Source organism: Pseudomonas sp. MNR3A, assembly GCF_009650575.1.
In the GTDB taxonomy this organism is placed as follows: domain Bacteria; phylum Pseudomonadota; class Gammaproteobacteria; order Pseudomonadales; family Pseudomonadaceae; genus Aquipseudomonas; species Aquipseudomonas machongensis.
This window is the reverse complement of record NZ_VZZS01000031.1, coordinates 1-57,671: the sequence shown is the minus strand read 5'-3', so window position 1 is coordinate 57,671 and position 57,671 is coordinate 1. Positions and strand designations below refer to the sequence as shown.

The following is a 57,671-nucleotide window of genomic DNA, read 5'->3' as shown; positions in this document are numbered from 1 at the left end:
TTTCAATGCAGCGCATTGCTGGCAGGTATCGATGAACAGGTTCTTCCAGTCCGAGATGCTCTGGCGGGCGAAACGCGAGAGGTGTGCCGGGATCAGGCACAGGGGCAAGTTGTAGATCGAAACCGCCACTGCGCGGTTGAACAGGAAATACACGGCCTGGCTCAACGATTCCTGATAGTCCAGCGGGTCAATCCACAGCTCTTCGTAGTTCTTCCTGGCCAGGCCGGTACTTTCGATACCCATCAGCGCAACATGCCGCACGAATGGCAGGTTCCTGAACACGTAGTGGGCGAGCTCTGGCAGGCGTGGCGTGGTCAGGCGATTGAGCACCACGCGTATCTCGATGATCTGGTTGGCGCGCGCCAGGTTGTAAAGACCTTGCAGGGTTTCGCTGAACGCGCCTGGAGCCTGCACCACATGGTCATGGTCTTCGGCATTGTCGGCATACAGCGGGATGCCCCAGCTCAACTGAGGGTGGCTGATGGCAGAGAGCGCTGCGGTCCAGCTCGGGTCTTGGAACAGACGCCCGTTGCTGAGCACATGAATGGATTTCTGCGGCAAAACGGCTTTGCACTTGGCCAGGATTTCGAGCAGGCCGTCGCGATAAAGCGTTGGTTCTCCGCCGCTGATTCCCAGATTTTCCTCGCCCGGGTCCATCAGGTCGATCAGCCGTAGGTTCTCTTCGATGTGCCAACGGTCATCGATATCTTTGGGCGGCTGCGAGCACATCAGACAGAGGCTGTTGCAACGATCGGTCATGAATAGCAGGTTGCTGTCTGAGCCTCGTCGATAGAGCACTCGCACCAGCGTGTTGCCTGGTGTGATGGCAATGACATCGCCGGGCTGCACGACATCCGCATCTCTGGGGGTGTGCAGATGTGGCCTTGCGCTGTCGAAGTCGCCGATCAATGGCTCCGGGATCAGGAATCCACCCACTGGTAATGAGAGCAGATGCGGGCTGCGTAGCCGTTCTTCGTTTGGCAGCCATAGCAGCAGGTCACAGAACTCAGCGCTTCCGGCACAAACAGCCAGGCCTTGTTCGATGAACTCATCAAGCGTGATGACTTTGAGCAGTTTCGGCTCATTCAGGTGATGGATTTCGAAGTGGGTATCTTTGCGCAGCATTGCCTTCAGCCCCTGTAACCCGGGAACCGGACATCGTTGTAAGAGCGCCTGTTTAGCCAAGACAGCAGCACCCTCTGCACGGTGTCGTCGCCATCGCAAAGCAGGCCGAAAAGATGCTTCAGCAGCCCCATGTTCTTCTTGCAGAAGTTGCTGAACACTCTGTGCCCGATCGGGTCAGCTTGGCGGGCATAGTGTTCGATGGGGTCAGCACCACAGTATGGGACAAGTGCGCAATCGGAGCAGCCAGGCAGCGCCTCTGCAACACCACTGGCGAGCAACGCATTCATAACGGGCGATGCGAGCAATTCAGACAAGGGTTGTTGGACGGTGCCAAGCCTCAAGCCGTCCTCTCCCATTTCCAGCAACATTCGGGCTTCGTCCGAGGGATAGACGTAACCGTCATAGTTGTAAACCAGCGCGGCAGTACCAGCGCCAGTAGGGGAGCGCAGGTCTACATAGCCGGAGGAGAAAGGGGTCAAGATATTCTTCAGTAACAGACTCGTATAACTCTCAGAGAGGTATACGCCCTGTTGATTGATGTGCAGCAAATAGGCCAGTGCTTTCTTGTAAAAGGCCAGGTACTGCTCAATAGGATAATCAAGTCGATGGGCACTCTTGATGGCAAACTCATAAGGGCTCAGAGGCCGAAGCGAAATGCTGGAGAAGCCCTGACTAACATACTCATCAATGATCGCTTCAGGTTGTTCGAGGCTTCTTGAAGTCAGCGTGGTCAGCGCGGAAACCGCATCATGGCCTAGGCGCTCACGGACCCACTGGATGCCTTTTACAGTGCGTTCGTAGGAGTCTCGTGACGGAGTAGGGCGGTTGGCATTGTGCAGGGGCGCTGGCCCGTCGAGCGAGGTCGAAAACTGGATGCGATGCTGTTCTGCGAAGTCGAGTATTTCTTCCGTCAGGTGGTGCAGCGTGGTGGTGATGACGAACTGGATATCCCGTTTTTCGACCACGTTCCGTTCAACGACGCATTCGACAATCTGGCGGACGCGCTCGAAGGCTAAAAGCGGTTCGCCACCTTGAAACTCCACAGTCAGGGCGGGAGCATTCGATTCGAACAGGCGATCGACCGCCGCTTGTGCATCCGCTTCCGATAGGTCGTGACCGGTTCCTCCCACAGGGGCACGCGACACCTGGCAGTACTGGCAGGTGTGGTTGCAGCGCAATGTAACCACGAACAAGTGCAGTGCAGGGCCCTGGAAGAGGAAGTCCTTGCGGCTGCGATACTGCGCGGCCATTTCCGGGAGTGGATCGTGGCGGCCTGGTTCATAGATGAAGTGGCGGGCCAGCAGGTCCTTATATAAAGACGTACCTGCTGGAACGTCGAAGTAACTGAGGGCTCGTAGTTGCGCGTCGTTCACGTGCATGTACTCACCGGTATCGGAGGTGAGCAGGATGTCACGATCATGTCCCGTATTCATGCGCATGAATCGAAAAGGCAGCAAGCGGTATTGCTTGGCGTCTGTCGCGATCAGTGTCACTGCGAAATCCCACATCCAACGAAGGCGGCTCGGACCAAGGCTTCGCGCAACCCTGCTGTTTCGCGGTTGATATGGTCGCGTAACGCGAAGTCGTTCAGATGCTGGAGGATCAGCGAGTGAGCCCGCTCCGGGGACAGCGTGAGTCTCACTTCAGCAGGATGGGCTGTGAGGCTTATCTGATTGGCTTCAATACCGACCTGGATCGTGACAGTGTCGGCCAGGGAATAAGCTGCGCGTTGCGCCACGCTGAGCGGGTACGCTGCGCTGTCGAGTTTCAGCGTGACTGGCCATGTCATCGGAATCGCTCCTTCAAATCCTTCGAGGACGTGTGGATTTTGCCGATTGAAGAGGCTTTATGCCATCATCATTTTTTACATTGCAAATTTGTTCAGGGTGGTGGATTGCGCGTTCATCGAGACTTCGGCATCAATACAGGACAGGGGTTAGGGCTCATGGTTCTGGGCAAGCGCGCTCGTATGGATGAGCGCTTAGCGAGATTTTCCGCTACCCGGGGTTTGGGGTGATTGGACGCCCGCAGTCTGCTCGACAGATTCGTTTTTGGTTTAGATCGAGCAGTGTCGGCGGGTTTGTATCACAGCGTATTGGCAGGCGGCGTTGATACCTTGTGATTGATTAACCCAGGTTCGTGACACAGGCCAGGTACTTTGCCGGCTTTAAATGGGCTCCATCGAAGCGAAGCAGCAACGCCTCGGTTCAAACGAACAGCCCATTGAAGCCTGGAGAACCCGACCATGAACCGCAAAACCGTCTACGCCGCCTGCCTGTTCGCCGCACTGAATGTCTGCACCCTGGCTGCCCGCGCAGAAGCGGCCGACAACGTGCGCAACTACACCTACGGCACTCCGCTGGATATCAAGAAGGTGGTGTCGACCAGCCAGGATGATGCGCCGACCTGCGGACCGGTCAATGCCCGGCTGACCTACCTCGACTCGCACAATCAGACCCAAGTGATGAACTACCGTACCCTTTCCAGCAACTGCATCGGTGAAAACTGAAATCTACAACCGACTCGATCCGTCTACAGGGAGCGCAGCCATGAATTGGTAAACCCGGAACCACCCTGCCACGCAGGCGCGGGGCTCACTGCTCGTCAGCAGTGGGCCCCGTCAGCTGTGACGCCATGCGCACCAGCTCAGCCACCGAACGTGCTTTCATCTTGCGGGTGACCTTGCCGCGGTGGGCCTTTACCGTGATTTCGCTGATGTCGAGGTCCGCGGCGATGACCTTGTTCATGCAGCCAGCCACCACCCGGTTCATGATCTCCCGCTCGCGAGGGGTCAATGACGCATGGCGCATGCGAAGATCGTGCAGATGGTCTTCGCGCTCCAGCGCGCTGCGGCTTTTTTCCAGCGCGGCGCTGATGGCCGCGAGCAGAATGTCAGCGTCGAACGGCTTGGTCAGGAACTCCAGCGCGCCGGCCTTCATGGCGCGAACCGTGCCTGGAATATCGCCGTAGCCGGTGATGAAAATGATCGGCATGGTCGGCTGCGCGCCGGTCAGGTTGGCCTGCAAGTCCAAGCCGTTCAGGCCCGGCAGATTGATATCCAGCACCAGGCAACTGGGCACGACCTCCCGGGGGTGAGCGAGAAAGGTCTGGGCACAGGCGAACAGCTGCGGCTGCCAGTCGGCGAAGCGGATCAGCGGTTCCAGCGACTCGCGCACGGAAATATCGTCGTCCACGACATACACCACAGGCGTTGCAGTGGCCGTCACGGGGGCTGTGAGGGGGCGGGCGATCATCCGGTCAGTTCCTTTGAATTCCTTGATCAACCAACCGGCAACGCGGCACTCAGTGCCTTGAGCAGTTGTGCCTCGCTAAAAGGCTTGGCCAGGCAGTCGATCACGCCGGCGCCCTGCCGGCGCGGGTCCCGGCAAGCATCGGTGTTGGCGGTGACGAGGATCACCGGCATGGCGTGGCCGCAGGCTTGCAGGGCCTGGAGCAGATCCGGGCCTGACATGCCGGGCATCAGCACATCCAGGATCAGACAGCGGATCTGCTGCAGGCCAGACGCGCTCAGGAAAGACTGGGCCGAGGCGAATGCTTCTACCGCGAACCCGAACTCTCTAAGCAGGTCGGGCAGCGACTCGCGGACCGACTCGTCGTCATCGACCACCGCTACGAGCAAGGGCCCTTTCATCCGTTAACCTCCTTGGTGACACCGTCGGCTGTTGCTTCGCTGCTGGCTGTCGGCAACGGAATGGCACAGTGAAAGGTTGCCCCCGGGCCATCATTGAGTGTGGCCCAGAGCTCCCCATTGTGGCGTTCGATGATCGAGCGGCTGATGGATAGGCCGATTCCCATCCCGGATTCCTTGGTGGTGTAGAACGTCTCAAACAGGCGCTCCATGGCCTGGTGGTCGAAACCGCTGCCGTTGTCGCGTACAGCCAGGTGCACGCCATGTTGGCCGTCCAGAACCGTGGTCACCAGCAGCTGCCGTGCGGTGCCGGCCGCTTTGCGCATGGCTTCGATGGCGTTGATGATCAGGTTGAGGATCACCTGCTGCAGTTGCACGCGGTCCCCCATGACCGCTGGCAGCCCCTTGGCAAACTGCACCTGTAGCGCAATGCCGTTGCGCCGTAGCTCGCCGAGCAGCAGTGTGATGACTTCGTGCGCCGCCTCGTTTACATCGACTGCTTCGGTCATCACGCTTTGCCTGGCGAACAAGGCGCGCAGGCGCTTGATCACATCCGCAGCACGGTTGCCGTCACGAATGGTGCGCCGCGCGGTCTCCATCGCGCCATCGACGTTGGGTGGGGTGGCACCGAGCATGCGCAGGCAGGTGCTGGCGTTAGTGACAATGCCTGCCAGCGGCTGATTGACCTCATGAGCAATGGAGGCCGTGAGCGCGCCGAGGCTTGCTACCCGTGCCAGGTGGGCCATTTCCGATCGGACTTTGTCCAGCGCTTCTTCAGCCTGCTTGCGGTCTTCGATATCGGTGTTTTCGCCGTACCAGCACACCACTGCTCCGGTGTCATCACGTTGCGGCACGGCGCGGATCAGGAACCAGCGAAAGGCACCGTCGTGGCGCCGTAGCCGAGCTTCGTATTCACCTGGCGTGCCGGCCTGCATCAAGGCCACCCAGTACTGCTGCAGTCCTCCGGCGTCGTCCGGGTGCAGCGATGCGGTCCAGCCTTGGCCACGTGCCTGCTCTTGCGACATGCCGGTGTAATCGCACCAGCGCTGGTTGATGAAATTGACCTCGCCATTGCCGTCGGCGCTCCAGACGAAGCCGGGCACGGCATTGATTAGGTGGCTTAGGTCTGGTTCGTTGGGCATGGCGGTTCTCTGTGTTGCGTGCGCCGCCGAGTGAGCGTGCACTGCGGCGGGAAATGTACCGATAGTTACCTGGGTGTCACTGCGCGACCGGTAGCTGCACCAGACCAGCAGGGACGCCAGCAGCAGGCCGGCGGTGTACAGATTGAGCAGATCTGTGATGTCCACTGGGCCTCGAGTAGCAAGCAGGCCACGCTGGGCGAAGAATTCCGCACAGGCGCCCGATGGCAAGTACCACGCCGATGCCACTGACTTGCCAGCGCACAGAGTGGCGAGTTCCCAGAGTGAGGGCCGATGTTGGCGACCACCAGTTATGCCCTGTCAGCTTCTGTTAGCTGATTCAATCTTTCTGCGCTTGAGCGGGCCGGTTTGAGCGCCGTGGTCAGGCACAGCATCAAGACGAGCACGGCAAACAGCAGCTCGAACCCAAGGTCATGGTTGCCGGTGTAATCGCGCAGGGCGCCGAAGCAGATGGGCCCCAGTGCGGCGATCAGATAGCCGATGAACAGCATGAAAACGGTCCAGGCGCTGGCCTGCGCAGGTGTTTGCGCATGGTCCAGTGGCAGCGTCATGCCCACGGTGAAACCCATGCCCAGACCGGTAGCGACCAGCAGCACATAAAGCGTCGGCGCTGCGGCAGGGACGAAAGCCATGCCGGCAGCGCCGGCCAGGGCAAGCAAGGTCGACAGCGCCAGCACACCGCGACGGTCCTCGGGGTTACCGGGAACCACTCCGGCGGCAATGCTCGCTATGGCAAACACCGCAGTGAACAGGCCGAGCAGAATGCCGGGAGGCAGGGATGTCAGCGCCCGTTCACTGGACGCCGGCGCCAGCCAGGCGAACAGCGCATAGACCACGAACTGACTGGCGCCGAAGTGCAGCGCTACCCGCCAGGCCTGCGGCTCGGCCCAGGGCAACCTGGTCGGCTGGTTGTCGAGCGGTGCGACTATCGGAGTGCTTACGCCGCGCCTGCCCATCCACAGCCAGCTAAGCACCGCGCTCACGCACAGCATGCTCCAAATCCCGCTGCCTACGCGCCAGCTTTGCGCAAGCGCCGTAATGGGCGCGGTCAGGACTGCTGACAGGCTGGCCCCGACGCTCAGGCCGGCGGCGTAAATACCCATGAACAATGCCGGACGCTGGGGAAAGTGTGTTTTGATCCAGCCACCGATCAGCGCTCCGGCGATGGCGATGCCGACACTGACCAGGAAGGTGCTGAACAACAGCAGCATCGTGGTGCCGGCCAGCGCTCGCAGCAGGCCGGCGGCGCCGAGCAGAACCAGTGCGGCAACCACGCAGCGATCGGTGCCGTGACGTCGGGCCAGGCTGGGTGCCAGCAAGGCCATGAGGCCCATGCACACGTCCGGGATGGCGGTTAGCAAGGCTGCCTGGGTGAAGCTCAGGCCGAAGTGCTGCTGGATCGGCAGCAGGATCGGGCCGATGGAGACGATCGCCGGGCGCAGTGCCAGGGAAAGCACCAGCAGACCGATGATGGCCCGTAGATGATGTTTGTCGGATGCCATGTTGACGCGCCTTGTATCGGGTGGTTGCAAAGGATCGTAACGAGGCATTGGCGATGATAAGTGCCAAAATGTATCGGCCAAGTGACAACCTCAAAGGGTATGAGATGAACAAAGAAGCACGGGCGCGCGACGACACCGATGCGTTGTGTGGGCGTAGTGAGGACTATCGCGACTATCAGGACGTCGCGCTGCCGATGACGGCGCTGTTGCGCAACCAGCCCGCCGGCGCCTACAACGCACCGCATACCCACCGCCACGGCCAATTGCTCTACGCCACTCATGGTGTCATGCGCGTGGCGACGGACGACGGGCTATGGTTTTTGCCACCCAGGCGCGCCCTGTGGATCCCGGCGGGCGTGGTGCATGACCAGCTGATGCTGGGTGCGGTCAGCATGCGCTCTATCTACATCCAGGCCGATCTCGCCGCCCGCTACGGTGAACGCTGCCGGGTGCTAGAGGTTTCCACGCTGTTGCGCGAGCTGATCCTGATACTGGCCAGCCAACCCATCGAATATGAGCTTGAGGGGCGTAATGCCCACGTGGTCGCGCTGATCCTCAGTGAACTGGAGTCTGCCCGGACCTTGCCGCTGCAGATTCCCTGGCCGGCCGATCGACGCTTGTTGGTGATCTGTAATGCGGTCCTTGAGGCACCAGGGCATGCCCGTACCATCGAATACTGGGCGGACAAGGTCGGAGCCAGCTCGCGCACGCTGATCCGTCTGTTCCTCAAACAGACCGGCATGACATTCCGCAGCTGGGTACAGCAGGTACGTTTGGCCAGCGCCCTGGACCGGCTCGACAATGGCGAGGCGATCAGCGTCGTTGCGAAGGCGCTCGGTTATTCCAGCGTCAGCGCGTTCAGCAGCATGTTCCGTCGGGTGATGGGTGATTCGCCCAGTGCGTTCATGGCTGCGCGCTGAAGACGGTGTCAGCTGTTGGTCAACGCTTTGACCTGCTCGGTAACGAGGGCAGGGAGGCTCAACTGAGCGCACAACCCTCCGCCATCACGGTTGCGCAACACCAGCGTGCCTTGCAGCGATATCGCCAGTTGCTGGGAGATGGCCAGGCCGAGCCCGGTTCCGCCTGTGTCGCGGTTGCGTGAGCTCTCCAGGCGATAGAAAGGCTTGAGCACTTCGGCCAGCAACTCCTCGGGAATGCCGGGGCCACGGTCAAGAATCTGGATGGACAGGCTCCCAGCGCCGGGTCTCGTTACCGCGATCTCGACGTCTGAAGCATATTTCAGGGCGTTGTCCAGCAGATTCACCAGCAGCCGGCGCAGGGCATGGGGGCGGGTGTCGAGTACAGCCTCGCAAGCCATGTCCAGGTTGATGTGCTTGCCGGTGTCGAGGTAATCGAACACCAGGCTTTCCAGGAAAGCCTGCACATCGATGCGGCGGCTTACTTCGGTCGAGCTATCCATGCTGCGGGCGTAGGCCACGCCCTCTTGGACCAGATGCTGCATTTCACTCAGGTCGCTCCACAGCTTGTCTTTTTCGGGCGAATCGTCCATCAGCTCGGCGCGCAGCTTCATGCGCGTGATGGGCGTTTGCAGGTCATGTGAGATGGCCGCCAACAGTTGCATGCGCTCTTTCACATGGGCGGCAATGCGTGCTTGCAGGGTGTTGAAGGCGACAGCGGCGTAGGCGACCTCCACCGGGCCCGACTCATCCAGGCGTGTGCCGGCGCCGTTTGGGTCGAGGCTGTCGACGGCTTTCGACAGGTGCGTCAGCGGGCGAATAGCCGTGCGCACCGCCAGCCAAGTACAGCCCAGCAGGAGTAGCAACTGGCCGACCAGCACCAGCGGCAGCCAGGCTGAGAGCGGTGAAATTGAAGGTCGCACATCGATGGTCAAGGGGCTGCCGTCGTGCAAGCGCAAGTGGGCCTGATAGTGAGGGCGCAGGTCTTCCAGCTGGATATAGTTCAAGGTGTACTCGCGGCCCAGGGTCGCCTCCATGGATCGCACGAATTCGGGCGACGACGCCATGTCCAGAGGCTTGCCGGGTAAGCCCTCATCCAGCTGGTAACGATAGTTGGGGTGTACGAAACGCGGCAGCCACGCCTGGCGCTCTTCGGCTGGAAGGCGTTCGAGCATGGCCACGGTGGTGGTCAGGTCCTGCTCCAGGTTGCCCAGCATCAGGGTCTTGGCGCTTTGGTAGCGCTCATAGAACTGCAGGCCGAAAGACAGACCGTGAGCGATCACCAGGCTGACCAGGAAGATCAGCGACAGTCGGGAGGCCAGGGTACGTGGCCAGCGCGTGGGCTTCATGCGGGTTCTCCCAGGATCTGCACAGCGTAGGAGAACACATAGCCCTCGCTGCGCACGGTCTTCACATAGGCCGGGTCGCGGGCGTCATCGCCCAGGCGCTGGCGCAGGCGGCTGACCAGCAGGTCGATCGAGCGGTCGAACAGGTCGGCATTACGGCCTTGGGTCAGATTGAGCAACTGGTCGCGGCTCAGCACCCGCTGTGGGTGGTCGACGAATACCCGCAACAGGCGGTATTCCGCGCCGCTCAAGGCCACGATGGTGTCCTCGCTGTCGAGCAGGTGACGCGCCGTAGTGTCCAGCCGCCAGGCGCCAAACGCCAGCAACCGGTTGGCCTCGCTGACGATCAGATTGGGTGGCAGCATGCGCGTGCGACGCAGTATCGCGTTGATGCGCGCCAGCAGTTCGCGGGCGGCGAAAGGCTTGACCAAGTAATCGTCCGCGCCCATCTCAAGGCCGACGATGCGGTCGGCCTCTTCGTTGCGCGCGGTCAGCAGCAGCACTGGCGTTGCCTTGTGCTTGCCGGCACGCAGTTCGCGGCAGAGCACCAGGCCATCGTCGCCAGGCATCATGATGTCAAGCACGATAAAGTCGACACGGTTTGACTCCAGAAAGTTGCGCATCTGCCTGCCGTCGGCCATGACGGTGGCGCGCAGGCCGTTCTTGCGCAGGTAGTTGCCCACCAGCTCCCTGATCTCGCGATCGTCATCTACGATCAGGATGTGATCCACATGTTCCATCTCCGCTACCTTTTGCGTCTTGAACCTTGAGGCACGCACTTCTAGCGGTTGCTTGAGTGTTGCGCTATTGCATCAAGGTGTCGGTGCAAGGCTCAGCGTCACGGTAATGTTGTCCCGTGTCGCCTTGGGGGAGGGGCAATTCCGGTTGGCCGCCTGCACCAGCAGAGCTGGGGGCGCGCTGTACAGAAATTTTTCGACACTCAGCTTGGGTAATTCTCGTGATCCGTACTCTGGCCTCCAGCGTGAGGCGCCAGGCAGCGGACTGCCCGTTATTTGCTGTTAGCTGTTATTAGCCGCGGATTGCGGGAGCGGCATCGATACCTTCGTATGCTGTCGGGCCAGGTGTGAGGGTGCTATCACTGGGCAGGCGTAACCGGTCAACCACCTTTCCCAAGAGAAAACCAAGATGCTCCTACATCAATCGACCTGGGTTGAAACCGAACGATTCCTACAGCGCAGCCGAACCATCGTCATCCCGATCGGCTCCAACGAGCAGCATGGGCCGATGGGACTGTTGGGTACCGACTGGATGTGCCCGGAAATCATCGCTTTTGAGGCGCAGAAGACGGCCGACATCCTTATCGCCCCGACCTTCAACATCGGTATGGCCCAGCACCATCTCGGTTTCCCCGGCACGATCTCGCTCAGACCATCGACCTTCATTGCCGCTATCACCGACTGGATCCGCTCGCTGGCGGTGCATGGCTTCGAGAAAATCCTCTTTCTCAATGGCCATGGCGGCAACGTGGCCTCGATCGAGGCTGCGTTTTCGGAAATCTACACCGAGGCCAGCTTTGCCCGCCGGCCGGCAGGGTTTGCTTTGAAGCTGTGCAACTGGTGGGATCTGGACGGGGTGGAAGCGCTAGTCAAGGAACAGTTCCCGACCGGGCATGGCATCCATGCCACGCCGTCGGAAATTGCCGTGACCCAATGGGCATACCCAGCGTGTATCAAGACAGCCGACTATGCACCCCAGATCGCCAACTGGGGTCCCATCCGCGAGGCGCTGGATTTTCGCGCGCGTCACCCGGACGGGCGAATGGGGTCTGACCCAGGCCAGGCTTCGCCGGAAAAGGGCCGGCAGTTGGTGATGATGGCTGTTCAGGGGTTGGTGAAGGTCGTGGACCAGTTCACCAACGAACCCACACCGGCGTGAAATGATCCCGTAACATTCTCCGAGGTCTTCGGTGCTGGGCTGGCTGAACCAGGGGGCCAGACCCAGTGTGATGACCGTCCTTACCAGGCTATCGACATTGTGCCCAACTCGGCAAAGAACGCCGCCGCGCTCCTGCTGAAGCTGATTAACCCATCGGCGCAGTGCCGACTCGAACAAGCCTTGCGAACGGGCCGCTTCGGCATGGCTGTAGCCTTGACAGTTAGACAGCTAAAGAGGTGAAGGTCGAGCTCCTTGGCTCGGCCTTGGATTATTCATGTCGGCTTGCAACCGATGCGATCTCGACCTTCGCCCCTTTCGGCAGGCGTGTGATTCCAACAGTGACCCTGGCGGGATAGGCAGTTGAAAAATAGGTGCCATACACCTCGTTCATTTTGCCAAAATCTTCCAGGTCCGTGAGGTAGACGGTGGTGGACACGATGTCGCTCATCTTCAGCCCGTCGGCTGCAAGAATGGATTTGATGTTGTCCAGTGATTGCCGAGTCTGTGATTCGATAGTGTCATCTATAGGCAGGCTTCCGGTAGCCGGGTCAATTGGCAGTTGCCCTGAAAGATACAGCGTATCTCCAGCGCGAATCGCTTGTGAATAGGGCCCTATGGCGGCTGGCGCATTTGTGGTTGTCACGACCGCATCGCCGGCAGGTGAAGTCGCAGCCGCTGAAAACTGGGAATGGAGTGCGATCAAGGCGACAGCTGATATCCAGCCGGTGGGGATGCGTGCGGTCTTGAGTTTCGAGCGACTGATCATGGCAGCAACCTCTGAATATTAGGGTAGGGCGCCAGCCAATTTCACTAGCGTATCCAGATGATTTCGATTTTGATCTGCCTGGTAAGTCTGTGTGTCACCGGGCCGATCAGACACGCTCTATGCCAAGGGGCAGGCCTTGGGGCGATACCGTCAACGGACGCTCCAGCAATGAATCGGTATCACCGGGCGCTAACGGCTCGGCCTCGGACCAGGCCATTACGCCAAATCGTATTTCTCACGCACCAGATGAGCGATGCCCATGCGTTCCAACACGCTCATGGGGCACAGAAAAGTCACGCGCACCGTACCGGGCAGGCGGCTGATGTCGATGGAGCCGGTGATGGTCGCGCGATTAAGTATTTCGTCATACGGCAGGCCAGTGACATTAGCGGCGCGCTGCAGGCCGTTTTCCACAGCCAGGTTGAGATTTTCGCCGCTGCCTATGAAGGTGATCGGACCGCTCTGCTCGATTTCCTGCTGGCCCCAGTGCTCGCTCAGCGCACGGACATCAGCGCGCTGACGGGCATTCATCGGCCGCGCCATCGGCGGCAGATCATCGATGTTTTGCAGGAGGATCGGACCTTCCAGCGTCAGGTTCTTCACCACCTCCACCACCACTTCGGTTTCCCCGGAGCAATCGGTGGCATGCCCAGCAATTTCACCGTTGCCCTGCTGGGCGTGCATGTCGCCCATGTACACCCCGGCGCCCGGCACTTTCACCGGGCAGATCAGCACACAACCCTCGCGGACCGAGTTGGTGTCCATGTGGCCATCGGTCTTGGCCGCGTGCAGCTCTTCTCTTGTCATACCGAAACGGTGCGGGGCGCTGATCAGGTACTGGCCGAAATCCGCGCAGTTATGGGAATCGGGCAAGTCTCGCGCCGGCAGGGTGCCAATATTGCCGAGAAACGGCCGCATGTGCGCGGCGACACCAGGGATATCGGCGCGGGCTAGGGACAGGATCGAATGCTGGGCGGCGAATTCCGGCAGTGCTGACATTTCAGACGCCTTGCCGGCCAGACGATTGGCGATGTCCTGATTGACCGTCAGGCTGACCTGATTCTGCGCATCGAACACGATAACGTAACCATGGCTGAAGCGGAACGCACTGACTTCGGCGCCGCAGTGGTTACAGCGAATCGAGTCTTCGCCGATGCCTTCGACATGGCTGGCCGGGTGTTCGGTACCGCAATTGGCGCAGAACTTGGAAACGAACGGATCACCATTGTAGCGACCCTCGACGAACGACATGACCCCGGACGACGTGGCCAGGGAGGTGACGCGCATAGTTCTGATCTTGATCGCCACGGCATCGCCGATTTCAGCGCCGTTAATGGCCACCGGTTGCGTCACCTCATGGCCGCCCTCGAAGGCTGGGGTGATCATCGGTCCCCAGCAGCCCGGCGGCGTGCCGGTGATCAGGGTGCCGCCATCAGCCAGCGGGCCGAGCATAGCCAGGCTCGGCCCGATGATTCCATGGGTGTATTGATCGACCCGCAGGCGGTCGACCGGCGTGACATTGAGGGTGGAATCAGGAACAGGCGTTGTCATTGTGGTCCCCTTGGGAATCAAAAGCGAACGGCTGCCGGCTGAGGCAGCCCGAGAAGGGTCAAACAGCCTGCATAGTTCAGCGCAGCTTTGTATCTACTTTGTGTTCGGGGAAGGTGGGAAATTACGGGGACTGTATCGGAGGGCTGCGTGGATACATTGCGATACACGCGACAGAAGATCTCGTCGCGTCGGGCCGCGGTACTTCTCTGCCAAACAAAACTTAATTCACTATCCTGCAACGGGAACACACACGGCTGCAGGAGCGAGCATGGTCGCTACAGGACTGCGGCTTGGCAGTGCCAGTCTTTGTATATTCAAGGAGTGCTGAACATGCTCGGAGCTTTTCTGCCCTTGGCCTCGCACCGGTAATAATCAAACGGGCGGTAATGCAGGCATCTAATTGGGAGATTAATTGTTTATGTTGCATTACCAGTGTGCAATTTCGCATGCCTTTTTAACTATGCTCAAGCCGGCGCCATATCCTCTTTGAGCTTCTCATCTTCGGCCCTTCAATTAGTGTGTTGGGCCGCACGCATGAGCATGCGGCCGTGAGCGCTGCTCACCGTTTCGCTTCCTCCCCGGGTGTAGCCGAGCGGCTAAGGAACGCTCGAGTTATTTCGGGCAGGTGCTCCCTTAACCAGTCAGCCATGGCGATCTCTTCTTTCAAAATCGACCGGCAGGCTTCTGCGGTAAGCTCATCACCAGAGAAGTTGGCCGCTGCAATAAGCACCGTGTAAGAAGCGATCTCTAGATTTTCAAACACGTAACCGGACATCGCGCCCTTGACCACTTCATCGCTCATCGTCATACCGCCCACAGCCTGTCCAAACGCCATAAGCTTTCCTGCCAGATCTTTCAGGGTTGAGGTGCTTCCTCCCAACCGTTCAATGCACTCAACTAGCAATCGCTGTTGCCCCTCGGTTTCGGTGATGTGCTGAACAATACGCTCGCGCAATTTTGGGTAATGCTCCAGCCGTTCCGCTTGTGCTTTAAGCATTTTTTCCGCTTGCTGTTCCATTGCATGGGCGTCGCGCAACCAATCAAGAAGGTTCTCGGTAGGCTGAGTCATGATAGTTCTCCGTTATGCCAGAGTAATTGAAAATTTCTGTCGCCAGCACGTGTTCAAGTGGCCTGACGAATGGTTTGGCGCGCAGACTATTTGGGTGGGCTTATTTGCATAGCCGATCTGAACTTTCTCGCTTGTCCCGTTCGTTTTTGATTGCGCTTTGCACCCAATTCTTTCTTCAACACGCCTATCCACCAATAAGTATTTCAATATGTAGGGTGGACCAGACGGTGGGCCCCTTGGAATTAAGGGGAGGCGTGGGAGTACGTCGAAAATCCGTTGATGGTGGTGACGGCCCTGCTTCGGTAGAGCTGTCAGCTCCCGATCGCTCGGTACTTGAAGCCATGAAGCTGCGGACCGAGTCGCCGTCGGGGGGCTGAAAACCATAGCTCTAATGACCACGGACGTACGGCCCATGGAACCGTTGCGGATACGCCAATCGTCAATCGGGGTGAACGGATGCCACTGTGTCAGGCTCAACCCAGTAGATTCGCGTCTCACTCTATCTTTGCCGTGGGATCCTCAAGATGGCCAACTACCTGTACTTGATCAGCTACATCTTCGACAACCAACCGGACACCTGCGAGTTCCGCAGTCACCAGGAGGGCCTTACTCGCGAGGCTGCGCACGAGTATTTGCAGGGTTTGCTTCGTAACGAAGCGTCATCGTTCATCGATGTGCAAGTTCAGCGTGTCGTGCATGACCACAAGCTCGGCACATCGCCAGGACACCACTAGCAACCCTGACGGGTTATCAGCATGAACGCGATCAGCGGACAGATAGACCAGGAAGAGCGCCGACTCGTTGCGATCAATAGATGGTTTCTGCGTTACGACGACGTGGAGCAAAGACGTGATTGCCCCAGCACCCATCATGAAGAACTGCTGCGTCAAGCCGACGAAATGGACCGCCTTGGATTGGTGGACTGGCGCGAATGGCGAGACCTGCGCAAGCTCGCAGACAAGGCCTTTCTCAAAGCAATTGCCGGTGCTGATTACTAGAGGGCAGCCATGCGCACCGGCTGCACCGACAGGAGACATGACTAGGGGGAGAAGATGTCACGGCTGCCAATAATCGGGGTGACGGCCTGTAGTTATAAGGTCGGCCCGCATGCAGTGCAATTGAATGACGACAAGAATGCCCGGGCAGTAGCCACTGCTGCCAATGGATTACCGTTGATTCTGCCGATGTTTCCAGAGTTGCTGAACATCGCAGACATAATCGATGGACTGGATGGGCTGTTCTTCACCGGCTCACCGTCCAATATCGAGCCTCACCATTACGATGGCCCCCCGAGCCCACCAGGTACTAAAAAAGATGCTGCTCGTGATCACCTCACGCTACCGCTTTGGCGTGCGGCAATAAAAGAAGGACTGCCAGTGCTAGGCGTGTGCCGGGGTTTTCAGGAGATGAATGTGGCGTTCGGCGGCACGCTCGTTCAGCAGCTCCATCAACCTGGGGTAGAGCATGAGCCCCCAAGCAACGAACCTATTGAAGACCAGTACGCGCCCGCTCACAGGCTCACGGTACGATCAGGTGGGGTGTTACACGGGTTGGGGTTTCCCGAGGTGATCGAAGTCAACTCGGTACATGGGCAAGGTATAGAACGGGTCGGTGAAGGTTTGCGCATTGAGGCTGTGGCAATGGATGGCCTCGTCGAAGCGTTGTCGGTGGAAGACAGTCGCTCATTCGCCCTTGGGGTCCAGTGGCATCCGGAGTGGCAGGTGATGTTCTATCCGCAATATCGCGCGATTTTCGCGGCGTTTGGAGCCGCTTGCCGAGCTCGAGCTGCGCAACGGCTCAGGTAGTCTCCATCTGATCGGTCTTTAATCTGGACGGGCATTTCGCAATGCCAGCAACGCTGGGAGGAGATCCTCTACTGGGGGCTTCAGCATCTCCCTCTGCGCCCCCCCACTTTCATCAGACTGCAGCACTTGGCCGACTAGGGGACGGTTAGCGCGCCAGCGCAACCCATGCCGCGGCAATCAAGGGTTATCCGCCCGTCGGAGGGGGACGCGGATATGCAAAACCATTGATGATTGCGTTCGTCAGAACAGTTGTAGAGTTGGTTCGACTCTCCACATCAGGTCTTCGGCCCGCCTCGATGCGGGCCTTTTTTTCGGATTCAGAAGGCCACAGACTGGCGGCTCGCGGCACGTCAACCAACGGGCGGCATCGAAGCCGATCAATGCCCGCCCTGGCTTGGTAGAACTCCTAGCCCGCAGCTTTAACCTCGTGATACTTACGCATGGCCTCAATGGCTTGTTTGGTGAGCGGTTCTCGCACCTCTCTGCACGATTACATCAGGCCCAGAAGAGCACGAAGCGCATGCGCGGTGACGTTGTTCTCTAGAGGCTGTCAGGGTCGCCGAAGAACATCTGTATCCGCGACCGCAACCACCGCTCCGCCGGGTCGTTGTCCTGCGCTCCGCGCCAAGCCATGTGCAGTTCGAAGGTACGCACATCCAATGGCAGGTCTTCGGCGCGCAGGCCGCCGGCGGCGGTGAGGGTTTCTGCTGCATAGTCCGGTACCGTGGCGATGATGTCGGTGCCGGCGAGCAGGGTGCCGAGGCCGTTGAACTGCGGCACGGCCAGCACCACATGACGCTTGCGACCGATTTCCTCGAGGGTTTCGTCGATGAAGCCGGAGAGGTCGCCGGCGAACGAGACCAGTGCATGCGGACGGGCGCAGAAGTCGTCGAGGGTGATGTTGCCCGGTACGCTGTCGGCGCGCAGCAGTTTCGGCTTGCTGCGCCGCAGCACCTTGCGCTTGGCGTTGGCCGGGAGGTCGGCGGTATAGCTCACACCCACCGAAATCTCCCCAGAGGCGAGCAGCGTCGGCATCAGCAAATAGTTGACCCGCCGTACCACCAGGACGATGCCCGGCGCTTCGGCGCGGATGCGCTTGAGCAACTGCGGCAGCAAGGCGAACTCGGCGTCGTCCGACAGGCCGATGCGAAAGACCGAGGTGCTGGTGGCTGGGTCGAAGTCAGCGGCGCGGCTGACGGCGGTGGAGATCGAATCCAGGGCCGGGGAGAGCAGGGCGAAGATCTCGTGGGCGCGAGCCGAGGGCTCCATGCTGCGCCCGGTACGGACGAACAGTGGATCGTCGAACAGGTTGCGCAGACGTGACAGTGCCGCACTGATCGCCGGCTGGCCGAGAAACAGTTTTTCGGCTGCACGGGTTACGCTGCGCTCATGCATGAGCGTCTCGAACACGATCAGCAGGTTGAGGTCTACGCGGCGCAGGTCGTTACGATTCATCGGTGCGTTTCGCCTTGCTCAGGTGGGTCGGGGTGAATATTAAGGCCAAAGGCTGTTACCCTGCACGGGTTTACGGGTGCCAATGCAGCGATTTGCCCGTAGCCCAATCAATGACAGGCATGTCGACTATTAACGGCCACTGATGGTCTAACGTGCAAAGCCCGGATAAAGTCCGTGGTAATACGAGGTTCACAAAGGCGAGGTATGCGATGTCCCGCATGATCCGTTTCCACAAGTTCGGCCCGGCCGATGTGCTCCGTTGCGAGGAGCAGGCCGAGCCGTCTCCCGCAGCGGGCGAGGTGCAAGTGCGCGTCGAGGCCATCGGCCTGAGCTGGTATGACGTGCTCTGGCGCCAGAACCTGGCACCGTCGCAGGCGCGCCTGCCGGCAGGGATCGGTCACGAAATGGCCGGGGTGGTCACGCAGGTCGGGGAGGGTGTCGACGATATCGTCGTGGGCGACCGTGTCGCCAGTTTCCCGGCGACCAGCCCCAATGAGCATCCGGTCTATGGGGATGTGATCGTGCTCCCCCGCACGGCCATTACCCGCTATCCCGAGCACCTCACCCCGGTCGAGGCCAGTGTGCATTACACACCGCTGCTGATCGCCTACTTCGCCTACGTCGACCTGGCGCGGGCCAAGGCTGGGCAGACGGCGCTGGTTACCGATGCCAGCCATTGCGCAGGGCCCGCCTTCGTGCAGTTGGGCAAGGCCTTGGGCCTGAAGGTGTTCGCCGCCACCAAGGAGCCGGAGCAGCGTGAATACCTGCTGGGCCTGGGGGCTGACAAGGTGATCGTCACCGAGGAGCAGGACCTGCTGATGCAGATCGGCAAATACACCGATGGCCGCGGTGTGGACATGGTCCTGGACGGCATGGGTGGGCCGCAGATGTCGCTGCTCGGCGATGTGCTTGCGCCGCGTGGCAGTCTGGTGCTGTACGGCCTGCAGGGTGGTAACCAGACGCCATTCCCGGCTTGTGCGGCATTCCAGAAGAACATCCAGTTCTACGTGCACTGCATTGGCAACTTCACCGGCAAGCCGGAGCTGGGTATTGCCCAGGACCAGGTCGCGCTGCAGCGGGCGTTGCGAGACATCAACCAGTTCACCGCCGACAAGCTGCTGACGCCGCAGATCATCAAGGTCTACCCGTTCGAGCAGGTTGTCGAGGCCCATCGCCTGATGGATGAATGCCCATGTGGTGGGCGGATTGTGCTGGACATGGGATCTGCGTGATTCCAGCGCGTCGAGTTGCATGAAAAACCGGGCTTAGGCCCGGTTTTTTTCTGATATTTCCTACAAAAAATTAATAACTATCCGACGTAATAACACTGCCGCGGCAACGACGGTTAATTGCCACTGCGGTCATGATTCCATGCTTGGGTTTTTCTTTATTGTCTGTAGATCAATGCTGCTCTACTGAATGGTTTTTTTACCAGGATCTGTATCTTTTATTCAGTCGACAACCCTCGATAATGGCGCTGTGATACTTGGCGCGGCTCGGCGGAGTCAAGTACGTGGCCACTGCTGGTGAGGCACAGGGCGCATGCAGGGGCATGGCAAATGCCTTTGCTTCCAATGAATGCCGGCCTGTTGCTGCTTAGAAATCTCCTAACGGTTTGTGGGAAAGTTCTTTGAAGTGAATCGCGACTTGTTTCTTACGTCGGTTAATGCCGGCTTTCTTTGTGCTCAAGGAATGGAGTGGACTATATGAGTAATATCCATGAGCAGGCCATGCACTACATATATCAGCAAGTACTGGATCGTCTGCTGGAGCATATGTCCCAGGCGCAACGGGCCTGCGTGCAATTGCTGATCCAGCGTCTGCTGGTGGCGGCAGGTGGCGTGGAGTACATCGGGGACTTTCGCGTGCTGGTCATACACGGGCATGACCGATGTAACACACGCCTGCTGGCATTTTTACGTGCTGCGCAACTGAGCATTGCGCTGCGAGCGCCCGATACCTTTCGCCTGCAAGTAGTGGTCGCGTGCCAGCCCGCACCGGGGCCAGCAGTGCTTCGCAGCCTGGAGAGCACCTTCAATGCACTGTTCCTGCAAGATGACCCCCGTGTGGAGTTACTGCTGGCTGGCGGCCAACAACTGCAGCCTTTCAGCCGCCACGCCGCGACGGTTGCCGGCACACCGCTGGAGCGCGAGGCGCTGCTGACGTTCGGTCATCTTGCTGCCGGGCGCCCAGAATCCTTGCTAGGCAGCCGTTTGTACCTTGAACTGGCCGAGACGCTGCGCTGCGTCCTGTCCCAAGGGACGCTCCCAAGCGCGCTGGTCACGGCGATCCCGGTGCGGCAGCGGCGTCGGTACCTGGCGTGGAGTCGCACGCTCATGCGCCTGACCGGCGAGCGCGGAAGCCATGCCATGCACCAGTGCGCCGCGGTGTTGTGCGAAACGCTGGGGCGCCTGCGAACGCTGGCTGCCAAGCCGACGGAGCATGTCGAGGCAAGAGTTCCGTCATGCCAGAGCGAGGCAACCTTGCGAGTGATCGCGGTCGATGATCTGATCAACGACAGTCGAGCGGACGACACGTTGTTTCACATGCTGGGTATCGAGTTGCCTGTGTCGGCTTGTGAAGAGCCGCTGGCCGCGTTTTTCGACCCGATGTACCTGACACACCTGCAGCGGCTGCGTGATCAATGGCAGTTGGACAAGTGCGACGCCGTCCGCTCGGGGGAGGGCAGGCACCTGTTTCAGGAGGCGTTTGCGATCGACGACAACCAGTTGACCTGTCTGTTGTACGCCCCGTTCGCCGAGCAGGGCCGTGGATTGCCGGCATTCCTGCAGCGTTGTCACCCGGCCATGCGTGTCGCACTGCCTTATCTGCACCGCGCGCTTCAGGGGCAACCCTGCCCGGAAGCCGTGGTCCATTGGCTGATTGGCACCAGCGGGCTGAGCCTGGCGCAGTTGCGGGTCATTTATTCGGGTGAGCTCCCGCAGACGGCATCTCGCCTGATGGCAAAGCTGACACGGCGCGATGTGCGGCTGCGATTGCTGGGGCGCCTCTCGCCCCGGGCCGAGATGGCGCAGGTCGCCAGTTGATGGGGCGTTCCGTGCGGCGCGAGTTCGCCTATCAAACGGTCTATCGCTACCTCGAAACGCTGATCAGCCATGCCTGCGAGGGAGGGGACCCGCGCTTGCCATCGCTGCGTGACCTGGCCCGGCGCCTGCGGGTTTCCCTGGCCACGGTGCAGTATGCCTACAGCCTGTTGGAGCGCGAGGGACGGGTACATTCGGTGCCCAAGTCCGGATATTTTGCACTGGTGCCAGCCGATGGGGGCGCCAGTGCGCCGAGGGCAATTGCGAGATCTGGCCAGTGCGCACCGTTCATTCTCCCGCCATTGTCATGTGAGGCGCTCGAGCCGCTGTTGCTGGCGCATGAGCGGCGTCTGGCGCGTCAATCCGCGACGACGCAGACCGGCAACGCGCTGTTGCGCAGTGCGCTGGCGGCCCGCCATACCCGTTCTTCCAGGCAGTTCTGGCGGGCTGAGGACGTGCATCTGGCGACGGATGTCCAGGCGCTGCTGCAGACATTGCTGCTTGCGTTGGACTTGCAGGGCGGCGCGGTGCTGGTGGCGACGCCCTGTTGCTGGCAGCAGTTGCAGGTCTTGCAACAGCTGGGAATACGGGTTATCGAGTGGCCGTTGGATAACCAGGGGGGGCTGGACCTGGGTACCTTGGCGCAGCTGTTCAAGCATGAAACCGTGCGCTTGCTGCTCATGCCGTCGTGTCTGGCGACACCTCCCGGACGCCTGATGTCGCTGGAGGAACAGCGTGAAGTGGCGCGTCTGCTCGCGGGATATCCGACATGGCTGCTGGAGAATGACCTGGATAGCGAGCAGTGTTTTGCCGCGCCACCTGCGACACGCCTGCGCGACTGGGTCGATCCGCACTGGCTGCTGGTCATGGGTTCGCTGGAAGGAATGATCGGTGCCGAAGCGCCCTATGCCTATGTGCTGAGTCGGCATCCAGCAGTGTGTGAGGCTTTCGTGCGCCGCAGCTTTGTGTTGCCCCCTCGGCGCCAACAGGCTGTGGCCTGTCTGCTGACCCGAGGTGATGTGGACAGTCATCTGCAGCAAATGCGCGACCGGCTGCAGTTGCGCATGGCGATTTTATGCCATGCCGTCGAACAGCATCTGGGCAGCCTGTTGGCATTCAGCGTGCCTGAAGGCGGACGTGTGCTCTGGTGTCGCCTGGACTTGGCAGTGGATGTGCGTCAGTTGTTGGAGGCCTCGAGTACCCCGGCGCTGCTGGCGGCGCCTGGAAATCTGTTCAGTTTGCAAGAGAGTTACGATCGCCACCTGCTGCTGGCCTGGCAGGGGGACGATGCAGGCGAGCTGGAGGATGCACTCGGGGAACTCGGGCAGCGGTTGCAGTGCTTGCGTGCCAACGCAAAGGACAGGTCGGACTGACCGTCGATCCGGCGCGCTTGCCAGGCGGCTGTATCTGTATGTATAACCAGTGCTCATGCCAGCCTGCGACGCCATGCCGTGATTGCCCATTCCGTCGAAGATCCGCTCTATTACCTGCATAACTTCCGCCAGGTGCTGAGGTGGGTCGAACACCGATACGCCGATATCCTTGACCCGCACGAGCAAGACTTTCTTCGAGTCTTCAGCGGGCTAGCCCAGCCGACGCAGGCACTGCTGGTGCGCATGGTCATGCGCAAAGGCGAGCTGTTTCGCGGCGACCGGCTTGAGTATGCCGAGATCGGCGACACGGACGCGGCCTTGCAGCCTTTGCTCACCCTGGGATGGGTCTGCCCGAGGCCGGTACTGGGTCTGGAACAGCTGTTCGCCTTGTTGCGCCGGGACGAACTGCTCACCTGTTTTGCCGATCACCTGGCCCATCCTCGCGCGACCAAGACCCAGTTGCTGGCCACGCTGCTGCCATTGGATCTGCCGGGCAGGCCTCTTTCTGCCTGGTTCGCGCAGGCGCCGGTGCAGATCCTGCAATGGCGCCTGCAACCCCTGTGCGACCGCCTGCGCCTGTTGTTCTTTGGCAATCTTTATCAGGATTGGTCGGAGTTCGTACTGGCCGATCTGGGCGTGCTGCGCTACGAGCAGGTGAACTTCAGTGCGGATTCACGCGCCTTGCGCCAGCGCGATGAGGTCGATCTGGCGATGGCCTTGCATGCTTGCGCCGAGCGTCTGGAGCAGGGAGAGGCGCCGAGTACGTTGCTGCAGGCACTGGAACGGGTCGACAGCACCAATCCCTGGCTGGCCCGGCGTCGTGCACGTCTGCTGTTTGCAATTGGCCAGCGCTGCGAGCGGCTTGGGCAGTGGGACCTGGCCTTGAGCGTCTACGATGGGCTCGACCATCCCGAGGCGCGCATTCGTCAGGTGCGCGTGCTCGAGCGCAGCGAGCAGTGGCAGAGGGCGCAGGCACTGGCGTCACACATGGCCCAGACCGTGGCCAATCCTCTCGAGAGCCAGGCGTTGGCGCGCATGCTGCCGCGCCTTGCACGCAAGCTCGGAGGGCCGCCCCGACGCCGCCCGTCGCCTGCCGCGCAAACGCTCATCGAACTGGAGTTGCCCGTGGAAATGGCCGAACGGGGTGTGGAGGAGGCGGTGCGCTTGCACTTGGCGCACGCTGACGGGGAGGTCCACTATGTCGAGAATACCTTGTTCAACAGCCTGTTCGGCCTCTTGTGCTGGGAGGCGATTTTCGCGCCACTGCCCGGCGCTTTCTTTCACCCTTATCAGGCGGCGCCGCAGGATTTGCACGACAGTGATTTCCTGACGCGCCGCGCCGCGCTGTTCGAAACCTGTCTGGGGCGGCTCGACGATGGCAGCTACCGACAGGCGATACGCGAATGTTTTGCCGCCAAGCACGGCCTGCAGTCACCGTTCGTGTTCTGGCAGGTACTGAATGAGGTGCTGCTCGAACAGGCCTTGGCCTGCATTCCTGCCGAGCATCTGAAGCGGTGTTTCCAGCGCCTGCTGCAGGATATTCGCAACAACCGCGCAGGCATGCCCGACCTCGTCCAGTTCTGGCCGGGGCAAGGGCGCTACCGCATGATCGAGGTCAAGGGGCCGGGTGATCGCCTGCAGGATAACCAGTTGCGCTGGCTGGACTTCTGCCGTGAGCACGGCATGCCGGTCGCGGTATGTCATGTGCGGTGGTGCGAGGTTGCGCGGTGAGTCTGAGTGTGGCGGTGCGCGCGCTGTGTGAGTTTGCTGCCAAGGTCGGCGACCTGGACTTGCGCTTTACGCCGTCGCCCACCGCCCAGCAGGGCATCGATGGCCATCGGCGGGTCATTGCCCGGCGCGGGGCTGGCTACGAGGCGGAGGTGTCGCTGGAGGGCGAGTACCAGGGATTGCGGGTGCGGGGGCGAGCCGATGGCTACGACCCGCTGCGTAATCGTGTGGAAGAAATCAAGACTCACCGTGGCAGTCTCGACCGCCAGCCGGACAACCACCGGCAATTGCACTGGGCGCAGGCCCGGGTCTACGCCTGGCTATTGTGCCAGTCGCGTGGGCTGGAGCGGATCGAGGTCACGCTGCTGTACCTGGATGTCGACAGCGACCGGCAGACCTTGTTCAGCGAGCCGCATCATGCCGCACAGTTGCAGCAGTTCTTCGAGGCCTTGTGCCAGCGCTTTCTTGGCTGGGCACAGGCCCAGGCCGCACGGCTGCGCCTGCGGGACAACGACCTGCAGGGGCTGGCGTTCCCTTATCCACAGTTTCGCCAGGGCCAGCGCCAACTGGCAGAGACCCTGTACAAGGCGGTGGCCACCGGCCGCTGCCTGATGGCCCAGGCCAGCACCGGTATTGGCAAAACGCTCGGCACCCTGTTCCCGCTGCTCAAGGCCATGGCCCCGCAGCAACTGGACAAGCTGTTCTTCCTTACCGCCAAGACACCAGGCCGGGCATTGGCGCTCGATGCACTGCGTCAGATCACCGACACCACCGCACAGCCCAGCCTGCGAGCGCTGGAGTTGATCGCTCGGGACAAAGCCTGCGAATACCCGGGCAGTGCCTGTCATGGCGAGTCCTGCCCGCTGGCCAAGGGGTTCTACTATCGGCTGCCAGCGGCTCGCGAAGCGGCCTCTCAGGTGGTGTTGCTCGACCGGGCCGGGTTGCGCGAGGTCGCGCTGGCACACCAGGTCTGCCCGTACTACCTGGGGCAGGAGATGGCGCGCTGGGTCGATCTGGTGGTCGCTGACTACAACTATTACTTCGACGCCCATGCGCTGCTGTTCGGCCTCACCCAGCTCAACCAGTGGCGGGTTGCCGTGTTGGTGGACGAGGCGCATAACCTGGTGGAGCGCGGGCGCGCCATGTACAGCGCCAGCCTCGACCAGGGACAGCTGCTGGCCTTGCGCAAGACCAAACCGGCGGGCTTGAGCGGTGCACTGGAGCGCCTCAATCGCCAGTGGAATGCGCTGTACAAGGCTCAGGTGGCGCCGTACCAGGCGAGTGAGCAACTGCCCGAGGCGTTCCTGCGGGCGTTGCAACAATGCATCGGCCTGATTCAGGAGGGCATGGAGCAGGCGCCTGCGCACATCGAGCCGCAGGTCCTGCAGTTCTACTTCCAGGCTCTGCAGTTCAGCCGTGTGGCCGAGCTGTTCGATGAGCATTTCCTGTTCGATATCAGCCTGCGCAACGGCCCGCGCAGCCGTCGTCTGGCGACGCTGACGCTACGTAATGTGGTGCCCGCGCGCCTGCTCGGCCCACGCATGGCTGCGGCGCGCAGTGTCACGCTGTTTTCGGCGACGCTGGGGCCACGACGGTTCTACGCCGACTTGCTGGGCATGCCGGCAGATACCGCCTGGCTGGACGTGGCCGCGCCATTTCGTGCCGAGCAGCTGCAGGTGCGTATCGTCAGTGAGATCTCGACCCGTTTTCAGCAGCGCAATGCGTCCCTGGCACCGATTGTCGGGCTGATCGGCGAGCAGTACCAGCGTCAGCCGGGCAACTACCTGGCGTTCTTCAGCAGCTTCGAATATCTGGAGCAGGTAATGGCCCTGTTTGCCGATCGCTATCCTGAAGTGCCGTACTGGCGTCAGGCGCCGGGCATGGACGAGGCCGCACGCGAGGGATTCCTGGCGCGTTTCGTGGCGAATGGGCGAGGGATAGGCTTCGCCGTGCTGGGTGGGGCCTTCGCTGAAGGGGTGGACCTGCCAGGCACCCGATTGATTGGTGCTTTTGTCGCCACCCTGGGGTTGCCTCAGGTCAATCCGGTCAACGAGCAGTTCAAGCAACGTCTGGCCCGGCAGTTTGGCAGCGGGTTCGACTACGCGTACCTGTACCCTGGCGTGCGCAAGGTAATCCAGGCGGCCGGTCGGGTCATTCGCGGCGACCAGGACCGTGGCGTGCTGTTCCTGATCGATGAGCGTTTCAATGAGCCGCGGGTACAACAGATGTTTCCCATCTGGTGGCAGACCGCTATCAACTGAGCCAGCCCCATCGCGCGCCGTTGCAACTCCCAGTACACTGCGCGTTCCAACATCTACATCCGTTGAACTCGAGGTTTTGCATGACGCTCAGTCCTTTGGCAGGCAAGCCGGCTCCGGCCAGCGTGCTGGTCGATATTCCCCGCCTGTTGACCGCCTACTACACCGGTCGCCCGGACGCTACGGTCGCGTCGCAGCGCGTGGCCTTCGGCACTTCCGGACATCGAGGCACCTCGTTCGAGTTGAGCTTCAACGAGCATCATGTGCTGGCGATCACCCAGGCGATCTGCCTGTACCGCCAGGAGAAGGGCATCGATGGCCCGCTGTTCATCGGGGCTGACACCCATGCCTTGTCGGCGCCGGCCACGGCCAGCGCGCTGGAAGTCCTGGCGGCCAATGGCGTGCAGGTGCGGTTGTCCAAGGACGACGAGTACACCCCGACCCCGGCGGTGTCCCATGCGATCCTGTGCTACAACCGCGGGCGTCAACAGGGCCTGGCCGACGGCATCGTCATCACCCCCTCGCACAACCCGCCCCAGAGCGGTGGTTTCAAATACAATCCGCCCAATGGTGGCCCGGCCGACAGCGATGTGACCAAGTGGGTCGAAGCCAAGGCCAACGAACTGCTGGCCGCAGGCCTTGAGGGTGTCAAGCGCATCGAATACGCTCAGGCTCTGCAGGCGGCCACCACCCAGCGTCACGACTATGTGAGCAGCTACGTGGCAGACCTGGAAAACGTCATCGATTTCGAGGTCATCCGCAACGCCAATCTGCGCCTGGGTGTCGATCCGCTGGGTGGTGCGGGCGTGCGCTATTGGTCGGCGATTGCCGAGCGATACCAGTTGAACCTTGAAGTGGTCAACACCGAGGTCGACCCGACCTTCCGGTTCATGACCGTCGACTGGGACGGGCAGATTCGCATGGACCCTTCGTCGCCATACGCCATGCAGGGCCTGATCGGCCTGCGCGAGCGTTTCGACGTGGCCTTTGCCTGCGATCCGGACCATGACCGCCACGGTATCGTCACCAGTGACGGCCTGCTGCAGCCGAACAACTACCTCGCCGTGGCCATCGATTACCTGTTCCGCCATCGCCCGCAGTGGCGCAACGACGCCGCTGTCGGCAAGACCGTGGTCAGCAGCGGCATGATCGACCGGGTTACCGAGCGGCTAGGGCGCAAGCTCCATGAAGTGCCGGTGGGCTTCAAGTTCTTCGCCCAGGGCTTGTTCGAGGGCTCGCTCGGTTTTGGTGGGGAGGAGAGTGCGGGTGCTTCGTTCCTGCGTCTGGACGGGAGCGTCTGGGCGACCGACAAGGATGGCCTGATTCCCGCCTTGCTGGCGGCCGAGATGACTGCACGCACAGGACGCAATCCGAGCCAGGCCTACGCCGATCTCACCGCCGCCCTGGGCAAGCCCTACGCCACCCGGGTCGAGGCCAAGGCCGATGCGCGGCAGAAAGCGCTGCTGAGCAAGCTGGCACCCGAGCAGGTGAAGTCCACCGAGCTTGCCGGCGAGCCGATCCAGCAGATCCTCAGCCACGCACCGGGCAACGGCCAGGCCATCGGCGGCCTGAAGGTGATGACCGCCAATGGCTGGTTTGCCGCGCGTCCTTCGGGTACCGAGGACATCTACAAGATCTACGCCGAAAGCTTCATTGACGAGGCGCATCTGCAGCGCCTGGTGCAAGAGGCCCAGGCACTGGTGGATGCGGCGATCAGCTGATTGCCTACGCGCATGCCGAACCGTACTTTTTGCGGGCCAGCCCGCGAAAAGCGCGGTTCGGTCATCTGCCTCAGGCCACGTCCACCAGCACGATCTCGCTGTCCTCGAGCGCCGTGACGCGCAGCACTTCTTCACCTTCCACAGCGACCCCATCCCGGGCTTTGGCGCGCACGCCATTGGCCTCGATCACGCCTTTGGCTGGAACCAGATACCCACGTCGTCCGGCATCGAAGCGGTACTCGGCGCTCTCGCCGGCGCGCAGGGTCGCGGCCACCAGTCGGGCGTCGGCGCGGATGCGCAGGGCATCCTGATCCTCGACACGGCCACTGGCCAGGGTCACGAAGCCTTCGCCGCGGTCACCTTTAGGGAAGGGTCGAGTGCCCCAGGACGGCGCCTCTCCGACCTTGTCCGGCACGATCCAGATCTGGAAGATGCGGGTGTCGACCTTCTCCAGGTTGTACTCGCTGTGCACGATACCCGTGCCCGCACTCATCACTTGTACGTCACCGACTTCGGTGCGGCCTTTGTTACCCAGATTGTCCTGGTGGCTGATTGCACCTTCGCGCACGTAGGTGATGATCTCCATGTCCCGGTGCGGATGCGGCGGGAAGCCACTGCCGGCGGCGATCAGGTCGTCGTTCCATACGCGCAAGTTGCCCCAGTGCATACGTTCGGTGTCGTAGTACTCGGCAAAGGAAAAGTGATGATGGGCGTCCAGCCAGCCGTGGTTGGCATGGCCGAGGCTTTCGAAGGGGCGCAGTTGCAGCATGATCAGGGTCCTCGGTAGGTGGGAATGGGCTCATGATGCCTTTTTCAAGTATCGAAAATAAGCGTAAATATCGACTTGTTTTTATCTGATAAATCGATGTTTTTCGTTGCGGTACTTTCTGCGTTTCATCGCCTAATCCTATGATCTGCAAGCATTAGCTGGCACTTTTCAGCCGTTCGGTGGAACATGCTCCACTGATTCGACTAGCAATGGAGTGACCGTGTCTCTCGAGCAGCCCCCGGCGCCACCGGACCTGACCCCGCCCGCGCAATTACCCTGGTTGCGCCGCCTGGCCGCACGCCTGCTTGGGCGAGGATTGAGCCGTTTGCAGGCGCAGCACCGCGACTCATGGTTCCTCGGCCACGCCACCGGCCAACGCAGCGGGCACGCCGATGGCCTGCGTGACGGCTACGAACGTGGGCGTGCCGAAGGGTACGAGGCCGGGCGGCAGGTCCTGGTGATCCGCGACAGCCGCCCTGACAGCGCTGCAGTGCCAGGCCAGGATGACAAGCTGTTCGACGACTGGCGCCTGCCGCTGACAGCAGAGCTGAAGAAACGCTTCAAGGCCGATGTCGCCCAGCGCCTGCCTGCCGACGCCCAGCCCAGCGCCGCACAATGGAAGCTGATCTTCAGCGACACGCCATCTACCTGCGTGGTGGCGGGTGCCGGTGCCGGCAAGTCCACTTCGCTGGTGCTGCGTATCCTGCTGCTGCGCCACTACCTGGGCTTCGAGCTGGACGCCATGACCGTGGTCACCTTCACGCGTGAGTCGCGCAAGGACTTCATCAAGCGGCTGGTGCAGGTCTTCGCCATCTGGCAGATCGACCTGCCGCCGGCCCGTGCTCGTGACCTGGTTCGCACCTTCCATTCGCGCATCCTGCCGCTGGTGCGCAGCTTGCCGGGGTTCTCCCAACTGCGCGCATTCGAGACACTGGGCAACGATCTACCGGCTGGCAGCGAAGCCGAGAGCGAAGGTAATCCTTTCGACCTGCGCCTGAACGATGCCCAGCGCCAGCAGCTCAATCTGTGTTATCGCGACCTGCTGCGTGACAGCCCACGCTTTGCCGAACTGGTCGCGACGATGCGCCGCGAGGCCCTGCAACTCAAGCCCCTCGATCCGGATCATCCCGATGTGCAGAAGCGCGTGCAGGTGACTCAACTGGCTGCCCAGCGCGACGAAGAACTGTGCGACGTGATCGAAGACCTGTGGTTCGCTGCGGGCGCCTGGCCGATCAAGGGCATCGAGCCCTGTCGGGAAACCGTGCAGATCCGTGGCCAGCGTTTCCATATGCATGGGCGTCTCGAAGGGCTCGATGCCTGGGTAGTGCTGGGCTTCGATCCGTCGGAAAGCGCCCAGTATCAGCGTGCCAACGCCAAGCTGTCGGTGCGTGCCGAGTGGGCTGTAAAGCGCACGTTGTTTCAAGCTTTCTGTGATAAGCCATTGATTTGGCTTGATAACTATACTTCGGCAAAACGTCTCGCCGCGTCGCTGGCGGGTGATGCGGTGGCGGGGCCTGGGTTCGAGTTCAAGGTCAAGGGCGAACTGGCCCCTGCGCCGTTGCTCGATGCCTTCGTCGGTGCGGCGAGCTTCATCGAGAACCTGGGGCTTGAGGTGGGGAGCGCCGTGGCTCGCATGAGCTTTGCGCCAGGCGACAGCGATGCGCCGTTTTTCGAAGCGCTGGCCCTGTACTGGAAGGCATTGGAAACTCACCTGCTTGGGCAGTCGCCGCCAGTGATGACCTATAACCGCATGTTCGCCCTGTTCGGCGAGAACAACCCCGAGAACCTGCAACTGCTGCCAGACCGGCTGCTACGCCCGCTGGCGCACTTGATGATCGATGAGTTCCAGGATGTCTCGCCACAGATCGTCAGCTGGTTGCGCGCTACATTGGGCGAGATCCGCAGGCGTGGCCCAGGCATGCATACCGGGCGCAACGCCGCGCATTCGTCGTTGATGTGCGTGGGTGATGACTGGCAGTCGATCTATGGCTGGCGTGGCAGTTCACCGAAGTACTTCATGGAGTTTGGCAAGACCTTCCCATCACCGGCCAATACCCGGGTGATGCTGGTCGAGAACTACCGAAGCCAGCAGCACATCATTGATGCGGCCGAACACCTTGTGCGCGGTACAACGGCGATCAACGGCAAGAAAGCCAGGGCCTGCGGTGACGCCGCCGCGCTGCCACTGTCGCCAGTCAAGGTGTTCGAGCGCGACGAAGCCGCTCTCGGGCAGACCCTGATCGAGCATTACCAACGGGGCGAAACGGTGATGATGTTGTTTCGAAAAAGTAGCGATAAATCATTGATTTCAAATCATATAGATGCGGTTGCCAGGGCTGATTCGAGCCTGCCGCCTGAGCAGCGTCGTCTGCGTCAGCTCACCTATCACAGCGCCAAGGGCCTGCAGGCCGATGCCGTGTTCATGCTTGGAGATTGTCAGTACCTGACCAGTTCACCCTACAAGAACCAGGTGTATCGCATGGCTGGGTTAGGGCGTACCGGGGATGCACAGCCGTTCGACAGCGCGCAGAAAGACGAAGCGCAGCGCCTGGCCTACGTCGGGGTGACGCGGGCGATCAGGCACTGCTATTGGCATGTGGAAGCTGTCAGCGGCGAGGCGGCGGCGCTGCATCGTGCGTCCAGCCAGGTACAGGGCCGGCAAGCCTTCTTCGAGGACTTGCGCGGCCAGTGAGGGTGGAGAGTGTCAGTGGGTTTCGACCTCACGGGTCAGGCTGTCGAACAGGCCGCGCTCGACGCTGGCCTGCTCATCGCGCAGCGCGTTGTATGCCGCTGCAGCCTGTGCATCGGTGAGCACCAGCGGCTGCAGCTCAGCGTTGCTGCTGGGCAACTCCTGGCCGATCGCGTTCTCCAACGCTTTCTTGACCGAGGCCGACAAGGATGTAATGGGCTGGAGCTCCACGGTCTCACCATCCAACTGTGCTGCGAAGTCCCGGCAATACTGCAGGTATTCAAGGCCGGGTCGCCAGAACTCGGTGACCGCCTCGAACTGTGAGGCATTGGCACGCCGGAGACTGAGCTGCCAAGTCGGCTGCTCGACGATCCATTCGCGGACCTGTTTCGGGTCTTGGTCCAGGCGCGTCACTTCCTTGGTTACATTGGTCTCTATCTTGCGCGACAGTTGGGCGGTCGGCCTGTAGAGCATGTTATCGCTCGGCTCTGGGTAGTCCAGATCGTCAGCGAGTGTCTGGCGCAGTGCAAGGCGGATCTCTATGTCGTCGACCGGCCCGTCTAACAACACCTGATCCGGAACAGCGGCCGGATCGTCCAAGTCATCGAGTGCAGGGATGTCTTCGCCGTTACCCTCCAGTACCCGCTGCAGGGCGGCTTTGCGCAGGCTGCGGGCAAGGGCAATGCGATCAGCCAGGTTGTTGACCTGCTCACGACGGTAGCGCTGGCGTAGCAAGGTCCATTTGTCTCTGAGACTGAAGTCGCCTTGGTTGATCTTCTGCAAGCTGACCTCCGTCTCCAGTGCGCTGAACGCATCGGTGCCGGCGTCACCGCAACTGGTGGGGTACTGCTCAGCGACATCGTTGAGCTTCTCGCGAAGTTCAGTACTTTCACCAGCCGCTTCAAGCAATGCCCAAACCCGCCTGCGTATGGCGACGGGTTGTTGCTGACTGTCCGCCGACTCACGCAACAAGCCCAACTTGTCCAGCAGCGCCTGGTTTTCGCCTGCTCCGAACAGATCCGCCCAGAGGAGACGTTGCGCTGGCGTGGCGTCGGTCTGCATGAATGCTTCTGTCGGGCTCATTACACCTTCGTGCTCGTGGACAACGAGCTGGATACGCGCAAGCCCGGAGCGGGCCTCTCGTTCCAGCGCGTTGTAGTTGAAGCTCCAGCGCAGGCCCACCTGGCGCGCCCTGATGCCCTGGGCGAAAGGCGTGACGAGGATGTTGTCGAGGTCGGGCAGGGTGCTGATGCGGTTTCTCGACAGGTCGAGCTCGCGCAACTGGTACTGCCTTTGACTCATCAGGGTCGTCAACCCTTGTGGCCATTGCTCCAGGTTGCAACGGGACAAGTTCAGGTGCGACAGCCGAGCCATATAGCCAACATCAGGTGCCACGCCAAGAGGGTTGCCTCGCAGGTTCAAGTGCCGTACGTCGACCATCTGCCGGAAACGCCCGGCACTGGTAGCATCGAGAGTGATGTGATTGTTGTTCAGGTTGAGGGTTTCAAGGCGGCGGGCGGCGAGAAAGTCGATATCTGCGGCACTCAGGGAGAGTGAGTTGTACCCAAGGTCCAGATCACGCAGATAAGGCATGGCGGCCAGGGTTTCCTGCATCTGCATGCTTAGCCCGGTCAGCCCATTGTCGACGAGTACCAGCCTGCGAAGGTTTGGAGCCGCTCGCAGGGCCAGTGTCAGGGAGGATTCGCCTATCTGCGGGTTGCCGAGTATCTCCAGTCTTTCCAAAGCTGGGAAGCAGTCAAGCAGGCCGGGTTGCAGTGCCGTCAACCCCAGCCGATTGAGCCTTAATGTACGGACGTTCGGGAAGCGCGCCGAGATCCTGGGCAGTGTAGAGACCTCATCACCCAGTGCGATGAGCTCCAGTTCGCGTGCCTGCGTATTTCGCCAAGCGGCCATCAGGTCCCAGCCTATGCTGCCGGTATCTATGCCGGCCTCCCATGAAGCTTGCGTCCATTGGTCAATATCCCTGTTGAGCGTGCGCCACTCGTGTTCGAGACGAGCAATGTTGTCGCGCAGTACGCGGCCTTCGCCCAGGGTCGCTATCAGCTCATTGATCCGTGCGTCGGTGGACCCGGGGTACAGTACGCGGAGTCTTGCCCGCGGACCTGGCACGCCACGGCCACTGAGCGGATAGCCCAGCCGACCGTCACTCAGGCGCAGGGGAGAGCGGAAGCCAGGCCTGACCGGTTGCTGGCCGATCAGTTGGCGTGCCTTGTTACGGTCGGCTGTGGCGAGCTCGAACAGCGCGGCATCTGCCTTTGGTGGTTGTGTCTGCAGGCCGTCGCGCAGGATCGCGGTATCCGTGGTCGCCAGGTCGGACTGTTTCAAACCGAGGATGGCCCGATCCAGACGGATGCTGGCTTGCAGCAGGCGCGCTTCCTCGGCGACGCGCAGAGGGATGCGTCCATCATGGCTGTTCATCCTCACACGCTCCTGGGGGCTGGCACTTTCGACGATCTCATCCACCGCCACCTCGGGCAGGCCGGGGAACTGCTGCGACAGGCGTTCGGTCGCCAGTGAAGTGTGTTCGACCTTGGCCGCGCGCAGGCTGGCAAAGATCGACTGGCGGTCAGCTTCGAGCTGGTTGGCGAGGCGCTCCTGCAAGACCACTACCTGGGACGTCTGTTCAGCTCCGACTGGTGCAAGGTGCGAGGCCTGTTCGGCATCCATCTGAGCCAGCACGACGCTTGCTAGCTCGCCATTCTCCAGCTCCTCCCTGCTGAGCTGCACCACATGATCGTCGGGCCTGCTGGCCCTGGGGTAGGTGATGAATTCGCCTGCACGCTCGTTCCCTGCGAACACTTCCAGAACGTGATCGCTTGGCCATTCTGGCAGTTGGGTCAGGGCATTGAGAGCAAAATTCTTGTGCGCGGGCAAGCGCGTTCCTTCGCGAACGCTGCGTGTCAGGCCGGAGATTTCCTCGGATGTGCGCAGACGCTCGAAGGCGTCCAGTAATTGTGCAGGCGTACGAGTATTTTCCATCAATTGGCGACGTAGCACGTCTGCGCCCAATCCGGTGCTGAGCAGCGCGCTGTTGCGTTGCTCTACGCTGAGACTGCGTGCCACCGAACCCTGGCGCTCGAGCAGGGTGTCGCTGTCCCATGCCAGGGGATTTTCGTGCGCCACGCGCCAGGCCCCGGCGTCATTGTGAACGAGCAGAGGGCTGTAGGCGTGCGGGTTGCTTGGGTGGCGTACGCGCCACTGGCCGTCCATGTCCTGGAACTGCTCGTAGAGATCTTCGCCCAGGCGTACATAGGTCTTGTCCTGGTAGACATATTGACCCCGTGCGTTGGGTTCGAGCTCGGACGGGAGTTGAAGGTCACTGGCGTATCCCCCCATGTTCGGGCTCCACAGCCGTTCCTGGCCATTGACGTGAATGCTTTGCATCGAATCGACGAAGTGCGATTGCAGTACCGCGCCACCTGCCACCGTGCCAACCAGCAGGCCGGTATTGATCGCCAGCGACTTCAAGTGCGCGATGGCTTGGGCATTGTCGTTTTCTTCCCAGGCGTGGAGCGCGTCGAATACCGATTCCATCATCTGCGCGCCGACCACCAGGGACATGACGGGGTTGAGCCCTGGTATATAGGCGGCGGCGATGTTGAGGATGTCCATCCCGATGACAGCCCAGAACTCGAGGCGCTCCAGACGGGCTTGGGCATCGACGTCGGCGGTCGGCACTGCGATCGAGCGGGCATCGGCCTTCATACGTTTGACATGGCGTCTCTCCAGCTCACTCCACGGACTAGACGGCAGGTCCGTAAGGCTGGTGTCCAGGTTGACGGTGGTCCGCGCGATCAGCGCCGCATCGTTCGCTGTCGGGTTGCTGTACAGCGCATTGCGCAGCCGCGTGCTGAGTGCAGGTTGCACGGCGTGTGCGGTGTACCCGATGAATGTCTGGCGTACATTTGCATCGAGCAAGCGTGTGCGCAGGTGGATATGACATTCGGCCATTGATTTGAATTCTCTCAGCGTTTCGCTGCTGTTCCCCGGAAGGTAGAGCACCACGCATCTGGCCTTGGGGGTCACAATCGAAATCAGCATGAGTTCGTACAGCTCAAAACCGAAAACACTGAGCGACTGGCACTTGACCTCGTGTGTCTCGCTCCCGTCCGTGGGCAAATCGGCGCAGAGCTCGTGCAGGGCGGTGTATGTCGTCTGGCTGATGTCGCCTTTGAGGTAGGCGATACGAGCTTGCACCCTCAGCTCGTCCCGGCGCGCAAGCATTGAATCTTGCCTGATCTGCTCGGCATTGCTGCCGTCATAGATCGAGGCCAGGTGCGCCTGGTACTGCTGACCCAGATCCAGACGCCGCGTCAGGACGATGAAGTCCGTCAGGTTGTGGATCAGGAACTCTCGATTATCACCCTTGAAATGCCGCAGGCCGGCGAATCGGGGTCTGTCTTGCTCGCTCTTGAAGTTGTGCAGTGCAGCAGCCAGCACGGAGCGATAAACAGGAGTGCCTGTAGGGGTGTATACCGTTTCCGTCTGGCCGGGTTTTGGTAGTTCGACCTTGGCAGCTTGCGTGTAGTACTGCATGACATCGACCGAATGCTCCTCGCCATCGGGCGTGCGCTCATTGCTGAAGTACTGTTGCAGTAATGGCCGACAGAAATCGCTGATGCCCTTTAGCTCCGCAAGGCTGGCTTGCAGGGCGCGCACGCTCTTGGCGCGCTGGTCGAGTGCATTGCGCAGGGCCGCCTGATCTTCGGGGAGTGCCGAGGCGTACCAGTCATACGCGTGACCGCTGGGGTAGAGGTGGGGGCTGCGCTGTGTGTCCAGCAGCGCACTGAAGTGCTGCGGATGCAGGTCCTTGCTCCAGTTCGGCAAGGTGCGCAGGATCTGTTGTTCATGCTGGTAGGGAAGGCTGCTCATGGAATGCTCCGTTCGTGGGGAGCGTCCATTGGACGGCCCAGGAGGGCGCGCGCGCCTGTAGATGGCTAGCACCTGATCGTGAATTGTCCTGTCTGCGAGGGATCGGTTATGGTGCTGCGATGCCCTTTCGAAGCGACGACCAGGAGCTGCCCCCATGCGTCCCTTTGCCATTCGTCATATCGATCATCTGGTGCTGCGCGTGCGCGATCTTCAGCGCAGTGTCGCCTTTTACCGTGACGTGCTTGGCTGCCGGGTGAGCAAGGAGCGGCCGGACTTGGGCATGATCCATCTGGCCACCGGTACCGCGATGATCGATCTGGTGAGCCTGGACGGTGAGCTGGGACGCCCGGGCGGTGCTGCGGCAGGCGAGAGCGGGCGTAACCTGCATCACTTCTGCCTGCGTATCGAACCGTTCGACGAGCAGGCGTTGACCCGCTACCTGCAAGCCGCCGGGGTTGCGGTCGATGCCGCCGAAGTGCGATATGGCGCCGAGGGCGAGGGCCTGTCGCTTTACTGTTATGACCCCGATGGCAACCAGGTCGAGCTGAAAGGGCCTGTTGGCGAGCAGGCTACCCGTCCCTAGCGTCATCAAGGGCGCAGTGGATATCCGCGCAATCCCGATTATGCTTCAACGTACCTTGCTGCGATTCTGGGCAGCCCGCCCTGTCGTGCTTCGCGCAACCGTAGTCCTGCTTAGACCCGGGGCCAGGGTGCGATGCTGTTTTTCTGAGGTACTCCGGCCTGACAAGAACAAGACGGAGGCAACCCATGGCGGCAATCGACAGCACATCGACAGGCAGTGCGCCCCAACGCGGCATCAGTCGGGAGGAGCGCAAGGTCATCTTCGCTTCATCCCTGGGCACCGTGTTCGAGTGGTACGACTTCTACCTTTACGGCTCGCTGGCGGCGATCATCGCCAAGCACTTCTTCGCCGGCGTCAACGAAACCACCTCGTTCATCTTCGCCTTGCTGGCGTTTGCTGCAGGCTTTGCCGTGCGGCCGTTCGGGGCCGTCGTGTTCGGCCGACTCGGCGACATGATCGGGCGCAAGCACACCTTCCTCATCACCATCATCATCATGGGCCTGTCCACTGCCGTGGTCGGGATACTGCCCAGCTATGCCAGCATCGGCGTGGCGGCGCCGATCATTCTCATCTCCCTGCGGCTGCTGCAAGGCCTGGCGCTGGGCGGCGAGTACGGTGGCGCAGCGACCTACGTGGCCGAGCACGCACCGCCCGGCAAGCGTGGCTTTTTCACGTCGTGGATCCAGACCACCGCCACCTTGGGCCTGTTCCTGTCGCTGCTGGTGATCCTGACCTGCCGCACGGTGATGGGTACCGAAGCGTTCGAAGCCTGGGGCTGGCGGATTCCGTTCCTGATCTCGATCCTGCTGCTGGTGATTTCGGTGTACATCCGCATGCAGCTCAACGAGTCGCCGGTGTTCCTGAAGATGAAGGCTGAGGGCAAGGCGTCCAAGGCGCCGCTGACCGAATCCTTCGCGCGTTGGGATAACCTCAAGGTGGTGATCATGTCGCTGCTCGGCGGTACTGCCGGGCAGGCCGTGGTGTGGTACACCGGGCAGTTCTACGCGCTGTTCTTCCTGTTGCAGACCCTGAAGATCGACCCCCAGACCGCCAACTTGCTGATTGCAGGTTCGCTGTTGATCGGCACGCCGTTCTTCATCCTGTTCGGCAGCCTGTCCGATCGCATCGGGCGCAAGAAGATCATCATGGCGGGCTGCATCGTTGCCGCGCTCACCTATTTCCCGATCTTCAAGAGCCTGACAGAGTACGGCAACCCGGACGTGTTCGTCGCTCAGGAGCAGAATCCCGTCGTGGTGGTGGCCGACCCGGCGCAGTGCTCGTTCCAGTTCGATCCGGTGGGCAAGGCCAAATTCACCAGTTCCTGCGATATCGCCAAGAGCCTGCTGGCCAAGCGCGCCATCCCCTATGAAAACGAACGTGCACAGCCCGGCAGTGTGGCGCAGGTGCGTATCGGTGAACGGGTCATTGCAAGCTTCGAGGGCACAGGGTTGGCGGCGGCCGAGCTCAAGGCCCAGGGCGATGCGTTCACCGCGACCCTGACCGGCGCGCTGAAGGAGGCCGGCTACCCCGAAAAGGCTGACCCGGCGAAGATCCACTACCCGATGGTGTTGCTGCTGCTGACGCTTCTGGTGATCTACGTGACCATGGTCTACGGCCCCATCGCTGCCTGGTTGGTGGAGCTGTTCCCGGCGCGTATCCGCTACACATCGATGTCGCTGCCTTACCACATCGGTAATGGCTGGTTCGGCGGTTTCCTGCCGACGGTGGCCTTTGCCATGGTGGCGGCCACGGGGGATATCTACTACGGGTTGTGGTACCCGATCGTCATCGCGGTGATGACCGCGGTTCTGGGTATCTTCTTCCTGCCTGAGACCAAGGACCGGGATATCAACCACGCCTGAAGAAACGGCCACTCCTGCAGTTCTTGCAGGAGTGGCCTTGTTTCGCGAGCACTGGCCGCTAGGCTGCAAGCCAGTCGCGAATCTGCTCCAGCGTGGCAGTCGCGCCACCGCAGACGATCATCAGCACGTTGTTGTACTGCGCCAGGCGCTCGGGTGCGTAGGCCAAGGCCAGCGCTGCGCCGCAAGCAGGTTCTACCAGTATCCGGTGATCGTGCAGAAAGCGCTCGCAGGCCTGGAGCGCCGCATGGTCGGTTACTCGCTCGCTGTGCAGTGGATGGTTTTGTGCGCAGGCCAGCGCCTGGTCCGCCACACGCTTGGCGCCCAGCGAGGTGGCCACCGAAGTGATGGCCGGCAGTTCCACCGGATGGCCCCCAGCGATGGCAGCGTGCAGTGATGCGGCACCTTCGGTTTCCACCGCCAGCACTGGCACGTCGTGCCAGCCATTGCGCTTGAGCCCCTCGACCACGCCGCTGAGCAGTCCGCCGCCCCCTACCGACAACACCACTGCATCGGGTTTGAGCCCAGCCTGGGCGACTTCGTCGATCATGCTGGCATGTCCGGTCCACAGCAGCGGGTCGTCGAACGGGTGGATGAACGCATCACCCGCGCCCAGCAAGCCTTGCGCATGCTGGTTGGCTTCTTGCCACGAGCTGCCTTTGACCACGACCTGGGCGTCTTCGAGTTTCAGCAGTTCGATGGCGCGCGTGCTGGTGGTTTCCGGCACCACCACGGTTACCGGCACGCCGAGCTTGCGCCCGGCATAGGCCACGGCGAGGCCGGCGTTGCCTCCGGAAGACGACACGAAGTGCCGGGCGCCACGTGCATGGTGCACTTCGCAGGCATGGCCTACGCCGCGCAGCTTGAAAGAGCCAGAGGGCTGCAGTGCCTCGAGCTTGAGCCACAGGGTACGGCCGGCGGCCAGTGACAGCGGGCGGGATTCGATCAAAGGGGTCTGGATATGCAAGGTCATGGCGGGCTCCGCATTCAGCGTTCGCGGGCAGCCGGCGTGGCGTCGCCGCGCAGCTGCTCCAGGTAGTTGTAGATGGTGTAGCGGGTCACGCCCAGGGCGTCGGCAGCCTTCTCCACGCCACCTTTGACGATGAACAGGCCGCGCTCCTGCATCACTCGTACGGCCTCGACCTTGGCTTGCTTGTTCATCCGCCCTCGGCCCGAGCGCTGCAGCGAGTCCTGGATGATCTCGCTCATCAGCAGCGTCATGTCGGCCGCCTCACGGGGCGGGTGTGTGTCCGGGAGGGCGCCGAGTGGCTGAAAGTGCTGGAGAAAGGTTATGGCGGCATCAAGGCCGGTAATGTCGGTGTTCACACACAGGCTGGCGAACGGGTGGCCGCCGCTGTCGCGAAAGATTGCCGTGGCGCTGCGCAGCGTGCGCCCCTTGAGGGTTGTAGGGTAGTCCGGCAGCACCACCGGCTCGCAGCCGTCCTGAGTACGGCCGGCGTGCATCAGTGCCTTGAAGCCTTGGTCCTGTTCCGGTGCGGCCAGGATCGGGCTGCCCACTCGACGGCCCGAAAGATGGCCGTTGACGATGGCGATCACCGAGTGCTCGGGATTGTCGAGGTCGTGCAGGAGGATTTCCAGGTTGCGCGGCGCAACGCTGCCCAAGGCCTGGAGCGCAGCCTTGAGGACGGTGAGGGTGAGCTGGCGTTCTTGCTGAAGAGGGAGTGCGGGCATGGGAAATCGCCAGATTCTTAATTGTGTTGAATTTTACACAAATAGTTGAATCTGGCGAGTGTGGCTTGCGTTCGGACTTTAGCCCAGTGGTGGCGTGCGCGGTGGAATCACCCGGCGCGAGCCGGTGGCTTCGAAACCTGCGGCAAAGCGCAGCAGGGCATTGTCGTCATAGGCCCGGCCAGCGAAGGTCAGGCCCACTGGCATACCGATGTCGGCCATCACGCCCATCGGTACGGTCACTGTCGGCACACCCAGATGACGGATTGCCAGGTTGCCATTGGCGACCCAGATCCCGTTGCTCCAGGCGATGTCTGCCGAGACTGGGTTGATATCGGCATCGGCCGGGCCGACATCGGCGACGGTGGGGAACAGCACCGCGTCCAGCTTGTGCTCGTCCATCCAGTCTTCCAGGTCCATCTTGCGCGTTTGCTCCAGGCCGCGCAGGCCGTCCGGGACGGTAGCGATCTGATCCCAGGACTTGAGACCACGCTTGGCCATGTTGACGTATTCGTCCATGCCGGCCGCCAGGTCGTCTTCGCGGTTGGGCAGGGTGCCCGGATCGTGCGGGAAGATCTTCGGCCCGTCGACGTCAGCCAGACGGTTCAGCTTGGGGTCGTTGTTGGCGCGCAGGAAATCGTCGAAGGCCCAGCCGGACAGTTCCCACAGCTCGTCGTGCAGGAATTCCTTGCTGACGATACCGCGGTTGTACACGGTCGGCGCGCCCGGACGATCACCCTCGCAGTTGGAGACCAACGGGAAGTCGGTTTCGACCACTTCGGCGCCTGCCGCCTCCAGCGCTTTGCGGGCTTGCTCCCAGAGGTCGATGACGCTGGCGCGGGTGTTGATACGCTGGCCAGTCGGGCCACCAATGCCGGGTTTTTCCGAAGTGCCGGCCTCGGCGTCGGCATTGATGTACATGCGCGGTACGGCAAAGCGCTTGCCTTTGAGCGCGCCGGCACCGACGGCCAGGTCGAGGTAACTGGTGGGGCGCACGCTCGAGGCTGCCGGGATCGGCACCCAGGGTTGCATGCGCCACAGGTCGCCACGGGTATCGGCGTCGTCGGCCACCACCACGTCGAGGATTTCCAGCAGATCGGCCATGGTCCGTGCGTAAGGCACGACCACATCCATGGTTGGCGTGAGCGGCCAGTTGCCGCGCACCGAGATCACCCCACGCGACGGGGTGTAGGCGCACAGGCCGTTGTTCGACGCCGGCCCGCGACCGCTCGACCAGGTTTCCTCGGCCAGGCCGAAGGCGCTGTAGCTGGCCGCCGTGGCGGTACCGGCGCCATTGGAGGAGCCAGAGGCGAAGGGGGCGGTGAGGTAGGCCGCGTTGTACGGGCTTTCGGCGCGGCCGTAGACGCCGCGCTGCATGCCGCCGTTGGCCATGGGCGGCATATTGGTCTTGCCCAGGCAGATCGCCCCTGCAGCGCGCAGGCGCTCAACGGTGAACGCGTCGCGCTGGGCGACCAGATGCTCGAATGCCGGGCTGCCGGAGGCGGCGGTCAGGCCCTTGACCAGGTAGCTGTCCTTGGCGGTGTAGGGGATGCCGTCCAGCGGGCCAAGCGTGGTGCCGGCGGCGCGACGGGCGTCGGAGGCCTCGGCTTCCTTGAGCGCTTCAGGGTTGCGCACCACGACGGCGTTCAGCGCGGTGGCGGTGTCGGCTCCATCGTAGGCGTCGATACGGGCCAGGTAGGCCTTGACCAGTTCGACCGCCGTCGTGCGGCCGGACTCGAGCGCGTTGCGCAGCTCGGCAATGGAAACCTCGGTTACCTCGATCATGCTGTCACCAAAATGTACAGGTGGATTTTATGCAGGCGAGTGTACAAGAAGCCCTGCGCGGGCGCAGGTTTGCACCAGGGAAAAACCTGTTTGCAGCACGGCATGTGCGGGCAAGAGGGCGTGTGCTCAGGGGGGGCGCTTTGAAAAATTCAGAAACATCCGATATGTCACGACGGGCAAAACCATCAGCGTCTACCGTTTGTCGTAGCTAACCGTGCGCATGAAGCGCCCTGATGGAGATTACCCGTACATGGCAAGTCCGCCCGAGCAACCTCGCAAGCCCACCATCAACCCACCGGTTTTCTGGATTTCCGCGGTCCTGCTGCTGATTCTGGTGCTGTACGCCAGCGTGTTCCAGGCCCATGCACAGGCGTTGTTCGCCCATATCCAGGGCTGGATCATCGTCAATGTCAGCTGGTTCTACATTCTCGGTGTGGCGCTGATTCTCGGCACTGTGGTGTTTCTGGGTATCAGTCGCTACGGCGATATCAAGCTCGGCCCCGACCACAGCACCCCCGACTACAACAATGCCACCTGGTTCGCCATGCTGTTCTCCGCAGGCATGGGCATCGGCCTGATGTTCTTCGGTGTCGCGGAGCCTGTGATGCACTTCCTCAAGCCACCGCTGGGTGAGGGCGGCACGGTGCTGGCGGCGGGCGAGGCAATGCGTATCACCTTCTTCCACTGGGGGCTGCATGCCTGGGCGATCTACGCCATCGTCGCACTGATCCTGGCCTATTTCAGCTATCGCCACGGCTTGCCGCTGACCTTGCGCTCGGCGCTCTACCCGCTGATCGGCGAGCGCATCCACGGGCCACTGGGGCATGCGGTCGACATCTTTGCGATCATCGGCACGGTATTCGGCGTCGCCACTTCGCTGGGCTTTGGCGTGTCGCAGATCAACACCGGGCTCAATGCCCTGTTTGGTGTGCCGGTATCCATTCCGGTGCAGATCGCGCTGATCATCGGTACCACGTTCCTGGCCACGTTGTCGGTGATGTCCGGGCTGGACAAGGGCATTCGGCGGTTGTCCGAGCTCAATCTGGGCCTGGCGGTGCTGCTGTTGCTGATGGTGATGCTGCTGGGGCCGACCGTACTGATCCTGCAGACCTTCGTACAGAACACGGGTGGCTACCTGAGCGAGATCGTCAGTCGCACGCTCAACCTCTACGCCTATCAGCCCACCGACTGGATCGGCGGCTGGACCCTGTTCTACTGGGGCTGGTGGCTGGCCTGGTCGCCCTTTGTCGGGCTGTTCATCGCGCGTATCTCGCGCGGGCGCACCATCCGTGAATTCGTGACCGGCGTGCTGCTGGTGCCGACTGCGTTCACCCTGCTGTGGATGACGGTGTTCGGCAACACAGCGATCCACATGATCCTTGACGAGGGGTTGACCGACCTGGCCGCGGCGGTGGAGCAGGATACGTCGCTTGCACTGTTCGCCTTCCTCGAGCATTTCCCCTTCGCCAGCATCATCAGCACCCTGGCGGTGGTCATGGTGGTGGTGTTCTTCGTCACCTCGGCCGATACCGGCGCGATGGTGGTGGACATGCTGGCCTCCGGCGGCAAGGAGGGCACACCGATCCGCCAGAGGATCTTCTGGGCCTCAAGCATGGGCATCGTCGCCATCGCATTGCTGCTGGCCGACGGCCTCAAGGCGCTGCAGACCGCGACCATCGCCAGTGCGCTGCCGTTTACCCTGGCGTTGCTGCTGAGCATGCGCGGGCTGCTCAAGGCGCTCAAACTCGACGCCACCAAGCGTGACCTGCGCTACCAGGCGCTGGCTATCTCGCCGACGGCTTCGCGTGCTGCGGGCAACTGGCAGCGACGTCTGCGCACCCTGGCGATGTTCCCGCGCCGTTCACATGTGCAGCGCTTCATCGCTGACGTAGCGCTGCCGGCCTGCCAATCGGTGGCCGAGGAGTGGCGTCGCCAGGGTTATGAATGCAGTGTCGAGGAAGGCGAGGCTGGCCGAGTGACGCTCAAGGTCGGGCCGAGCGATGAGGTGTTCGTCTACGAGATTCGCCCACGCGCCTATGCCATGCCCAGCTTCGTCCTGAGCGATGCCGCCGGGGAGGAGCGCAAGTACTTCCGTGCCGAAGTGCACTTGCGTGAGGGCGGGCAGGACCACGATGTGATGGGCTGGTCGAAGGACGAAGTGATCGGCGACATTCTCGATCACTTCGAACGGCACCTGCACTTCCTGCACCTGGTGCGTTGACGCGTACCTGTGGGAGCGGGTTTACCCGCGAAAAGGCCATCACGATGGCCGGTGTTCGCGGGTAGAGCCGTTACTGCAAGTCTGCCGCCGAGTGTCGCTCCGGCACCTGGCTTTGCTCGTCACCCCAAGTGCGGTTGACCCGGGTGCCGCGCTGCACGGCCGGGCGCCGGGCGATTTCTTCGGCCCAGCGCTGCACGTGCGGATATTCGTCCACCGCCAGGAATTCGGCCGCGCCGTACAGGTTGCCGCGCACCAACTGCCCGTACCACGGCCATACGGCGATGTCGGCGATGCTGTACTCGTCGCCACCCAGGTAACGGCTCACCGCCAGGCGTCGCTCGAGCACGTCGAGCTGACGCTTGGCTTCCATGGTGAAGCGGTTGATGGCGTACTCGATCTTTTCCGGCGCATACACGTAGAAGTGGCCGAAACCACCGCCCAGGTAAGGCGCCGAGCCCATCTGCCAGAACAGCCAGTTCAGGCTTTCGACGCGGGCGGCTGGGTCTTTCGGCAGGAAGGCACCGAACTTTTCCGCCAGGTGCAGCAGGATCGAACCGGACTCGAACACCCGCACCGGCGGCTCGACGCTGCGGTCGAGCAGGGCCGGTATCTTGGAGTTCGGATTGACCTCGACGAAGCCGCTGGAGAACTGGTCGCCATCACCAATGCGGATCAGCCAGGCGTCGTATTCAGCGCCGCTGTGCCCCAGGGCCAGCAGCTCTTCGAGCAGGACCGTGACCTTGACGCCGTTGGGCGTGGCCAGCGAATAGAGTTGCAGGGGATGCTTGCCGACGGGCAGGACCTTGTCGTGGGTGGGGCCGGCGATCGGGCGGTTGATGCTGGCGAACTGGCCGCCGGCTGCGGCGTCGTTCTTCCAGACCTTCGGTGGGACGTAGGGGCTGTTGCTCATCCGATGAAATCTCCTGATGGTCTTCGATCCCATTGCGATCGCCTGATGCGATCAGGGTGCGATTGGCCAAGACTAGGGCAGGAGAAGTGGTTAAGGGAAGTGAAGTATTGCGCAGGGGTTATAACCGCCGCGCGTCTGCCAGGGGCTTGCAGACGCGCAGCGGTCTGCATCAGGCCACGGGGATCAAGGGGTCGGCTGCGGCGAGGGCCGCCTTGCGATCGGCCGCAGGCGGGTAGATCCAGATGCTGTTGATCTGGCTCTTGAGCGCCTTGGCCTCGTGCTTGTCCTCCGGCGGGCTGACCTTGCGGTCCCAGCCTTCGGTGTACACCGCACCCCAGGCACCGAGGTCCAGGCAGGTCACGTACTTGGGCTGGCTGTAGGTCATCGGCGCCACGCCGATCAGCTCGGCAGCAGCGTTGTTGCCGGCATAGCGGCCCAGCGGAATGGCGTGCTGGCAAGACATCACCGCAAAGTTGCCCATCTCGTCGCACGCGGCATAGGCCACGTCACCCGCCGCGTAGACCGCCGCGTTGCCCTTGACCTTGAGGGTGCCATCCACATGCAGGCGCCCTTGCCGGTCGCGCTCGCCGCTGACCTGTGCGGTGAGCGGGTTGGCCAGGAAGCCGACGGTCCAGATCACGGTATTTGCATCGATGCGCTGCCCGTTGTCCAGCGTGACGCCGGCGGCGTCCACTGCGGCCACTGACGCGCCGCAGATCCACTCCACGCCCAGCGCTTGCGATGCCTGGACGATCGCCGGGCTGATGCCGTCGCCCAGCGCCGCACCGATTCGTGCACCGCGATCGACCACCACCACGCGATGCTTGGCCTGGTCGCCGAGGATCTTGCGCAGCCGTGCGGGGAGTTCAGTGGCGGTCTCGATACCGGTAAAGCCTCCGCCGGCAACCACCACGGTATTGCGTGCCGGTGTATCGGGTTGGGTAGGCAACGACTTGAGATGCTCTTCCAGGCGTGTGGCGCTGTCGATCTTGTCGACATCGAAGACTCGCTCGATGCCCGCAAGCGCCGGACGATTGAGGATGCTGCCGCACGCCATGATCAGCCGGTCGTAGGCCAGGGTCGCCTCGCTGCCATCTGCGCTGCGATAGCCGACGCGCTGGCCTGCTTCGTCGATGTGGTGGGCCGTACCTTGTACGAAGCGCACGTTTACTGCGTCGAACAGCGCCTGCAACGGGGCAGCCATCTGGTGAACGTCAGGCTCGTAGAAGCGTGGGCGGATGTGCAGCTCGGCCTGTGGTGCGAGCACCGTGATCTGGACGTCGTCGCGTGCGTGCAGGTCGAGCTGGCGCGCAGCGCCCAGGGCGCTCCAGAGGCCGGCGAAGCCTGCGCCGAGGATCAGGATCTGTTTCATCGTTGTGCTCCTGGAAAATTCCGGATACCGCAAATTATGGGTGTTGTCGGTAACGGGCACGGCATGCGATGACGCAGGAAGGGTCGCTCGAACGGTTGGCGGCGCAGTGCGGTTCGCCTGACTGGCCGAAGTCGATGATGAGGCTTGCTGGCGTCGCACGGCCGTGGCCCGACAGGCGTAGCCGCAAGGCTCGATCTGTCACGGCGATGCTACGTGCGCTGCCGGGGCGGCCCTAGGTCAAAGATCCCTGGATTTCGGCCAGTGGCACGCTACGGGCAAAACGGGCGCGATAATCGCGTGGGCTGACCTGCAGGTGACGCTGAAAAGCCAGGCGCAGGCGTTCTTCGTTACCGAAGCCGCACAGGCGGGCGATCTGCTCGATACGCTGCGCGGAGGTCTCCAGCAGGCGGCGCGCGGCTTCCACGCGAAACAGCTCGAGGGTCTTGGCGGGGGTGCGACCGGTCTTTTGCTTGTACACCCGGGTGAAGTTGCGCAGGCTCATGTTCGCCTGGTCCGCCAAGCGCTCCACGCTCAGGCGCGGGTCGCCCAGGTTGTCGTTGATCCATAGGTGCAAGGCTTCGAAGGCTGCGCTGTCTTCACCCTGGACCTTGAGCAGTTGGCTGAACTGGGTCTGGCCGCCGGGCCGCTTGAGGAACACCACCAGTTCCCGTGCCACCTGCATGGCGACCTCCCGGCCACAGTCGGCCTCGACCAGGGCCAGTGCCAGGTCGATGCCGGCGCTGACGCCGGCCGAGGTCCACAAATGCTCCTGTTCGACGAAGATCGACTCGGCATCGACCTGCACCTCAGGGAACAGCCGCTGCAGGTCGTCGCACATCGCCCAGTGGGTGGCGGCACGACGCCCCTGCAGTAAACCGGCCGCGGCAAGCAGGAAGGTGCCGCTGCACACCGATGCCGTGCGTCGTGCCTTGTGGCTGGCGTGTCGCAGGGCTTCGATCAACTCGCCCTGGTCAGGCAGCAGCCCGATCATCTGCGGTGCTCCGGGCACCACCAGCGTGTCCAGGGCCTGGTCGAGCAGGACTTGCAGGCATTCGCTGGCCACCGCCAGGCCCTCGGCTGTGGTGATCAGCCCACCGCCAAGACTTGCCGTACGCACTTCATAGCCTGGCAGCCCTCGTTCGTTGCGGGCCTTGCTCGCCGCCCAGAACACGGTCTGTGCGCCCGTCAGGTCAAGCAGGCCCATTTGCGGGTAGGCGAGGAACAACACTCGACGCGGCAGGTCGTGGCAGACGTGGGGGGTATCCGGGAAGCTGGCGGGATGGGTCATGGGCATGTCGACGCTGGAAGGACGTCTACATGGTACTGCACCGCGGGCGAGGCCGCGGTGCCGAGCTGCCGGGTGGCGTGCCTTACAGGTCCAGCACCAGCCGTGCGCTGCGCGCGCGCGACACGCACAGCATCATGGTCTGCTGCGAGGCTTTTTCCTCATCGCTCAGGTACTGGTCGAAATGTTCGGCTTCGCCTTCGAGGATGGCCGTCTCGCAGGTGCCGCACACACCTTCGCGGCACAGGCACTCGACCTTGGCCGCCTTGGACTTCTCGATGGCCTGGAGGATGGTCATGCCTTGCTCGACTTCAAGTTCGGTGCCCGAGCGCGCCAGCACCACGGTGAAAGCGCTGCCGGCGGCAGGGGCGGCAGCGGCGAACTGCTCCCAGTGCACGCGTGACTCGGCGATCCCGGCTGCTGCGGCACTGGCGATCACTGCGTCGATCAGCGGCTTGGGGCCGCAGACATAAAGGTGCGCATCATCGGGCAGGTTGGCGCAGAGGGCGGCCAGGTCAAGCTTGCGCTCGAGGCTGTCGATGTAGAACCGTGTGCTGTGCGCATGCGGGCCATTTTCCAGGTCGGCCTGGAAGGCGCCGTGCTCGGGGGCGCGGAAGGCGTAGTGCAATTCATAGGGCGTCGCGCCGCCTTCGAGTTCGTGCAGTTGCGCCAGGAACGGGGTAATGCCGATGCCGCCGGCGATCAACACATGGCGACCGGCCTCCGGCTCCAGGGCGAACAGGTTGTTGGGGCTGGAGATGGTCAGCTCGCTGCCCACCTCCACCTGGTGATGCATGAACGCCGAGCCGCCCTTGGACTGCTCCTCGAGGCGCACGCCGATCTGGTAGCTGGACAGTTCGCGCGGGTCGCTCATCAGTGAGTAGGCATTGCTGAACTGGCGCCCGTCGGCACCTTGCATCTGCACGATGACGTGGCTGCCACCGGTGAAGGCCGGCAGGGCGGCGCCGTCGGCGCGGGCCAGGGTGAAGCGCTTGATCAGCGGGGTGGCTTGCTCCACGCCGGTGACCTTTACCTTGAACATTTCGTATTGCTTGGCCATGGCGTACCTCGACAGCAAAGCCCCGCGCCAGGCCCTGGCGCGGGACGAACTTCGGGAAATCAGTCGTCCAGGTGGGCGACGGCGATCAGGTTGTGGAAGTGGGCAATACCGTGCTCGCTGACACCGCTGCGCTGCTGGTCGACCATGATCCGGCCCTGGCCACGGTAGCCGCGGGACTTCAGGCCCTTCTGCACGCTTTCCACCAGGCGCAAGTCTTCTGGGCGGAACACCTCGCGGTACCAGTCGATGAGTTTTTGCTGCTCTTCGCTGATGTCCTTGTTGAGGAAGTAGATGTCGTAGTGTTGCAGGGTGGTTTCAGCATCGACCGGGAACTCGTAGATCACGGTCATGAAGTCGGCCCCTGGCGGCACGTTGAACATGGTGCACGGCCAGGCCCAGAAGCCGGCGAAGGACGGATCCTTGACCGATTCGTCGAACGTGAACGACTGCTCCGAAGGTGTCGCCACGCCGTACTGCAGGGTCCAGTTGCCATGCAGGCTATGGCTGTACTGGCCGACGTCGACCGACGCGGAGAAACCAGGATGGGCTGGGGCGCAGTGGTAGCACTCCAGGTAGTTGTCGACGATGGATTTCCAGTTGGCCGGGGTGTCGCTGACGAAGCGCGCCGCCAGGTGCAGGTCGTCGATCACCGGGCAGGCCGCGCGCATGCGCTGCTGCAGGCCTGGAAGCTGGTCTTCGACCGAGCCTGCGTCGTTGTCCATGTTGATGAAGATGAAGCCTGCGTATTCCTCGACGCGCAGCTGCACCAGGGTGGAGTTCTGCTTGTCGAAGTTGACCACGTTCTCGCAGTTGCGCGCGTGGGCCAGTTCGCCGTCGAGCTTGAAGGTCCAGGCGTGGTAGGGGCAGGTGATGACGTTCTTGGCCTTGCCGCTGCCTTCGAGCAACTGATGGCCGCGGTGCGGGCAGACGTTGTAGAAGGCACGCAGTACATCGTCGCGGCCGCGCACGACGATGATGCTTTCGCCGATCACTTCGCGCGTGATGTAGGCATTCTTCTCGGCAACCTCGCTACCGTGGCCGACACAGATCCAGCTGCGGGCAAAGATGGCTTCCTTCTCGTGCTCGAACACCGAGGCCTTGGTATAGAAGTTGGCCGGGATGGTGTAGGCCTCTTCAGGGTTGGTGCAGAAGTCGGCGGGCAGGCGTTTGAAATCGTTCATGGCTGTCTCTCGGTTTTATTTTGGGTTAACGCGTATCTGTCAGTTAACAAGCAGGGCAAAAAAATTTTCGATCCCGTGTCGAGCATCCTCGTAGGAGCGGGCTTGCCCGCGAAGAGGCCCGCCCACTCACCACATGCTCACCGCCGATCAGTGAACCGCCGCCGCGCTGCGCGGTGCTTTCGCGGGCGCTTGCTCACCGGCCAGGCGCGCCGCTTCTTCCTCGATGCGGTAGGCCGGCATGTCGCCGTAGTCCGCGGCAAGCCATTTGAAGAATCCGTAGATCTTCACCAGCAGGATCACCATGAACGGTATCGCGGTCAGGACCACAGCGGTCTTCATGGTCGACAGCGAGGCCTTGGCGAACAGCATGGCCAGCGGTACCAGGGTCAGCACCACGCACCAGAACAGGCGCAGGGTCGGGCTCGGGTCGTCGCCTTCGCGCAGGTTGCGTGTGCTGGTGGCGGCTACGGCGTAAGCGGCGGCGTCCATGTGCGAGGCACAGAACACGGCCATGATGAACAGGTACGCCGCCAGGAACAGCGTGCCCCACGGCAACGCCAGCAGCAGGTCGGTTACCGCCGCTTCGCCGCCCAGTTCACTGAGCATCTTCGGCACGTCGATCTGACCGTTGATGAACTGGTGCATGCTGTAGCTTTCCAGCGCGCCGAAGAAGAACCAGCAACCGAAGCTGCCGCCCATCAGCAGGGCGAACACCACTTCCTTGATCTGCCGGCCGCGCGATACACGGGCGACGAACATGGCAACGCCTGGGGCATAGGATACCCACCACAGCCAATAGAACACTGTCCAGTTGCGGGTGAAGGCGCCGTCGCCGGCCGGGTCGGTGAACAGGCTCATGTGCACGTAGTGCTGGAACATCAGGCCGACGGCGTTGGCTGTGTTGTTGATGGTGAACTGGGTCGGGCCGACCAGCAGCACCACGCCGGCGAACACCAGGGCGCCGATGCAGACCATCTTCGACAGGCGCTGCAGGCCGCCATCGATACCGATGTAGGAGCTGAGCGAGAACAGCAGCGCCACCGCGCCGATCACCAGCAGTTGCACGGTGAAAGTGTTGGGGGTGCCGGCCAGGTCCGACAGGCCGCGGGTCAGGGTCGAGGCGGTCAATGCCAGCGACACGGTCAGCGCGCCCATCATGGTCAGCAGGAAGATCAGGTCCACTGCGCGGCCAACGGGGCCGGTGGCCTTGAAGCCGGTCACCGCTTCGATGATCGAGGCCAGGTTCAGGCCGGTCTTCTTGCGTACGTGGAAGTGGTAGGCCAGGGCCAGCGATGCCAAGGCGTAGATCGACCAGGCGCTGATGCCCCAATGGAAGAACGAGTAGCTGATGCTGTATTCCAGGGCCTGGGCGGACATCGGTGCGATGTTCAGGCCGGGTGTCTGGTAGTAGTAGGCCCATTCCATTACGCCCCAGTACAGGGTCGAGGACCCCATGCCAGCGCAGATGAACATGAACACCCAGGTGGTGGTGGCATATTCGGGTTTGCCACTGCCCAGGCGGATGTTGCCGTACTTGCTGAAGGCGATGTACAGCACCGCGAGGGTGCTGGCGAACACCAGCACCTGAACGCTGGTGCCGAAGGTACGGGTGGACAGTTCGAACAGCTGGTTGGCCATGCCTTCTGCCTGAACAGGGAAGGCTGCGAGGCCGATCACGGTGAGCAGTACAGCAAGCAGGCTCATGGCAATCAGGAACACGTCGATCTTTTTGTTATCGGGGGACATCAATTGTCTCCTGGAGCTTTTCTTGTAGTAGGAGTCAGGCGTTGGGGAAGTCCGTATCGGTGAGGCTTTTTTACTCTGTTAACCATTGATTAACACAAATCCATTGGTTAACGAAAAGTGTGCATGGATTTGTCGAGGGCCGCAAGAGGATCGTCGGACAATCCTGATGGCGGGTTTTGTGGCGATGTGGTCAAAGCGAGGCTGGTGCAGTTCCGGTGAGCGCGCGAAGCCGGCTCTATCCCTATGAGAGCGGCGACCCGCCGCTCTCACGGATATCCATACTGCTGGTCAGGCGCCGAGCAGTTCGGCGATGGCCTTGCCGACCTCTTGGGTCGAACGGCTGCCGCCCATGTCGCGGGTGGTGTCGCCGTTGGCGATCACGGTCTCGATGGCCTTGAGGATGTCATCGTGAGCGGCCTGATAGCGCGCGTCGTCGCCGTCCTTGCCGAGGAACTCGAGCATCAGCGCGCCGGACCAGATCATCGCGATCGGGTTGGCGATGTTCTTGCCGTAGATGTCTGGCGCCGACCCATGCACCGGCTCGAACAGCGATGGGAACTTGCGTTCGGGGTTGAGGTTGGCCGAGGGCGCGATGCCGATGGTGCCAGCGCACGCCGGGCCCAGGTCGGAGAGGATGTCGCCGAACAGGTTGGAGGCCACCACCACGTCGAAACGTTCTGGCTGCAGCACGAAGCGTGCGCAGAGAATGTCGATGTGCTGCTTGTCCCAGCTGATCTCGGGGTAGTGCGCGGCCATTGCGGCGGTGCGCTCGTCCCAGTAGGGCATGCTCACGGCCATGCCGTTGGACTTGGTCGCCGAGGTCACGTGCTTGCGCTCGCGGGTCTGGGCGACTTCGAACGCGTACTTGAGGATGCGGTCGACGCCGCGGCGGGTGAACACCGATTCCTGCAGCACGAATTCGTTGTCGGTGCCTTCGAACATGCGTCCGCCGAGCGAGGAGTATTCACCCTCGGTGTTCTCGCGGATCACCACGAAGTCGATATCACCCGGCTGCTTGTTGGCCAGTGGGCAGGGCACGCCAGGGAACAGGCGCACCGGGCGGATGTTGACGTACTGATCGAAGTCGCGGCGGAACTTGAGCAGCGAGCCCCACAGCGAGATGTGGTCGGGCACCTTGTCTGGCCAGCCGACGGCACCGAAGAACAGCGCATCGAAGCCCTTGAGCTGTTCGAACCAGTCATCGGGCATCATCTTGCCGTGGGCCAGGTAGTAGTCGCAGCTGGCCCATTCGAAGAACTCGAATTGCAGGTCCAGGCCGTGCTTGCGTGCCGCGGCCTCGACCACGCGGATGCCTTCGGGGAGGACTTCGTTGCCGATGCCGTCACCCGGGATGGCGGCGATTTTGAAGGTCTTGGTCATGACGTGCATCTCGTGTGTGGGAACAGATGCGGCTCATGCTATAAGGAGGCTATTCAGAGATAATCCATCCATTCATTTATTATTAGTGTACATATCGTGAATAATCTGCCTAACCTCGACGACCTCGATATCTTCCTGCACGTGGCCCGTCGTGCCAGCTTTGCTGCAGTGGCGGACGAGCGCGGCATGTCGCCGGCGTTCGTCAGCAAGCGTATTCGGCTACTCGAAGAAAGCCTGGGCGTACGCCTGCTGCATCGCACCACGCGACGGGTGACGGTGAGCGAGGAGGGCGAACGGGTCTATCAGTGGGCACAACAGATCTTCAATGCGCTTCAGGGCATGGACGACGATCTCAACGCCGGCCAGCGCGAGCCTGCCGGGCAACTGCGCATCGCCAGCAGCCTGGGGCTGGGGCGACGTTTCGTGGCACCAGCACTGTCGGAGCTGGCGGCGCGCTATCCGCGCCTGGACATCCGTCTGGACGTGCACGATCGGCTGGTGGACCTGATCGCCGAAGGTGTCGACCTGGACATTCGCGTGGGCAACGTCATCGCACCGCACCTGATTGCCAAGCCTCTGGCGCGCAATCGCCGGGTGCTCTGCGCGGCGCCGGCCTACCTGGCCCGGCACGGTACACCGCGCACCTTGGCGGAGCTGGCCAGCCACGACTGCCTGGTGATCAAGGAACGCGATCATCCATTCGGTCTGTGGCACCTGGAGGGGCCCAGTGGCGAAGAAAGCGTGCGGGTGACCGGGCCGCTGTCGAGCAACCATGGCGAGGTGGCGCACCAGTGGTGCCTGGATGGGCGCGGAATCCTGTTGCGCTCGTGGTGGGATGTGCACGACAACCTGGTCGATGGTCGGTTGGTACAGGTACTGGAGGATTACCAGCAGGCGGCGGACATCTGGGCGGTGTACACCGCGCCCCTGGCCGGATCGGCCAAGGTGCGGGTGGCGGTGGAGTTCTTCCGGCAGTACTTTGCCGAGCGGTATCGGTTGCCGGGGTGACTTCGGTCTCTGCCCTCGACGGCCATCGGCCCTGCAGGAGTGGCCTCATGTCGCGAAAGGGCTGCGCAGAAGCGCCCGATACTCTGTGTATCTGCACAGATCCTGGACCCGCTACGCGGCACCTTTCAGGACACAAGCAGCGATTAGGCGCTCCGACTTGCCGCGAGGCGACCGCTGCAAAACCGCTCAACCCTTGCGCAAACAGCTGACTGTTGCGCAACCCTTGGCCGCAACTGTGCTGGTCGCTGTCGACGGAATACCCTTATGCTGTAACGAAATATGTCTAGTAAAGCCTGAGAGAAGGAACACCGAAATGCCAGTCAAGGACCTGCTGATCGCCCTGGTGGTGATCATTGCCTGGGGCGTCAACTTCGTGGTCATCAAGGTCGGGCTCGACGGCCTTCCGCCCATGCTGCTCGGTGCCTTGCGTTTCATGCTGGTGGCGTTTCCGGCAATCCTCTTCATCAAGCGTCCGAACCTGCCTTGGCGTTGGCTGATTGCCTATGGCGCGACCATCTCGCTGGGGCAGTTCGCCTTCCTGTTCCAGGCCATGTACAGCGGCATGCCCCCGGGTCTGGCTTCGCTGGTGCTGCAGTCGCAGGCGTTCTTCACCCTGGGTTTCGCCGCGCTGTTTCTGGGCGAGCGCTTGCGCCCGGCCAGTGTGCTCGGGTTGCTTGTGGCGGCCGGCGGCCTTGCGGTGATCGGCAGCGAAGACAGCAGCCATGTGCCATTTGTGGCGCTGCTGTTGACCCTGTGCGCCGGCGCCATGTGGGGCATGGGCAATATCATTACCCGTCGCTTCGGCTCGGTGGATCTGGTGGCCCTGGTGATCTGGGGCGGGTTGATTCCGCCGCTGCCGTTCCTGGCGCTGTCGTGGTGGTTGGAGGGGCCGGAGCGTATTGGCCATGCGTTGGCCAACATCGGCATGAGTTCGGTGCTGGCGCTGCTCTACCTGGCGCTGGTCGCCACCATGCTCGGCTACAGCCTGTGGAGCACATTGCTGTCGCGTCACCCGGCCGGCAAGGTCGCGCCATTTTCGCTGCTGGTGCCGGTGATTGGCCTGAGCTCTTCGGCCTGGCTGCTCGGCGAGCGCCTCAGCGCCGCGCAGGGTTGGGGGGCGCTGCTGGTGATGCTGGGGCTGCTGATCAACGTCTTCGGGCCTCGCCTGAGCCAGCGCCTGCGAGCTGCCAGCGCGCACTAGCGCTGTTCAGTGCAAGGCTCTGTTAGGATCTGGGGTTTTCCAGAACCACGGAGCCGCGCCCATGATCATTTCCACTACCAGCCAGCTCGAAGGTCGCCCGATCGCCGAGTACCTCGGCGTGGTCAGCGCCGAATCGGTGCAGGGCGTCAACTTCGTGCGCGATTTCTTCGCACGTTGGCGCGACTTCTTCGGCGGTCGCTCGCAAACCCTGGAAAGCGCATTGCGCCAGGCGCGCGAGCAAGCCACCGAGGAGTTGCTGGAGCGGGCACGTCGCTTGCAGGCCGATGCAGTGGTTGGCGTGGACTTCGAAATCAGCATGCCGTCCGTACAGGGCGGAATGGTCGTGGTGTTCGCCACCGGCACGGCTGTGCGCCTTAGATAGCGGCCAGGTGCCATTGGTCGGGCAAAGGACTTTCGTCCGAGTGGTCTGCAAATGACCGACTAGTCTCATTTCTACGGGCCGTGTTTCTCTGGGCAAGCAGGTTGCTTGCCGACGCGGACGCCTTTGGAGGGAGACAGGGCATGAGCGAGTCCTATATCGAAGACCTGAACGACGCATTCCCGATCAATAACCAGGTGCGTTGCGGCCAGACGGCCTTTCACCTGGGTTTTGCCAACATGACCCACGACGAATCCGAGCAGCTTCAGCCGGCCCACTTGCAGCGCAGCAAGAAAGGGCGTTTCACGCCACGGGTGCCAGCCAAGAAATCATCCTGACGCCTCATTGATCCCATTGCGTGAGACCGCGCCGGGCATGAAAAAGCCCGGCCTTGCGGGCCGGGCTCAAGTAGCGGTGTACAACTCAGTTGAGTGGGTCGATCACCTTGACGGCCTGCTGCTCACGGGCAGCGGGCCATTCTTGTTGCAGGGTCATGAGCACGCGTTCGACGAACTGAGTGTCGGCGGCGGCCTTCTTGCCGACGTAGCCCTGGCCACGGCGGTAGACCTTGAAACGGGCGCACATGCTGTCGGGCATATGCAGGTCGGATTCGTCTTCGACGGTGTTGGCCGGCAGGCGGTCGAGGCGGACCTCGCCGGTCTGGCTGACCCACAGCAGGTGGTCGTCGAGGCTGTCCTTGCGCGCGGCGAACAGCTGGGCCAATTGGTCGATCGTAGGATTGTTGTTCAAGTTCATCATAAAGCCCCCATTACCCATTCGTTGGTGATTTTCACAGTTGGCGCCACAGCGGTGTAGCGCTCTACCAAGGCTGCTACAGCAGCATCGCAACAGGGGCTTTCTCACGCTGCCTTTTGGACAGTTTCCCTCTCCACGAACGGCCTGCGTTACCGCGCAGGCCGTCTGGAATACCCTTGCCACCGCTCCCGATCAGGGAGACGGCCTCATCATGCACAAGGCTGGGGAAGGGCGTCAATGGTTTTGTAGTGAAAATTTCTTCTCACTACATCTTGTCGGACAATCCTGCTTTGTCAGGGGAATAGCGTGTACTTGAGGTCATTGCTTTCAAGGAGTTCGCAGGTGATTGTGTGAGGGCTGGCAGGTGCTTGCCTGAAGGTTTTTAGCGCCTATGAGATCGAGCGCCGCCCGCGCGGCGCTTCGCGGGCAAGCCCGCTCCTACAGTTTGTTTCGGACCAGTTATGCCTGTGCCACAGGCGCGCGACCGCCTGGTGTGTACGACTCGATATCGCGCCGTGCGCAAAAGGGGGCGCGCGAAAA

The 57,671-nt window shown here is 61.9% G+C and carries 46 protein-coding genes and 1 pseudogene (1 of these 47 running past the window's edge); 20 read left to right on the top strand and 27 right to left on the bottom strand.

Annotation, left to right across the window (positions count from 1 at the left end; genetic code table 11):
• The 3 genes in view from hxsC to hxsD are tightly spaced (at most 5 nt apart) and all read right to left on the bottom strand, a layout consistent with a single transcriptional unit that may run on beyond the window.
• Positions 1 to 1,125: the 5' portion of a His-Xaa-Ser system radical SAM maturase HxsC gene (gene hxsC, locus F6X62_RS21860; protein ID WP_153774711.1), read on the bottom strand. Its footprint begins 105 nt before the window's first position; only the first 1,125 of its 1,230 coding nucleotides appear in the window; it begins with the start codon at positions 1,123 to 1,125; the stop codon falls past the left edge of the window.
• A gap of 5 nt (positions 1,126 to 1,130) precedes the next feature.
• Entirely contained in the window at positions 1,131 to 2,618 is a 1,488-nt protein-coding gene (hxsB, locus tag F6X62_RS21855; RefSeq protein ID WP_153774678.1) for a His-Xaa-Ser system radical SAM maturase HxsB, read from the bottom strand.
• On the bottom strand, positions 2,615 to 2,914 hold the full coding sequence (gene hxsD, locus F6X62_RS21850) for a His-Xaa-Ser system protein HxsD (protein ID WP_112898107.1): 300 nt from the start codon (positions 2,912 to 2,914) through the stop codon (positions 2,615 to 2,617). The genes hxsB and hxsD overlap by 4 nt, the downstream gene beginning before the upstream one ends.
• Positions 2,915 to 3,370: 456 nt before the next feature.
• On the opposite strand from hxsD, the gene F6X62_RS21845 reads away from it, so the two are divergent.
• Complete coding sequence (locus F6X62_RS21845) at positions 3,371 to 3,634, top strand: DUF2790 domain-containing protein (protein WP_153774677.1); 264 nt, start codon at positions 3,371 to 3,373, stop codon at positions 3,632 to 3,634.
• Positions 3,635 to 3,719: 85 nt separating this feature from the next.
• Here the strand turns inward: F6X62_RS21845 and F6X62_RS21840 are convergent, their stop codons facing one another.
• From F6X62_RS21840 to F6X62_RS21825, 4 genes are all read right to left on the bottom strand, one after another.
• Positions 3,720 to 4,379 carry a response regulator transcription factor gene (locus tag F6X62_RS21840; RefSeq protein ID WP_153774710.1) on the bottom strand — a complete coding sequence of 220 codons (660 nt, stop codon included), beginning with the start codon at positions 4,377 to 4,379 and terminating at the stop codon, positions 3,720 to 3,722.
• Between the two features lie 26 nt (positions 4,380 to 4,405).
• Complete coding sequence (locus F6X62_RS21835; RefSeq protein ID WP_153774676.1) at positions 4,406 to 4,777, bottom strand: response regulator transcription factor; 372 nt, start codon at positions 4,775 to 4,777, stop codon at positions 4,406 to 4,408.
• Positions 4,774 to 6,144, bottom strand: a complete 1,371-nt coding sequence (locus tag F6X62_RS21830) for an ATP-binding protein (protein ID WP_306109883.1) — start codon at positions 6,142 to 6,144, stop codon at positions 4,774 to 4,776. Before F6X62_RS21830 ends, F6X62_RS21835 begins: the two co-directional genes overlap by 4 nt.
• Before the next feature lie 80 nt (positions 6,145 to 6,224).
• On the bottom strand, positions 6,225 to 7,436 hold the full coding sequence (locus tag F6X62_RS21825; protein ID WP_153774674.1) for a CynX/NimT family MFS transporter: 1,212 nt from the start codon (positions 7,434 to 7,436) through the stop codon (positions 6,225 to 6,227).
• A gap of 104 nt (positions 7,437 to 7,540) precedes the next feature.
• Between F6X62_RS21825 and F6X62_RS21820 the strand changes: the two genes are divergently transcribed.
• Positions 7,541 to 8,356 (top strand): helix-turn-helix domain-containing protein, encoded by an 816-nt coding sequence (locus F6X62_RS21820; protein WP_153774673.1) that lies wholly within the window; start codon positions 7,541 to 7,543, stop codon positions 8,354 to 8,356.
• Between the two features lie 8 nt (positions 8,357 to 8,364).
• Here the strand turns inward: F6X62_RS21820 and F6X62_RS21815 are convergent, their stop codons facing one another.
• Together F6X62_RS21815 and F6X62_RS21810 are read right to left on the bottom strand one after the other, a co-directional pair.
• On the bottom strand, positions 8,365 to 9,702 hold the full coding sequence (locus F6X62_RS21815) for a HAMP domain-containing sensor histidine kinase (RefSeq protein ID WP_153774672.1): 1,338 nt from the start codon (positions 9,700 to 9,702) through the stop codon (positions 8,365 to 8,367).
• Positions 9,699 to 10,439, bottom strand: coding sequence for a response regulator (locus F6X62_RS21810; protein ID WP_153774671.1), 741 nt, complete (start codon positions 10,437 to 10,439; stop codon positions 9,699 to 9,701). Before F6X62_RS21810 ends, F6X62_RS21815 begins: the two co-directional genes overlap by 4 nt.
• A 406-nt stretch (positions 10,440 to 10,845) precedes the next feature.
• Here F6X62_RS21810 and F6X62_RS21805 point away from each other — a divergent pair, with 406 nt between their 5' ends.
• Positions 10,846 to 11,595 carry a creatininase family protein gene (locus F6X62_RS21805; protein ID WP_153774670.1) on the top strand — a complete coding sequence of 250 codons (750 nt, stop codon included), beginning with the start codon at positions 10,846 to 10,848 and terminating at the stop codon, positions 11,593 to 11,595.
• A gap of 117 nt (positions 11,596 to 11,712) precedes the next feature.
• Here the strand turns inward: F6X62_RS21805 and F6X62_RS25715 are convergent.
• From F6X62_RS25715 to F6X62_RS21785, 4 genes and pseudogenes are all read right to left on the bottom strand, one after another.
• A pseudogene (locus tag F6X62_RS25715) lies at positions 11,713 to 11,811 on the bottom strand (transposase); the annotation flags it as partial.
• A gap of 52 nt (positions 11,812 to 11,863) precedes the next feature.
• The gene (locus F6X62_RS21795; RefSeq protein WP_306109884.1) at positions 11,864 to 12,295 is read right to left on the bottom strand and encodes a RidA family protein; all 432 of its coding nucleotides are present in this window, start codon (positions 12,293 to 12,295) and stop codon (positions 11,864 to 11,866) included.
• A 282-nt stretch (positions 12,296 to 12,577) separates the two neighbouring features.
• Positions 12,578 to 13,912, bottom strand: a complete 1,335-nt coding sequence (locus tag F6X62_RS21790; protein ID WP_153774709.1) for an acetamidase/formamidase family protein — start codon at positions 13,910 to 13,912, stop codon at positions 12,578 to 12,580.
• Positions 13,913 to 14,471: 559 nt separating this feature from the next.
• A complete protein-coding gene (locus F6X62_RS21785) occupies positions 14,472 to 14,981 on the bottom strand; it encodes a ferritin-like domain-containing protein (protein WP_153774668.1) in 510 nt (169 codons plus the stop codon).
• 524 nt (positions 14,982 to 15,505) lie between these two features.
• Between F6X62_RS21785 and F6X62_RS21780 the strand changes: the two genes are divergently transcribed.
• From F6X62_RS21780 to F6X62_RS21770, 3 genes are read left to right on the top strand one after another with little or no spacing between them, the layout of a single operon-like run.
• Entirely contained in the window at positions 15,506 to 15,715 is a 210-nt protein-coding gene (locus tag F6X62_RS21780) for a hypothetical protein (RefSeq protein ID WP_153774667.1), read from the top strand.
• A gap of 21 nt (positions 15,716 to 15,736) precedes the next feature.
• A complete protein-coding gene (locus F6X62_RS21775; protein ID WP_153774666.1) occupies positions 15,737 to 15,979 on the top strand; it encodes a hypothetical protein in 243 nt (80 codons plus the stop codon).
• A gap of 54 nt (positions 15,980 to 16,033) precedes the next feature.
• Complete coding sequence (locus tag F6X62_RS21770) at positions 16,034 to 16,786, top strand: gamma-glutamyl-gamma-aminobutyrate hydrolase family protein (RefSeq protein WP_153774665.1); 753 nt, start codon at positions 16,034 to 16,036, stop codon at positions 16,784 to 16,786.
• Positions 16,787 to 17,326: 540 nt separating this feature from the next.
• On the opposite strand, the gene F6X62_RS21765 is transcribed toward F6X62_RS21770, so the two are convergent.
• Entirely contained in the window at positions 17,327 to 18,241 is a 915-nt protein-coding gene (locus F6X62_RS21765; protein ID WP_054893748.1) for a LysR family transcriptional regulator, read from the bottom strand.
• Positions 18,242 to 18,450: 209 nt separating this feature from the next.
• Here F6X62_RS21765 and F6X62_RS21760 point away from each other — a divergent pair, with 209 nt between their 5' ends.
• From F6X62_RS21760 to pgm, 6 genes are all read left to right on the top strand, one after another.
• Positions 18,451 to 19,473: a zinc-dependent alcohol dehydrogenase family protein gene (locus tag F6X62_RS21760; RefSeq protein WP_063544696.1), complete on the top strand. Its 1,023-nt coding sequence runs from the start codon at positions 18,451 to 18,453 to the stop codon at positions 19,471 to 19,473.
• 474 nt (positions 19,474 to 19,947) lie between these two features.
• On the top strand, positions 19,948 to 21,288 hold the full coding sequence (locus F6X62_RS21755; protein ID WP_153774664.1) for a hypothetical protein: 1,341 nt from the start codon (positions 19,948 to 19,950) through the stop codon (positions 21,286 to 21,288).
• On the top strand, positions 21,288 to 22,658 hold the full coding sequence (locus F6X62_RS21750; protein WP_153774663.1) for an aminotransferase class I/II-fold pyridoxal phosphate-dependent enzyme: 1,371 nt from the start codon (positions 21,288 to 21,290) through the stop codon (positions 22,656 to 22,658). The genes F6X62_RS21755 and F6X62_RS21750 overlap by 1 nt, the downstream gene beginning before the upstream one ends.
• Before the next feature lie 78 nt (positions 22,659 to 22,736).
• Positions 22,737 to 24,389 (top strand): VRR-NUC domain-containing protein, encoded by a 1,653-nt coding sequence (locus tag F6X62_RS21745; RefSeq protein ID WP_153774662.1) that lies wholly within the window; start codon positions 22,737 to 22,739, stop codon positions 24,387 to 24,389.
• Positions 24,386 to 26,647 carry an ATP-dependent DNA helicase gene (locus F6X62_RS21740; protein ID WP_153774661.1) on the top strand — a complete coding sequence of 754 codons (2,262 nt, stop codon included), beginning with the start codon at positions 24,386 to 24,388 and terminating at the stop codon, positions 26,645 to 26,647. Before F6X62_RS21745 ends, F6X62_RS21740 begins: the two co-directional genes overlap by 4 nt.
• A gap of 80 nt (positions 26,648 to 26,727) precedes the next feature.
• The gene (gene pgm, locus F6X62_RS21735; RefSeq protein WP_153774660.1) at positions 26,728 to 28,365 is read left to right on the top strand and encodes a phosphoglucomutase (alpha-D-glucose-1,6-bisphosphate-dependent); all 1,638 of its coding nucleotides are present in this window, start codon (positions 26,728 to 26,730) and stop codon (positions 28,363 to 28,365) included.
• Between the two features lie 70 nt (positions 28,366 to 28,435).
• Here the strand turns inward: pgm and F6X62_RS21730 are convergent, their stop codons facing one another.
• Complete coding sequence (locus F6X62_RS21730) at positions 28,436 to 29,134, bottom strand: pirin family protein (protein ID WP_153774659.1); 699 nt, start codon at positions 29,132 to 29,134, stop codon at positions 28,436 to 28,438.
• Positions 29,135 to 29,354: 220 nt separating this feature from the next.
• Between F6X62_RS21730 and F6X62_RS21725 the strand changes: the two genes are divergently transcribed.
• Complete coding sequence (locus tag F6X62_RS21725; RefSeq protein ID WP_153774658.1) at positions 29,355 to 31,826, top strand: UvrD-helicase domain-containing protein; 2,472 nt, start codon at positions 29,355 to 29,357, stop codon at positions 31,824 to 31,826.
• A 12-nt stretch (positions 31,827 to 31,838) separates the two neighbouring features.
• Here F6X62_RS21725 and F6X62_RS21720 read toward each other — a convergent pair whose 3' ends face one another.
• On the bottom strand, positions 31,839 to 36,716 hold the full coding sequence (locus tag F6X62_RS21720) for an NEL-type E3 ubiquitin ligase domain-containing protein (RefSeq protein WP_178117579.1): 4,878 nt from the start codon (positions 36,714 to 36,716) through the stop codon (positions 31,839 to 31,841).
• Positions 36,717 to 36,870: 154 nt separating this feature from the next.
• Here F6X62_RS21720 and F6X62_RS21715 point away from each other — a divergent pair, with 154 nt between their 5' ends.
• Positions 36,871 to 37,299, top strand: coding sequence for a VOC family protein (locus F6X62_RS21715; protein WP_054893758.1), 429 nt, complete (start codon positions 36,871 to 36,873; stop codon positions 37,297 to 37,299).
• A 185-nt stretch (positions 37,300 to 37,484) separates the two neighbouring features.
• Positions 37,485 to 39,161: an MFS transporter gene (locus F6X62_RS21710; protein WP_153774656.1), complete on the top strand. Its 1,677-nt coding sequence runs from the start codon at positions 37,485 to 37,487 to the stop codon at positions 39,159 to 39,161.
• Positions 39,162 to 39,219: 58 nt separating this feature from the next.
• On the opposite strand, the gene F6X62_RS21705 is transcribed toward F6X62_RS21710, so the two are convergent.
• From F6X62_RS21705 to F6X62_RS21695, 3 genes are all read right to left on the bottom strand, one after another.
• Positions 39,220 to 40,131: a pyridoxal-phosphate dependent enzyme gene (locus F6X62_RS21705; protein ID WP_153774655.1), complete on the bottom strand. Its 912-nt coding sequence runs from the start codon at positions 40,129 to 40,131 to the stop codon at positions 39,220 to 39,222.
• A gap of 14 nt (positions 40,132 to 40,145) precedes the next feature.
• Entirely contained in the window at positions 40,146 to 40,850 is a 705-nt protein-coding gene (locus tag F6X62_RS21700; RefSeq protein ID WP_153774654.1) for a transcriptional regulator, read from the bottom strand.
• 78 nt (positions 40,851 to 40,928) lie between these two features.
• A complete protein-coding gene (locus F6X62_RS21695) occupies positions 40,929 to 42,632 on the bottom strand; it encodes an amidase (protein WP_153774653.1) in 1,704 nt (567 codons plus the stop codon).
• A 250-nt stretch (positions 42,633 to 42,882) separates the two neighbouring features.
• On the opposite strand from F6X62_RS21695, the gene F6X62_RS21690 reads away from it, so the two are divergent.
• Positions 42,883 to 44,853, top strand: coding sequence for a choline BCCT transporter BetT (locus tag F6X62_RS21690; protein WP_054893763.1), 1,971 nt, complete (start codon positions 42,883 to 42,885; stop codon positions 44,851 to 44,853).
• A gap of 70 nt (positions 44,854 to 44,923) precedes the next feature.
• On the opposite strand, the gene yghU is transcribed toward F6X62_RS21690, so the two are convergent.
• The 7 genes from yghU to F6X62_RS21655 all read right to left on the bottom strand — a co-directional run bounded on the left by yghU (position 44,924) and on the right by F6X62_RS21655 (position 53,787).
• Complete coding sequence (gene yghU, locus F6X62_RS21685) at positions 44,924 to 45,763, bottom strand: glutathione-dependent disulfide-bond oxidoreductase (RefSeq protein ID WP_153774652.1); 840 nt, start codon at positions 45,761 to 45,763, stop codon at positions 44,924 to 44,926.
• Positions 45,764 to 45,932: 169 nt separating this feature from the next.
• Positions 45,933 to 47,135 (bottom strand): NAD(P)/FAD-dependent oxidoreductase, encoded by a 1,203-nt coding sequence (locus F6X62_RS21680; RefSeq protein WP_153774651.1) that lies wholly within the window; start codon positions 47,133 to 47,135, stop codon positions 45,933 to 45,935.
• 232 nt (positions 47,136 to 47,367) lie between these two features.
• Positions 47,368 to 48,423, bottom strand: a complete 1,056-nt coding sequence (locus F6X62_RS21675) for a GlxA family transcriptional regulator (RefSeq protein ID WP_153774650.1) — start codon at positions 48,421 to 48,423, stop codon at positions 47,368 to 47,370.
• Positions 48,424 to 48,505: 82 nt separating this feature from the next.
• Positions 48,506 to 49,480, bottom strand: a complete 975-nt coding sequence (locus F6X62_RS21670) for a PDR/VanB family oxidoreductase (RefSeq protein ID WP_054893766.1) — start codon at positions 49,478 to 49,480, stop codon at positions 48,506 to 48,508.
• 59 nt (positions 49,481 to 49,539) lie between these two features.
• Entirely contained in the window at positions 49,540 to 50,661 is a 1,122-nt protein-coding gene (locus tag F6X62_RS21665) for an aromatic ring-hydroxylating dioxygenase subunit alpha (RefSeq protein WP_153774649.1), read from the bottom strand.
• A gap of 147 nt (positions 50,662 to 50,808) precedes the next feature.
• Positions 50,809 to 52,407 carry a BCCT family transporter gene (locus F6X62_RS21660; RefSeq protein WP_153774648.1) on the bottom strand — a complete coding sequence of 533 codons (1,599 nt, stop codon included), beginning with the start codon at positions 52,405 to 52,407 and terminating at the stop codon, positions 50,809 to 50,811.
• A gap of 288 nt (positions 52,408 to 52,695) precedes the next feature.
• Positions 52,696 to 53,787, bottom strand: coding sequence for a tartrate dehydrogenase (locus tag F6X62_RS21655; protein ID WP_054893769.1), 1,092 nt, complete (start codon positions 53,785 to 53,787; stop codon positions 52,696 to 52,698).
• Positions 53,788 to 53,883: 96 nt separating this feature from the next.
• Between F6X62_RS21655 and F6X62_RS21650 the strand changes: the two genes are divergently transcribed.
• The 4 genes from F6X62_RS21650 to F6X62_RS21635 all read left to right on the top strand — a co-directional run bounded on the left by F6X62_RS21650 (position 53,884) and on the right by F6X62_RS21635 (position 56,713).
• A complete protein-coding gene (locus tag F6X62_RS21650) occupies positions 53,884 to 54,795 on the top strand; it encodes a LysR substrate-binding domain-containing protein (protein ID WP_153774647.1) in 912 nt (303 codons plus the stop codon).
• 313 nt (positions 54,796 to 55,108) lie between these two features.
• Positions 55,109 to 55,996, top strand: a complete 888-nt coding sequence (locus F6X62_RS21645; RefSeq protein ID WP_153774646.1) for an EamA family transporter — start codon at positions 55,109 to 55,111, stop codon at positions 55,994 to 55,996.
• Positions 55,997 to 56,057: 61 nt separating this feature from the next.
• The gene (locus F6X62_RS21640) at positions 56,058 to 56,378 is read left to right on the top strand and encodes a YbjQ family protein (RefSeq protein WP_063544738.1); all 321 of its coding nucleotides are present in this window, start codon (positions 56,058 to 56,060) and stop codon (positions 56,376 to 56,378) included.
• A gap of 140 nt (positions 56,379 to 56,518) precedes the next feature.
• Positions 56,519 to 56,713, top strand: coding sequence for a hypothetical protein (locus tag F6X62_RS21635; protein ID WP_153774645.1), 195 nt, complete (start codon positions 56,519 to 56,521; stop codon positions 56,711 to 56,713).
• Between the two features lie 85 nt (positions 56,714 to 56,798).
• On the opposite strand, the gene F6X62_RS21630 is transcribed toward F6X62_RS21635, so the two are convergent.
• Positions 56,799 to 57,134 (bottom strand): hypothetical protein, encoded by a 336-nt coding sequence (locus tag F6X62_RS21630; RefSeq protein WP_054893774.1) that lies wholly within the window; start codon positions 57,132 to 57,134, stop codon positions 56,799 to 56,801.
• Positions 57,135 to 57,671 lie beyond the last annotated feature (537 nt).

Coding starts and splice junctions, on each gene's coding strand:
- hxsD (WP_112898107.1), bottom strand. CDS start 2,914: ATGACATGGCCAGTCACGCTGAAACTCGACAGCGCAGCGTACCCGCTC.
- F6X62_RS21845 (WP_153774677.1), top strand. CDS start 3,371: ATGAACCGCAAAACCGTCTACGCCGCCTGCCTGTTCGCCGCACTGAAT.
- F6X62_RS21840 (WP_153774710.1), bottom strand. CDS start 4,379: ATGATCGCCCGCCCCCTCACAGCCCCCGTGACGGCCACTGCAACGCCT.
- F6X62_RS21835 (WP_153774676.1), bottom strand. CDS start 4,777: ATGAAAGGGCCCTTGCTCGTAGCGGTGGTCGATGACGACGAGTCGGTC.
- F6X62_RS21825 (WP_153774674.1), bottom strand. CDS start 7,436: ATGGCATCCGACAAACATCATCTACGGGCCATCATCGGTCTGCTGGTG.
- F6X62_RS21820 (WP_153774673.1), top strand. CDS start 7,541: ATGAACAAAGAAGCACGGGCGCGCGACGACACCGATGCGTTGTGTGGG.
- F6X62_RS21815 (WP_153774672.1), bottom strand. CDS start 9,702: ATGAAGCCCACGCGCTGGCCACGTACCCTGGCCTCCCGACTGTCGCTG.
- F6X62_RS21810 (WP_153774671.1), bottom strand. CDS start 10,439: ATGGAACATGTGGATCACATCCTGATCGTAGATGACGATCGCGAGATC.
- F6X62_RS21805 (WP_153774670.1), top strand. CDS start 10,846: ATGCTCCTACATCAATCGACCTGGGTTGAAACCGAACGATTCCTACAG.
- F6X62_RS21790 (WP_153774709.1), bottom strand. CDS start 13,912: ATGACAACGCCTGTTCCTGATTCCACCCTCAATGTCACGCCGGTCGAC.
- F6X62_RS21785 (WP_153774668.1), bottom strand. CDS start 14,981: ATGACTCAGCCTACCGAGAACCTTCTTGATTGGTTGCGCGACGCCCAT.
- F6X62_RS21780 (WP_153774667.1), top strand. CDS start 15,506: ATGGCCAACTACCTGTACTTGATCAGCTACATCTTCGACAACCAACCG.
- F6X62_RS21775 (WP_153774666.1), top strand. CDS start 15,737: ATGAACGCGATCAGCGGACAGATAGACCAGGAAGAGCGCCGACTCGTT.
- F6X62_RS21770 (WP_153774665.1), top strand. CDS start 16,034: ATGTCACGGCTGCCAATAATCGGGGTGACGGCCTGTAGTTATAAGGTC.
- F6X62_RS21765 (WP_054893748.1), bottom strand. CDS start 18,241: ATGAATCGTAACGACCTGCGCCGCGTAGACCTCAACCTGCTGATCGTG.
- F6X62_RS21760 (WP_063544696.1), top strand. CDS start 18,451: ATGTCCCGCATGATCCGTTTCCACAAGTTCGGCCCGGCCGATGTGCTC.
- F6X62_RS21755 (WP_153774664.1), top strand. CDS start 19,948: ATGAGTAATATCCATGAGCAGGCCATGCACTACATATATCAGCAAGTA.
- F6X62_RS21750 (WP_153774663.1), top strand. CDS start 21,288: ATGGGGCGTTCCGTGCGGCGCGAGTTCGCCTATCAAACGGTCTATCGC.
- pgm (WP_153774660.1), top strand. CDS start 26,728: ATGACGCTCAGTCCTTTGGCAGGCAAGCCGGCTCCGGCCAGCGTGCTG.
- F6X62_RS21730 (WP_153774659.1), bottom strand. CDS start 29,134: ATGCTGCAACTGCGCCCCTTCGAAAGCCTCGGCCATGCCAACCACGGC.
- F6X62_RS21720 (WP_178117579.1), bottom strand. CDS start 36,716: ATGAGCAGCCTTCCCTACCAGCATGAACAACAGATCCTGCGCACCTTG.
- F6X62_RS21715 (WP_054893758.1), top strand. CDS start 36,871: ATGCGTCCCTTTGCCATTCGTCATATCGATCATCTGGTGCTGCGCGTG.
- F6X62_RS21710 (WP_153774656.1), top strand. CDS start 37,485: ATGGCGGCAATCGACAGCACATCGACAGGCAGTGCGCCCCAACGCGGC.
- F6X62_RS21705 (WP_153774655.1), bottom strand. CDS start 40,131: ATGACCTTGCATATCCAGACCCCTTTGATCGAATCCCGCCCGCTGTCA.
- F6X62_RS21700 (WP_153774654.1), bottom strand. CDS start 40,850: ATGCCCGCACTCCCTCTTCAGCAAGAACGCCAGCTCACCCTCACCGTC.
- F6X62_RS21695 (WP_153774653.1), bottom strand. CDS start 42,632: ATGATCGAGGTAACCGAGGTTTCCATTGCCGAGCTGCGCAACGCGCTC.
- F6X62_RS21690 (WP_054893763.1), top strand. CDS start 42,883: ATGGCAAGTCCGCCCGAGCAACCTCGCAAGCCCACCATCAACCCACCG.
- yghU (WP_153774652.1), bottom strand. CDS start 45,763: ATGAGCAACAGCCCCTACGTCCCACCGAAGGTCTGGAAGAACGACGCC.
- F6X62_RS21680 (WP_153774651.1), bottom strand. CDS start 47,135: ATGAAACAGATCCTGATCCTCGGCGCAGGCTTCGCCGGCCTCTGGAGC.
- F6X62_RS21675 (WP_153774650.1), bottom strand. CDS start 48,423: ATGACCCATCCCGCCAGCTTCCCGGATACCCCCCACGTCTGCCACGAC.
- F6X62_RS21670 (WP_054893766.1), bottom strand. CDS start 49,480: ATGGCCAAGCAATACGAAATGTTCAAGGTAAAGGTCACCGGCGTGGAG.
- F6X62_RS21665 (WP_153774649.1), bottom strand. CDS start 50,661: ATGAACGATTTCAAACGCCTGCCCGCCGACTTCTGCACCAACCCTGAA.
- F6X62_RS21660 (WP_153774648.1), bottom strand. CDS start 52,407: ATGTCCCCCGATAACAAAAAGATCGACGTGTTCCTGATTGCCATGAGC.
- F6X62_RS21655 (WP_054893769.1), bottom strand. CDS start 53,787: ATGACCAAGACCTTCAAAATCGCCGCCATCCCGGGTGACGGCATCGGC.
- F6X62_RS21645 (WP_153774646.1), top strand. CDS start 55,109: ATGCCAGTCAAGGACCTGCTGATCGCCCTGGTGGTGATCATTGCCTGG.
- F6X62_RS21640 (WP_063544738.1), top strand. CDS start 56,058: ATGATCATTTCCACTACCAGCCAGCTCGAAGGTCGCCCGATCGCCGAG.
- F6X62_RS21635 (WP_153774645.1), top strand. CDS start 56,519: ATGAGCGAGTCCTATATCGAAGACCTGAACGACGCATTCCCGATCAAT.
- F6X62_RS21630 (WP_054893774.1), bottom strand. CDS start 57,134: ATGATGAACTTGAACAACAATCCTACGATCGACCAATTGGCCCAGCTG.